We start from the raw sequence: 56,008 nt of genomic DNA on the forward strand, positions 1-56,008 counted from the left end.
ACGACTTCGACAACATTGCGCAGTTCCAATCAATAATGGCCCGCAATTTCTGCGGGTCTCCGTTTGCACGGCTCAATTCAATGGTTCCAAATCGCCATCAGGACGACACACGACACTTCCGGTCATATAAGGAGGATTTGCGTTGCTCTTATCTATGCCATGTGGCGAGGAAAAGGCAAACAGGGATTGCCGGATTTCACCGAAACGTCATATCCTGCTTCCTTCAAATCACACCCAACCATGCCACATTGGGCCATGTTGGCCCAAGCCCATATAGACCCAATACGGGAGCCTCTCCGAAATGCCAGTGCTTAATCGTGCCGTAGAAACGCAGGCGGAAATCGCCGCCTGGCGACGCCAGCTACACCAGAATCCTGAACTGCTCTACGATGTGCACGACACCGCAAAATTCGTCGCGGAAAAGCTGAAAGCCTTCGGCTGCGACCATGTGGAAACCGGCGTCGGTCGTTCCGGCGTGGTTGGCATCATCAAGGGCCGCCACGGCGACGGCCCGGCAATCGGCCTGCGCGCCGACATGGACGCGCTGCCGATCACCGAAACAAGCGGCGTCGAATGGGCGTCGCAAAACCCCGGCAAGGCGCATTCCTGCGGCCATGACGGCCACACCTCCATGCTGCTGGGCGCTGCGCAATATCTGAGCGAGACGCGCAATTTCCGCGGCTCGGTCGCGCTGCTTTTCCAGCCCGCCGAAGAAGGCGGCGCGGGCGGGCTTGCCATGGTCGAAGACGGTGTCATGGATCGCTTCGGCATTTCGGAAGTCTATGGCGTGCATAACATGCCAGGTCTGCCGATCGGTCAGTTTGCCATGTGTAAGGGACCGATCATGGCTGCAACGGACGAATTCGATCTCTTTGTCAGCGGACGCGGCGGGCATGCGGCGCAGCCGCACCGCACCATCGATCCAATTCTGGCCGGTTCGCAACTAATGATGGCTTTGCAGGGCATTGTCTCACGCAATACCGATCCGCTGGATTCGCTCGTCATCTCGGTCACGAAGTTTATCGCGGGCGAGGCCTATAATGTGATCCCGGAAAAGGCGACGCTATCGGGCACCGTCCGCACGCTGCAAAAGGAAACACGCGCCTTCGCTGAACGCCGCATCCGCGAAGTGGCAGCGGGCATCGCCGCCGTCACCGGTGCAGAGATTACCGTGCGCTACAAGAACAATTATCCGGTCACCTTCAATCACGATGCGCAGACGGAATTTGCCGAGCGCATCGCCAGCAGCGTCGCAGGTGAAGGCAAGGTCAACGCCAATGTCGAGCCGATGATGGCGGCGGAGGACTTTTCCTACATGCTGGAAGCCCGCCCCGGCGCCTATATCTTCATCGGCAATGGCGATACGCCGGGCTTGCATCATCCTGCCTACGATTTCAACGACGACGCCATTCCCTATGGCGTCAGCTATTTCGTAGTCGTAGCCGAAACGGCGCTCGCCGCCTGAGCGCCACTCGCAATCTGAGAAAATCCGCCTACCCCGCTTTTTGCGGGGTTGGCTACCGCCATGAAACCCAGTATGTGTCGGAAACATCCGAACATGCTGGCATCGCTGGCAAAAGCGGATGGCTCTAACGGTCGGTCCCGTAGCTCAGTAGGATAGAGCGACAGATTCCTAATCTGTAGGCCACTGGTTCGAATCCAGTCGGGATCACCACTTAAAACTTACCTGTCATAAGGCCAGTTGGCCTGCGAGAAGACGCCGCCATCGACCCAGAGCGTCTGGCCCGTCACAAAGCGTGCGGCCTCGGACGCAAAAAACAGCACCGGCCCAGCAAGGTCCTCGACGCTACCGACCCGCCGCAAGGGCGTGACCTTGGCCCAAGTGCCTGCATAGTCAGGCTGTTCCAGCGCTGTGCGATCATTGAGGATTGCGCCGGGGGCCACACAATTCACCCGAATGCCGTGCGGTCCAAGTTCCACCGCCGAAACCTTGGTGAACTGTTCAATGCCGCCCTTGGAGGCCGTGTAGGAAACGAGCTTCGGGAAAGCGAGCTTGTTGCAGCCCGAACCGATATTGATGATCGCGCCGCTCTTGTCCGCATCCACCATGCGCTTGGCCGCCGCCTGTGTGTTGAGGAAGCAGCCCTTCAGATTGGTGCGGATGACATCGTCCCACTCGTCTTCGCCAAGTTCCAGCAGCGAACTCCATGTCTGGATACCGGCATTGTTGACGAGCACGTCGGGCGCATCGCCGAACCAGCTGCAAGCCTCATCAAAGAAGGCATCGACTTCTGCCCCCACACCGACATCACAGGCAAGCCCAAGCGCCTGACCGCCGCTCGCTTCAATCGCCTCGACCAACGACTGGGCTGCGCCGTCCTCATCCTTGTAGCTGAAAGCAACCGCATAGCCCGCCTCGGCAAAGGCCGTGACCAGATGTCTGCCAATACCCGTGCTGCCGCCTGTGATGACTGCGAATTCGCTCATGCCGTTCCCTCCCTGAAGCATTTCCGGCAACGAACTTAATCGGTTTTCGTCGGTGGTAAACTGGCAGAAAAGAAAATATCGTCCGCAAAGGCAGAATGGAGTGAAAAATGAATCCGGACATCAAGGAAGCCAACGGCGCATGCCACTGCGGAACGGTGCGTTTTCGCGTAAAACTGTCCGACGGCCTGCATAGCGCGCGCCGCTGCGACTGCTCCTATTGCCGGATGCGCGGCGCAGTCGTCGTATCAGCGGAACTCGGCGGGCTGGAAATCCTGCAAGGGGAAGACGCGCTCACCCTCTACACATTCAATACCGGCGTTGCGAAGCATTTCTTCTGCTCCAGATGCGGAATCTATACGCATCACCAGCGCCGCTCCAATCCACGCCAGTTTGGCGTGAATGCGGCTTGTCTGGAAGGCGTTTCGCCTTTCGACTTCAAGGTTATCCCGGTCAATGACGGCGTCAATCACCCCTCCGACAATCCGAACCACAAGGGTTCAGATGTCGTCGGCTATCTGCGCTTTGAACCGGCGGACGGAGCAGATTAAACCCTTGCACGCGGCTTCTGTTCATTTTTCTCCCAGGAGAAAACCGTTGGCGGCAGTGGATCGCGCCCGCGAATAATGTCCGATCCCTTTTCGCCGACCATGATTGTCGGCGCATTGGTGTTGCAGGACGGCACGCGTGGCATGATCGAGCTGTCGCAGACACGCAAGCCCTCCAGACCGCGAACCCTCAGTTCCAGATCGACCACGGCGGAAGCATCGGTGCCCATCTTGCAGGTGCCGACCGGATGGTGATCGGTCTTGGCATTGGCGCAGGCATAGTCGAACAAATCGTCGTCAGTCATCACTTTCGGTCCCGGCAGTCGCTCGGCCATGACAAAGGGCTTCAAAGCGTCCTGCTGCAGGATTTCGCGGGCGATCTTCAGCCCTTCCAATGACATCTTCAGATCGTGCGGATCGCTCCAGTAATTGGGGTCGATCAGCGGGGCCGCTGCCGGATCGCTGGACGCCAGACGCACCGTCCCACGCGAGCGCGGATGCAGATAGGCGGAATTGAGCGTCACGCCCGCATTCTTCAGCTTCTCGACGCCGGCTTCAATCCCCGAACCAAGCCCCAGATGGAACTGGATATCCGGCGACCGGGCCTCCGGGTCGGCATACCAGAAGCCGCCCGTCTCAAACAGGCTCGACGCCACCGGGCCGGAACGCAGCAGGATATATTGCAGACCCGCGCCAAGCGTGCGGTGCAACTTTGCCACGCCGTCATAGGTGTGATCGCCAGTGCATTCGCTGATAACGAACAGATCGAGATGGTCCTGCAAGTTTGAGCCAACGCCCGGCAGATCGTGTTTCACGGCCACGCCTGTCTGCTTGAGATGATCTGCTGGTCCGATCCCCGATTGCAGCAGAAGCTTCGGTGAGCCGATTGCGCCCGATGACAGGATCACCTCCCGCGATGCGCGCAGTACCTCGCCGCTCATCAACGCCACTCCGGTGGCGCGCGTCTTCTCCAGCACTATGTTGCGCACTGGCGCGTTGATTCTGACCGTCAGGTTTCTGCGGCCCTTGATCGATGCGAGATAGGCAAGCGAGGCGGAAGAGCGGCGGCGATTGCGCTGGGTCAACTGGTAGAAGCCGACACCTGCCTGTTCGCGACCGTTGAAATCCGGATTGTAGGGAAGCCCAAGCTCCTGCCCCGCGCGAATATAGGCATCGCAGATCGGCAGCGGCGCAGACGGCATGGAAACGCCAAGCGGCCCGCCATAGGAATGATAGTCATCGTTGAAACGCTGATTGTCCTCAGCACGTTTGAAATAGGGCAGCACGCTGCGATAATCCCAGCCGGTGCAGCCGTCTTCATTGGCCCAAAGATCGTAATCAGCCGCATTACCGCGCGTATAAATCTGCGCGTTGATGCTGGAACCGCCGCCAATGACCTTGGCCTGCGTATAGCGCAGAACGCGGTTTTTCATATGCTTCTGCGGGACCGTCTCCCAGCCCCAGCTCGCCACGCCCTTGGTCATTTTGGCAAAGCCTGCGGGCATATGAAACAGCGGGTTCCAGTCGCTTCCTCCGGCTTCCAGCAGCAACACCTTCACCGAAGCATCCTCGCTCAGTCGATTGGCGAGAACACAACCGGCCGGCCCGCCGCCAACGATGATATAATCGTAATTCATGCGTTTCTCCTCTCGAGAAACTAAAGCTTTGCTATCGACAGGCCGCCATCGGCATTAATCACCGACCCGGTAGCGAAGATGAAATTTCCGCCCGCAAGCCCGGCCACGATGGCGCCAACATCGCCCACTTCGCCCCAGCGCTTCATCGGCACCAGCCCGTCGTCAATCAGCGTGTCGTAGCGCTCGGCGACCTTTGCGGTCATGTCTGTGCGAATAATGCCAGGGCGAACCTCGAACACACCAATCCGCGCCTCGGCAAGCCGCAATGCCAGCCCCTGCACAAAGGCGGTCAGCCCCGCCTTGCTGATGCAGTAATCGAGCCTTTCCGGCGAACTCATCACCGATGAAACGGAACTGATCGTCACGATGCTGCGTGGAAAACGCACATCGGTTACCGCCAGCATGGCTTTCACTATCGCCTGCGTGAAAAACACGGTGCCGCGCAAATTGACCCCCATGATGGTGTCGAAATTTTCCGGCTTCAGGCCAAGAAAATCACCGCGTTCGACAGAACCCATGCCCGCATTGTTGACGAGACAATCAATGCTGCCAAACTCCTTCAACACGGCGGCAACCGTCGCCGCATGGGTCCCTACGGCAGCAAGATCGCCCTTGAAGAAAGCCACCTTGCCGCCCATTCCGCGTAGTTCGTGGATAACGGCCTCGTCGTTTTCAACATCGGTAATCGCCAGATCGAAGCCCTTCGCCGCGAGAGCGCGGGCTATGCCAAGCCCGATGCCGCGCCGGCCGCCGGTCACCAGCGCCACAGGTCTTTGACGGTTCATGCCAGCACCTCCCGGTTCAGATGATCGGACACGCGCAACGCCTGCGCGGCGATGGTCAGCGCGGGATTGACCGCAGCCGATGTAGGCAGGAACGACGCATCCACCACATGAAGATTGGGATGGTCGTAAGCGCGGCACCATGTATCGAGCGGCGCTGTCGCCGGGTCGTTACCAATGCGCACCGTCCCGCATTGATGCGAGGGCGTACGCCGGTCGAATGCCCGCGACAAAACTACCGGAAATCCAGCTTCCCGCAGTGCGGATTTGAGCTTGTCGACCAGCATCAGATGCGCCTTCCAGTTGCTGCGCACCCAATGCAGGACAATGCGGTCGCCATCCACCGTCACGCGGCTTTCCGGCGATGGCAGGTCTTCGCTCATCGCATAGAAGTCGATTGTGTGCCCGGCAATCCGGTTCAACAGCCATTCCGGCACACGTGGCATATTGGATTTCAGGATCGCGCCCGACACGCGCCCAAGCAATTGCACATTGCCCAGCGGCGGCCCGCCTGCCCCGTCCGACAGATAGTAATCGTTGAAGCCAAAGGTCTTCTGGTAGACGCTGTCATTGCGATAGCGCGGATCGAAAGCGATCACGGCGCTAGAATTATGGTTCATGAAATTGCGACCGACCTGATCGGAGCGGTTTGCCAATCCCGAACGCAACAAAAGTGCTGCCGATTGCACCGCACCCGCAGAAAGAATGACGAGCTTTGGGTGCAAGACCAGCGCCTCGCCGTTCTTCACATAATGCACCGCCGCGATGGTTTTGCCGTCCGGACCGGCTTCCAGCCGCGTCACCCGCGCTGCGGTTTCCAGCCTGACATTGGAATAGCGCAAGGCGCTGGCGAGCGGACAGGTTTCCGCATCCATCTTGCCGTCATTGCTGTTCGGATGCGCATCCCACGGCGTTTTTGCCTTTGCGAGCCAGCGGTCAATATCGACACCCAGCGGCAGAGATGCGGCATGAAGACCGTTCTTCTTCAATCGCGCCCGTATATCGGCAATGGCCGGTTCGTCACGGATTGCCGGATAGGGATAGGGTTTTGAATGATCTGGCTCGGTCGGATCATCGCCCAGTTCACCCCGCACCTGAAACAGCTGTTCGGCACGGCTATACCAAGGCTCCAGCTCCTCATAGGCGAACGGCCATGCGGGCGAAACGCCTTCCAGATGCGCCATTTCCGCAAAATCCTCGCGGCGATAGCGGATCAGCACCGCGCCAAAGAATTTGGAATTGCCGCCGACATTGTAATAGTTGCCGGGATTAAATGGCGTACCGCTGCTCTCGTACCAGAACTCCTTCGGGCGAAAGAAGCCTTGTTGGAAAATGGCGCGCGGGTCGCGGTTTTCCGGCCTGTCCGGGAGATGCTCCCCCGCCTCAAGAATGAGAATGTCGGCACCTGACACAGCAAGGCCGGCGGCCATTGTCGCGCCGCCGATACCCGATCCGATGATGACGATATCCGGCTGTCCTCCCAAAGCCGTCACTCCCTACTTTTCTTGCGGCATCCACCAGCCGGTGCGCGCGCCGATATGCATGTTGAGCGTCTTGGTTTCGGTGTAATCCTCCACCGCATGACGACCCAACTCGCGGCCCAGACCCGACTGACGATAACCGCCGAAAGGCAGTTCCGGCGTGCCGTCCATGAAAGTGTTCATCCAGACCGTACCGGCGCGCACCTTGCGCCCGATGCTCATGCAGGTATCGAAATCACGGCTCCATACGCCTGCGGAAAGCCCGTAATCAACCGCGTTGGCAATGGAGATCGCCTCATCCACCGTATCGAAGGAGAGGACCGACAGGACAGGACCGAACACTTCTTCACGCGCCACGGCCATATCGGCTTTCACACCCGCAATGATGGTCGGTCCCATATATTGGCCAAGGCCGAGATCCAGCACATCGCCGCCATGGGCAATTGCAGCGCCCGCCTTTTTGGCCTGATCGACATAAGCGCCAACCTTGCTCAGATGCTGCGGCGTGATGATCGCGCCCACCTGCGTGCTGACATCGAGCGGATCACCGACGATGACCTTTTTCGACAGATCAGCGACGCGCCCGACAATCTCATCGACAATCGAGCGATGCACGATGAGCCGCGAACCAGCATTGCAGCATTCGCCCGCATTGAACCATGCGCCGAACACCGCAGCGTCAATAAAGGCATCCATATCCGCATCCGGGAACAGGATTTGCGGGTTCTTGCCGCCAAGTTCCAGCGACACTTTCTTCAGCGTCTGCGCCGCATTGGCCATGGTCAGCTTGCCAACGCCAGTGGAGCCGGTGAACGACACCATGTCCACATCCGGATGCGTGCTCATATGCTGGCCGACATCAGCACCCGTTCCGGTGACGATGTTGACTACGCCGTCCGGCACGCCTGCCTCGGCCAGAATTTCACCAAGCACCAGTGTCGAACCGGAGGTAAGTTCCGAAGGCTTTACGACCGCCGTGCAGCCCGCCGCCAAAGCAAATGGCAGCTTTTGGCCGACGATCAGGAACGGAAAGTTCCACGGTGTGATGATGGAGACAACACCAATTGCCTCACGCAGCACAACGCCCAAAGTGCCATCGCCCAGCGTATTATAGCTCTCGCCATGCAGATCACGCGCAAGCGCCGCCGCATAGCGCCAGATATCGACGGAACCGGCAATCTCGCCCCGCACCTGACTGATTGGCTTTCCTGCTTCAATCGCATCGAGATAGGCAAGCTCTTCCGCCCTCGCTTCAATGAGATCAGCAGCTTTCAACAGCACCAGCGAACGCTGCGATGCCGTTTTGGAAGACCAGCGCCCGTCATCAAAAGCCTTGCGCGCAGCTGTTACGGCGCGTTCCACATCAGCCTTGGTGCCAGCGGGATAACGGCTCACCGTCACGCCATGACCGGGAGCCACACGCTCAATGCTGCCGCCGCTTTGGCTCTGCACCCATTTGCCATCGATCAGCATGGAGAATTCGCGAACGGCCAGTCCTGCCAGCGGCTGCGGTTTTACGATCGTGCTCATCACCATTCTCCCTTAAAATTCGCTTCGCGCTTTTCGCTGAACGAGCGCACGCCTTCCTTCAGATCGCCGGTCTTGGCGACAAGGATGGAACCCAATGCCTCGACGGCGGTTCCATTGTCCTCGCCATTGGCGACGGAAAGCATCAGTTTGGAAATTTCCAGTGCCGCGGGTCCGCGCTTTGCTACCCGTGCTGCATAGTCTTGTGCTGCCTGCAAAGCTGCGCCCGTCTCCACAACGGCATCGACAAGCCCATGCGAAAGCGCTTCCTCCGCTGTGAACATTTCGCCGCCCAACACCATGCGGCGCACGATCTGCGCACCGAACCGGCGCACAAGACGCTGCGTGCCCGACCAGCCGGGAATCATGCCAAGCGAGGTTTCCGGCAAGCCGATCTTCGCCTGTCGTTCGACAATGCGGATATCGGCAGCGCCTGCCAGTTCCAGACCACCGCCCAAAGCATGGCCGTTCATCGCTGCGATCAGTGGCACACGCAGAGTCGCAAGCCGCTCGAACACACGATGGCCGTAGCGCACCCATGCATGGCCGAACTCTGCCGGTTCCATGCCGCCCCAGGCCTTGATGTCGCCTCCAGCGGAAAAGGCTTTGCCCTCGCCGGTCAGGATCGCAACCCGCACAGTGCTATCCGCCTCCACCCGATCACAGGCGGCGGATAATTCCTGCAAAAGCTCGATATCGAACGCATTGAGCTTTTCGGGCCGCTTGATGGTCATGACCGCGATGTGGTTCTCGGTCGTGATTTCTATCCGGTCAATATTTACGTTTTCTGGCATCTAAGCCTCCAGCTTGCGCGCAGGCTTTTGCGGCAATTCAAGTCCAATCGGCTCTTCGCGGAACAGCGCCTCGTCCATGATCTTGAGCTGGTCGGAAACGATCAGCGGAAACTCAGCCTGATCGAGAATATGCGCCTGCAAATCCACACCCGGCGCGATCTCGGTGAGCACGATGCCTTCCGGCGTCAGCTTCATCACAGCGCGTTCCGTAACATAGGTGATGTCCTGTCCCTGCGCGACACTGCGCGGACCAGAGAAGGTGACGTGCTCAACCTCATTAACGAGCTTTTTGAGCTTGCCTTCCTTCTCGATCACCAGCTTGCCGTCTGCAACGGAGAGCTTGGCCCCTGCATTGAACATGCCGGAGAAGACAATCTTTTTGGCCCTTGCCGTAATATCCACAAAGCCGCCCGCCCCGGCCGTGACATGCGGACGGAATGAAAGCTTCGACACATTGACCGAGCCGTCGCGTCCGATCTCCAGGAAGGACAAGAGCGACGCATCGAAGCCTGCACCCTGAAAATAGGTGAACTGATAGGGCGACGGCATATAGGCGTCGGCATTCGCCGAGCAGCCAAAGGCAAAATCCAGTAGCGGCACGCCGCCGACTGCGCCCTGCTCGATCACCCATGTTACGGCGCCGTGCAGGCCTTCCTCCAGCAGAATGCGCGGCACATTGGCGGAAATGCCGAAGCCGAGATTGACCGCGCTTCCCGCCTGCAATTCCTGTGAGACACGGCGCGCAATCGCCTTCTGGATATTGAACTCAGCCAGACGGAACGTATCGATCGGACGGAAAATCTCGCCCGAAATCGCCGGATCGTACAGTGTCTGCGTCGTCTGCTTCTGATCGGGATCGACCACGATATAATCGACCAGAACGCCCGGCACCCGCACATCATGCGGCTTCAGCGTGCCTTCCTTGGCGATGCGTTTCACCTGCGCAATGACGATGCCGCCATTGTTGCGCGCGGCCAGCGCCTGATCGAGCCCCCCAAGATAAGCGCCTTCGTGCTCATAGGTGAGATTGCCGCGCTCATCCGCCGTCGTGGCGCGAATGATCGCCACTTGCGGGATGATGGAAGGGAAATAGAGCCAGTCTTCGCCTTCGAAGCTGACATGTTTCACCACCGGTTCCTGCCCGGCCTTGTCATTCATCGCCGTGCCCTGACGCTTGGGGTCGACAAATGTATCAAGCCCCACCTTGGTCAGCACGCCGGGGCGCTTGGCCGCCGCTTCGCGGTGCATATCGAACAAAATTCCCGACGGGATATTATAGGCCGGGATCTCATTATTGGTGATCATCTGCCAGATCAGCGGCGGCTCGGCACTGGACGGTCCAGACGGATAGGAACCGCCGATGATCTTCTTTAGTAATCCCGGCTTGGCGATGTAATCGACGCCCTTGATACCGCTCATATCGCCTGCTGCGATCGGATGCAGCGTGGTGATATTTTTGGGATGGCCGGTTTCGTCAAACCGCTCGCCAATGGCTTTCAGCGTCAAATCGGGACAGCCAAGACCGCTCGATGAGGAGACGGAAACGACAGCGTTGTCGGGGATGAGTGCAGCCGCTTCCGCTGCCGAAATATGCTTGTTCATGGTGTTCAGATTCCAGATTGAACGGCGGTTGCCTTGCCGGTCTTTGCGGCCTCAAGCACGGCAAGCCCGGTGGCGAGCGACCAGATGCCATCCTCCAATGTTGCGGAAGGCTGGCCTTTGCCTGCCATCGCATCATGGAAAGCCTGCAAGGCGATTTCGTAGAGATTCGTCTGATCGAGCGGCAATTCGTACTCGCCGTTCTTGTCACGCAGCAGCACCGAACCAACCGGCTTTTGCGTCATCACATTACGCGCCACCAGCGAGCCTTCACTGCCATGCACCTCGAAGCCGGTTTCCGCATATTTGGTCGTGAAAGCGTCGTGGAACTGGGCGATAGCGCCAGATGGAAAACGCAATGCGCCCATCACTCCATCTTCCAGCCCCTCACCACTCATCTTACCCTCTAGGCCCCCCTGGTGGCTGAAAGCCACAGCCTCGACCGGGTTTTCACCCAGCACAAAACGCAACGTATCGGCGTCGTGCACCGTGATATCGAGAATGACACCGCCACCAGCATCGGGCCGCTCGATACGCCAGCCCTGCAAATGCGGCGGCAAGTAAACCGCATGAAAAACCCGTGCGCCAAGCACCTTCCCGATCCTGCCCTTCGCGATTGCATCACGCATGGCGCGGTGGCTGGCAGCGTTGCGCAAATGATGGTTGGTGCCTGCCACCACGCCCGCTTCGCGTACGGCCTTCAACATGGCATGGGCATCACCAATCGTCAGCGCCAGCGGCTTTTCACAGAGGATATGCTTACCAGCCTTGGCGGCGGCAATCGCCTGATCGCGATGCAATTCATTGGTGGTGGAGATATAGACAGCGTCGATTTCCGGATCGGCCAGAAGTGCGTCGAGGCTCGTGACAGAACGGGCAATTCCGTTCTCACGGGCATAGGCTTCGCCGCGCGCGGCATTGGTGCTGTAAACGGAAACGACTTCGCCGCCAGTGGCGCGAATGGCTCCGATCACCCACTCTTTCGCAATCGTGCTTGCGCCTATAAGGCCCCACTTTGCCATTCGCGTTTCTCCTCCGTTTTAAAAGGCATGCCGCAACTGGCACGCACCGCAAGACGCACCGCCAAACGCTGTGCCTCCGCCTCCACCCGTTCTGAATTGATTTGCTTCAAAAGAAGCTGTGCCGCCCGCTCGCCCATCCCCTGCGGATCGACCGACACTGTTGTTAATGCGGGCACCGCGGTCTTTGCTTCGATCACATCGTCGAAGCCGACCACGCCGAAATCGCGTCCCGGTTCCAGATGCGCAGCGCGCAAACCGTCGCAAACGCCAAATGCCACCGCATCGTTGAAACACACCGTAGCCGTCGGCTTAGCACCCAGCAGCAACATGCGCTCCACTGCTTCCACACCGCCCGCCCGCGACGGGGTCGATGTGAAGACCAGCGCATCGTCAAAGACAAGACCGGCCTGTTCCAGACCAGCGCGATAGCCGGAAACGCGCTCGGCAAACACGGCCGTATCCGCATAACCGCCCATGAACGCGATGTTGCTGTGCCCGAGGCCGACCAGATGCTCAACGGCCTTTGCCACGCCGCCGCGATTGTCGGACAGTATGGACGAAACGCCGGAACCCGGCACATCGCGCACCATTTGCACCACCGGCAGGCCACTTTTCGCCAGCGGCTTCAGGTCGCCAGATTCAGTGCCACGCGCCGGTGACACGATCAGCCCCGCAATGCCGTGTTCGCGCATGGAGGCGATCACTTCACGCTGCCGGTCAATGCTCTCGCCGGTATTGGCCAGAAACTGCACATAGCCCGCCGACTGCATAACGCGGTCCACACCGACCGCCAGTTCGGCAAAGAAGCTGTTGGTGAGATCGTTGACGACCAGCCCGATGATCTTCGACTTGGACTGACGCAGATTGGCGGCACTGCGGTTATAGACGTAACCGAGCTTTTCGATTGCCGCCTGCACCTTCACACGCGTTTCGGCATGAACCAGCGGACTGTCGCGCAGCACGAGCGACACGGTCGATTTCGACACGCCTGCCTCGCGTGCAATATCGATGACCGTAACGCTGCTCTTGTTCATGACTTCCTCTGCTTTCGATAACAATTTAATTGGAACGTTCCAAAAAAGTCAACGGGAGAAATTTTGCCACTATATCGCCACATCAATGTCCTGTTTCACGATATCACTCCGCATAAATTTGAGAAATATGGATTATTTGCGTGAGAAGCGCTTTTCTCGGGCCTAAAACTCTACTTTTAACTCGTTAAGGGCGCTTCTTGCCATTTGGAACGTTCTAAATTATGAAAGGCAAGGTTCCGTGGGAGGATGATCATGAGCGTTGCATTCGACACTATGCTGACCTTGCCAAAGGCAGACGGCACTCTGCACGCATACCGGCTTGCTGGAACGCCGACAGAAAGACCTTCCGCTCCCCCGCAGTTTAATCGTATCGCCTATGCGGCGGCGCATATCGTTTCCGACCCACAAAGCGATACGACGCCCTGGAACAATCCCGCGCTTGACTGGGATGCGACCATGGCGTTTCGCCATCATCTCTGGGGCCTCGGCTTCAAGATCGCCGAAGCGATGGACACCTCGCAGCGCGGCATGGGCCTCAACTGGGCGGGTGCGCAGGAATTGATCCGTCGCTCACTGGCTGAAAGCAAAACCGTAGCGGGTGCCGATCTGGCCTGTGGTGCCGGCACGGATCATCTCGATCCGGCGGACGCAAAGAGCCTTGATGACGTGATCAAAGCCTACGAAACACAGGCCGGTTTCGTCGAAAAGCACGGCGGGCGTTTCATCCTGATGGCGAGCCGCGCCCTTGCCCGTATTGCGCGATCCCCGGACGATTATGCAAAGGTTTATGGGCACATTCTCTCCAATGCCCCCGAGAAGGTCGTGCTGCATTGGCTGGGCGACATGTTCGACCCGCAGCTCAAGGGCTACTGGGGAAGCTCTAATTTCGACGATGCGCTGAACACTGTCATCAATATTATCGAGGCCAATCGCGACAAGGTCGAAGGCATCAAGATTTCGCTGTTGGAAGAGCGCTACGAACTTGCCCTGCGTGACCGGTTGCCGGAAGGCGTGCTTTGTTTCACGGGCGATGATTTCAACTATGCACCGCTGATCGAAGGCGACGGGCACAAGCATAGCCATGCCCTGCTCGGCATTTTCGATGCGGTCGCGCCACAAGCCTCCAATGCGCTCGCCGCCCTCGCCAAGGGCGATACCGCACGGTTCCGCTCCATCATTGAGCCAACTGTACCGCTCTCGCGCAAGATTTTTGAAGCGCCGACGCAGTATTACAAGGCGGGCGTCGTGTTTCTCGCCTGGCTCAACGGTCATCAGACGCATTTCACCATGCCTGCCGGAATGCAATCGGCGCGCGGCATTGTCCATTATGCCGACATTTTCCAGCTGGCCGACAAGGCCGATGTGCTCGACCAACCGGAGCTTGCCATGAAGCGCATGAAAGCGCTTTTGGAAACCCATGGAGTGGAGCAGGCCTGACAGCCAATTTATCGGACGCTATACATCCTCCCACGCAAGTTTGTCCGGTTCCTGTACTGATTGATTTCGGCTATCAACTTGATTAAGCAATCAACAGCATAGAAACCAATTAGGGGAGATTTTCATGCGTTCTGTACTTCTGGCATTGCTGGCCGCAACGGCCATCGCTACTTCGGCCCAGGCAAAAGACGTAACCGTCGCCGTGACCGCCATTGTCGAACATCCGGCGCTCGACGCCGCCCGTGACGGCGTCAAGGATGCTCTGGCCGAAGCCGGTTTCAAGGAAGGCGAAAATCTCAAATTCGTCTATCAGTCCGCTCAGGGCAACCCGGCAACCGCCGCACAGATCGCACGTCAGTTCGTGGGTGATGGCCCGGACGTGATCGTCCCGATTTCCACCCCATCGGCTCAGGCTGTTGTTTCCGCCACGCGCGACATTCCGATCGTATTCACCGCCGTATCCGATCCGGTCGGCGCTCAGCTCGTCAAGAACATGGAAAAGCCGGGCGGCAATGTAACCGGCCTCTCCGACATGTCGCCGGTGGCAGAACACATCAAGCTCATCAAGGAAGTGATGCCGAACATCAAGAAGCTCGGCTATCTCTACAATTCCGGCGAAACCAACTCGGTCTCGCTTCTGGCTGCACTGAAAGAAGCCGCTGCGGCTGACGGCATTGAGATCGTTGAATCCGCTGCCACCAAGTCGGCTGAAGTCAAGGGCGCCGCACAGGCTCTCGTCGGCCGCGCCGATGCCATGTATGTGCCGACTGACAACACCATCGTCTCGGCCCTCGAAAGCGCCGTCGGCGTTGCCGAGGAAAGCAAGCTGCCGCTCTTCACCGCTGATACGGATTCTGTCAAGCGCGGCGCGATGGCTGCGCTCGGCTTCAATTATTACGACGTCGGCAAGCAGACCGGCGCTGTCGTTGCACGCATCCTGAAGGGTGAAAAGCCGGGTGACATTTCAGTTGAAATCGCCAAGGGAACCGACCTTGTCATCAATCTCGGCGCAGCCAAGAAGATGGGCGTTGAGTTCCCGAAGGCTGTGATCGACCGCGCTACCAGCAAGATCGACTGATCCAGTACGAAATACAGAAAATCAGGGGCGGGAGTGAAAACTTCCCGCCCTTTTTCTTTGAACACAAGACGAAGCCCTGAAGCGGGGTCAGGTTCGAAAAGACATCTGACCTGTAGCAATACCGCACGAATGTTGCGTAAGCTCCATATAAAGCAGCATTTGCGGGCGTTCGGCGCGGTTAGGACTTGCGCTCATGATTGTGAGAGTTGTAATCCGACTGGAACAATAATGGGAACAAATGATCTAGCCGGGAAACAATCCGAACGGGCCTCGCCTGCCGGATAAACTCAAACCAAAACCGGTCGCGATTGGTGAAAGCCTTTTGGACAATTGACGGCGCAGCGCCTTGATGTCCGCAGGCTTGCGGATGATCTTATGCCGGAGTACCGGCTTCATCCTTGTCGATTGCGGCAAAGTACAAGGAATGTCGTTGTGAGTCAGATCGCCTTCTGGGGTGCGGTCGAATTAGGCCTCGTTTTCGCGTTTGTCGCCATCGGCGTCTATCTGGCGTTTCGCGTCCTCGACTTTCCCGACCTGACGGTGGACGGTTCGTTTCCGCTCGGTGCAGCGGTTACCGGCGTTCTGATCCTCGCTGGCCTCAATGAATGGCTAGCCGCGGCAATTGCCATGGTTGCAGGCGCTGTAGCGGGTCTTGTGACCGCAACGCTCAATGTGCGCTTCAAGATCCTCAACCTGCTTGCTTCCATTCTGACGATGATCGCACTTTTTTCGGTGAACCTCCGCGTGATGGGCCGACCGAATATCGCACTCATTAATCAGGACACGATGCTGAGCCCCTTCTTCGGCCATGGTATTCCCGAATATTATGTGCGTCCGGCCTTCCTGTTTGTACTTGTCGTCATCGCTGTCTTCATCGTCTGGCGCTTTCTGGAAAGCGACATGGGCCTCGCGATGCGTGCGACCGGCGCCAATCCCAAAATGGCGCGTGCACAGGGTGTACAGACTGACCGTCAGATCTATATCGGCATGGCACTCTCCAACGCGCTTGTCGCGCTTGGCGGCTCGCTATTTGCCCAGACCAACGGCTTTGCCGATGTTACCTCGGGCGTTGGCACCATCGTCGTCGGCCTCGCCGCTGTCATCATCGGTGAAACCATCCTGCGCACCCGTAATCTGCTGGTGATCCTGATCGGTTGCGTGCTCGGCTCGGTCATCTACCGCATCGCTATCCAGCTCGCGCTTTCCAATGGCGATACGTTCGGTCTGCAGGCTTCCGACCTGAACATTGCCACAGCGCTTCTCGTCACATTCGCCCTGATATTGCCGCGCCTGCGCCGCGGGGGAGCATCCGCATGATCGAAGTATCCAATCTCGATGTCGTCTTCGGTCGCGGCACTCCACTGGAAAAGCCGGTTCTGAACAAGATCAACCTGACCATGGATCGCGGTTCCTTCGTAACCGTCATCGGCTCGAACGGCGCTGGCAAATCCACCTTGCTCGGTGTGCTTGCAGGCGACGTCATCCCGACCGGCGGCAAGGTCGTGATCAGCGGCAAGGACGTGACCCGTAAATCTACCGCCGACCGTGCCGGTCTCGTTGCACGCGTGTTCCAGGACCCGCTGGCTGGCAGCTGCGGCACGCTGACCATCGAAGAAAACCTTGCGCTTGCCGCCTCCCGCGGCAAGAAGCGCGGCTTTACTCATGCGCTGAATTCCAACCGCCGCGAATGGTTTCGCGAGCGCGTGACAAGCCTCAATCTCGGCCTTGAAAACCGTATGCAGGACCGCATGGAATTGCTTTCCGGCGGCCAGCGTCAGGCGCTTTCGCTCATTATGGCAACGCTTGCCGGTTCTGAAGTTCTGCTTCTCGACGAACATACCGCAGCACTTGATCCGGGTATGGCGGAATTCGTCATGGAACTGACCCGCACGCTCATCACCGAAAACAAGCTGACGGCGCTGATGGTGACACATTCCATGCGTCAGGCGCTCGATTATGGCGACCGCACGATTATGCTGCACGGCGGCAAGATTCTGCTCGATGTTACCGGCGACAAGCGCAAGACCTTGGGCGTCGAAGACTTGATCGATATGTTCCGCAAAGTGCGCGGCCAGACGCTGGATGACGACGCTCTGCTGATCGAGTGACACGTCATCTGAAGCGGTTTTACAAAAGCCCCATGCTTGAAGAAAATGCCTCTACGGCATCAAGCATGGTGGCCACCGGAGCTTCCAGGCCAGATCGCCTCCAGACAACATAGATATCGCAGGGAATATTGTCTTCGGTGCTGCAAATGTCATCCACACCGAGGGCTGATGCTATCGTCTGCGGGATAAAGCCGACCCCGCCGCTGTTCCTCACAAGAGCGGCCATCAAGGCGTAGGATTCCGTTTCAACCACACCATAGGCGCCAATCGGCTGCGATCGTACCCAGTCGTCCACAAAATCCCGGTAGAGGCAGCTATTGCCGTGGCTATAGACCGGCACGGGCCCGTCCGTCGGCGAAGTTTCATTGCGCATGGGAACCAGCCGCTCTTTAAAAATCAAACGGCTATTCAACTCCGGCGTAACCACCGGACCATCGGAGAAAATCGCGTCATATTCGTGGTTGTAAAGCCCCTCCTCCAGAACTCTGGAATGGCCCCGGAAAACCTTTAGCCGGGCATAGGGCTGCTTCTGCATATAGTGCGGAATGAACAAAGGCAGATGATGGTCTATGACCACATCAATGGCGCCAATGCTCAGACTATGCTGCTGTGCGGAAGTTCTGAACGTCCTCTCCACCCGGCGGGCATTCTCAAGGATCGGATGAACCTCATCGTAATATCGCCGGCCAAAGGGCGTTATGATCAGGTTGCCCTTGTCTCGCACAAATAATGCATCGCTCAATAGTGCTTCCAGATCCTTCAGCATCTTACTGATGTTCGATGGAACACAAAACATCGCATCAGCCGCAGCCACGACACTGCCCAGCTCGACAACACGACAAAAGGCTTCTACGCGCCGTAAATTCATAGTGGTTTCTCAAAAAGTGAATGAATACGTTCTTTATAATTCACTTTTATAGAATTTCAAATTGATCCATATATTCGCGCAGATGAGGAACGAATATATCAAATGTTCTTTCGTCATTACACTTGAAAATTTAAAACTAATCCAGTTGGAAAATCAGGTAAGAAGATGATTACGCTTAATGTATTCTTCCATGTTCGCGAAGAAAGTAAAAAAGAATTTCTTTCCGTCTTGAATAACATGGTTTCGGAGTCGAACAAGGAAACGGGATGCGATTATTATCAGCTTTGGAAGAGCGATGATGACAGCAATATCTATGCATTGATCGAAAATTGGACAGATAGGGAATCTCTCGCACTCCATCAGAAGACGCCGCATTGGATTGCATTCAATGATGTCGTCAATTCCTTCCTGGTTCGGCCTTATGATGAAAACCATTACACCGCTGTTCCGCATTAATGCCTGAACAGTGAGGGATTGACCTCCACGAGCAGCCGCCTGTCTATGAAAGACAGGCGGCTGTTTCCAAGAAGCTCTCGATACAAACCAACCAGCCTGCGGTTCCATAAGCACTCGCATTACCAAATTTTGCATCCGAAACCGTGCAAACACAAAATGCGTTTCCCACTCCCCGCCCAAATGCTCTAAGAACGATTCATGGCGCAGAAAAAAGCAAATGAAGTCGATGGTTTCCTGAGCAGACCGAGCAGCTCGTTTCCGGTCGTGCTTCTCTATGGTCCGGACAAGGGCCTGGTGAGCGAGCGTGCACGCCGTTATGCCGAAGCGACAAAGTTACCGCTCGACGATCCTTTTGCTGTCATCCGTATGGAAGCCGACGAGATCGATGCCGATCCTTCTAAACTGGCCGATGAAGCGCGCACCATTTCCATGTTCGGCGGCACCCGCCTGATCTGGATCAAGAACGCGGCTGGACAGAAGAAACTGGCCGAAGCGATCAAGCTTCTAGCCACCGAACCGCCGCATGAAACCTTCATTCTTGTCGAAGCTGGCGACCTGAAAAAGGGCGTGGGGTTGCGTAGCGCTATCGAGAACGCTTCGGCGGGCATGGCGCTTCCCTGCTATACGGACGACGCACGCGGCATTGACGGCGTGATCGATGATGTGCTTGCGGAGTGGAAGCTGCAAATCACCCTTGATGGACGTCAGCTTCTTCGCGCCAGCCTTGGCGGTGACCGTCTTGCCACCCGTGGCGAGCTGGAAAAACTCTGCCTCTATGCACGCGGCAAGGAGCGTATCGATATCGACGATGTGCGCGAAGCTGTCGGCGACGTTGCAGGCCTGTCGACCGACGAGGTCGTGGATGCGGTTATTGCCGGTGATTTGCAACGTTTTGAAATCACGTTTGACCGCGTCGTGAAATCAGGCACAGCGCCGTTTCTGGTGCTGAACACCGCCATGCGGCAGTTCCAGCAGATACAGGCCCTGCGCTATATCATGGATACTGAACGCAAGAGCGCCTCGGTCGTGGTGGCCGGCGCAAGGCCGCCCATCTTTTTCAATCGTAAAAGGCTTATAGAAACGGCCATCGGACGATGGGGTGGCGAAAGCCTTTCACGAGTCCTGGAACGTCTCCAGCGTGCAGTTCTGGAAAGCCGCCAGAATTCCGCACTTGCCATTCCGATCATTCGGCAATGCCTGATGGCCATCGGTGTGGAAGCCATGCGCAATGCGCGGCGCTAACCGCCTTCGCGACTGCAAAACGTGAAACATTGCCACAAACAAAAACCCCGGTACTGCGATACCGGGGTTTTTGTTTTCTTTATCAGAAACACATCAGCTTTGAAGGCGACGGCAGATTTCGTCCAGCTGTTCCAGCGAGCTATAGCGGATCTTCACTTCGCCACCACGATCCCGATGGTTGATCTCGACCTTCATGCCGGTCACATCGGAGAGCAGCTTTTCAAGCGCCTTGGTGTCGGCATCTTTTTCAACCGGCGCAGTCTTACCCGGCTTCGGTTCCACACCGCCGCGCGCTTCGGCTTGAGCCAGCGCTTCCACCTGACGAACGGACAGGCCTTCCTTGACAATGCGCTCTGCCAACCCGGTCGGATTCTCCATCGTAATCAGGCTGCGCGCATGGCCTGCGGACAAAGCGCCATCGACAATGAAATCCTGCACTGGCTGCGGTAGCTTGAGAAGGCGCAGCGTGTTGGCAACATGGCTGCGGCTCTTGCCGATCACCTGCGCCAGATCGTTCTGCGTATACTCATGATTATCGATAAGCTGTTGATATCCTAACGCTTCTTCGACTGCGTTCAGGTCTGCGCGCTGAACGTTTTCGATAATCGCGATCTCAAGAGCAACACGATCATCCACATCGCGAACGATAACAGGAATCGTATCGACGCCTGCGCGCTGCGATGCCCGCCAGCGGCGTTCACCAGCGATGAGTTCAAAATGATCAGGCTGGCCCGGTGCCGGACGCACAACGATTGGCTGGACGACACCGTGTTCCTTGATCGACTGTGCAAGATCTTCAAGTTCAGCTTCCGCAAACATGCGTCGCGGATTGCGCGGATTGCGCGTGACAAACTCGATAGGCACATTGCGTTCGATTGGAACCGGCGCTTTGCGCTCTTCGACCGGACGGTCGATCTCACCAATCAGGGCAGCCAGTCCACGGCCAAGGCGCTTTTTTGAAGGATCGTCGTTCATCGTTCGGCAAATTCCTGCAATTGTTACGTAGTCGAATCGATAGGCTAGTGATTATGCGGCTTTTAATTGCCGCTCGCGCTGAATGACTTCGGACGCAAGCTGCAAATAAGCCTGACTTCCAGCACATTTCAGATCATAGAGAATGGCTGGCTTGCCATGCGATGGCGCTTCCGATACCCGCACATTGCGCGGAATAACAGTGCGATAGACCTTTTCACCCATGAAAGCGCGAACATCATCCACCACCTGAGAGGCGAGATTGTTGCGACTGTCAAACATTGTCAGCACAATACCCTGAATGGAAAGCTCTGCATTGATCGTCGACCGAACCTGATCGACGGTCTGCAACAGCTGGCTTAAGCCTTCCAGTGCAAAGAATTCACATTGTAGCGGCACGAGCACGGAGTCTGCAGCTGCCATCGCATTCAGCGTCAACAAGTTCAAAGATGGCGGGCAATCCACCAGCACATAGGAGAACCGATCAGAAACGCTTGAATCGAAACGCAGAGAGTCGCGCAAACGGCGCGTACGGTCTGCGGATTGGGCAATTTCCATCTCGATGCCCAACAGATCAAGCGTCGATGGCACGATAAAGAGATTGGGCACATCAGTCTGCATCGCAGCTTCCGGAACTGATGCCTCTTGCGTCAACACGTCATAAGATGACAGCGGACGATTGCGACGGTCGATCCCCAACCCCGTGCTGGCATTGCCCTGCGGATCGAGATCAACGATGAGAACTGTTTCGCCTATTGCCGCCAATGCTGTAGCCAGATTGATAGCCGTCGTGGTTTTCCCGACGCCACCCTTCTGATTTGCAATGGTTATGATCCTGGACATTTTGTTCATTACCGTCGCCCTGCCGCTTTCCAGATCTGCCAAATTCTCGGATTCAATTTGCTTTGCGTCGCAAGTTGCTGATTTCGAGGATGACCGAAGTCTGATCGATAGCACTTTGATGTTTTACCAGATCGAAATCCCAACCGACACGGCTTTCATCAATTTCTCTCTGGTAATCCCGACCTTTTTGGAAAAGCGCCTTGGCGCCGTCAACGAGCCAAGGCTCCGTCAAACCGAAAAGGTCATTCAATGAGGCGAGCGCTCGGGCGGTAACAACCTCCGGAGTCTCGATTTTTTCCCACATGGACTCGATACGAGCCGCATGAATATGGGCAGGAACATTCAAATGTCCGGCAGAAGTGCGTAGAAAAGCGGCCTTTTTGCCGGCACTTTCCACCAGATCGATACAACTACCCGGTCTATCTGCCAGATAACAGGCCGTCACGATGCCCGGAAATCCGCCACCGGAACCGATATCCAGCCAGCGTCTCGCGTCTGGAGCCAGCGGAAAAATCTGCGCGCTATCCAGAATATGACGGCTCCAAAGGTCTGCCAAAGTCGATGGAGATGCCAGATTGATCGCTTTCGACCACTTCTGGAACAGTTCTTCAAATGCGATCAGACGATCCACTGTTTCACGTGAAACAGCCGGATTGATCTGGTGAAGACTTTCGAAACGGCGATCCGCACTCTTACCAGCACTCACGCCGCGCCCTTCCCTTCCGCCAATTCAGTAGCGGCTTGACGGCGAGAACCGTGCTTCTTGATCTGCGCTATCAGCAAAGCCAAAGCGGCTGGCGTCATCCCGTCAACACGCTGCGCCTCGGCAATAGTCTCTGGCTTGCGCTGCTTCAGCTTATGCTTCAGCTCGTTGGACAGGCCGGAAATGGCATCAATGTCCAATCCAACGGGGATCAACAAGCGCTCTTCGCGCTCCATGACGGCGATATCAGTCTGCTGACGCTGCATATAGACCGCATACTGAGCCTCAATCTCCAGCGTTTCGCGGGTGATTGGATCAATAGATTCCAGCTCTGGCCAAATCAGATTCAAGCGCGCCAGATCAATATCCGGATAAGATAACAGATCATAAGCCGAACGACGAACACCATCATGGTTCAGATGCAGGTCATAACGGCTCGCGAGATTTGGCGTAATTGACAATGACTGCGTCAGTTCCCGCGCAGCAGACAGTGCGTTCTCTCGTTCAGCAAAGCGCCGCTTGCGCTCACTTCCCAGTATGCCAAGGCGATCCGCCAACGGTGTCAGACGCTGATCGGCGTTATCCGCGCGTAAAGAGAGGCGGAACTCTGCACGGGACGTGAACATACGATAGGGCTCACTTACGCCGCGCGAAGTCAGATCATCTACCATGACACCAATATAGGCTTCGGTTCGCTGGATGATGATTGGCTCATCGCCCCCTGCTCGCCTTGCGGCATTCAAGCCAGCAAGAAGACCCTGAGCGCCTGCTTCTTCATATCCGGTGGTTCCGTTGATCTGGCCCGCCAGGAACAAGCCACTCACCCGCCGCGTTTCAAGGCTGCGTTTCAATTCGCGCGGATCAATAAAGTCATACTCAATGGCATAGCCCGGCTGCAGCATGACTGCTCTCTCTAGACCTGGGATGGTCTTGAGAATTTCGAGCTGAACATCCTCGGGCAACGAGGTCGAGATGCCGTTTGGATAAACCGTATGGTCATCTAGACCTTCAGGTTCCAGGAATATCTGGTGGCCGTCACGATCACCGAACTTGACGATCTTATCTTCAACTGACGGGCAATAGCGCGGGCCAATACCTTCGATCGAGCCAGAATACATAGCCGACCGATGCAGGTTGGCGCGTATGATAGCGTGTGTTTCAGGCGTTGTTCGCGTAATTCCGCAATCAATCTGCGGTGTCGTAATGCGATCCGTCATCAAGGAAAACGGTACAGGGTTCTCATCAGCAGACTGGGTTTCGAGGCTCGCCCAATCGATGGTCCGACCATCGAGACGTGGAGGCGTACCAGTCTTGAGGCGTCCCAATGCGAAGCCAAGGGTCTTCAAAGTATCCGACAAGCCAAGCGCCGGGTTCTCGCCCATGCGCCCTGCTGGTATCTTCTTCTCACCAATATGAATGAGACCGTTCAGAAATGTACCTGTCGTCAGCACGATAGCGCCGCAGCTCAACAGCCGGCCGTCCGATAGGACCACGCCGGTGACATTGCCATCATCGGTCTTGATATCGAACGCACCACCCTCGACAACCGTCAGGTTCTCTTGCGCACCTATGAATTCCTGCATCGCAAGCCGATACAGTTTGCGATCAGCCTGCGTGCGCGGGCCGCGAACGGCTGGTCCTTTACGGCGGTTCAACAGACGGAACTGGATACCTGCCTTATCGGCAACACGACCCATCAAACCGTCAAGCGCGTCGATTTCGCGAACGAGATGGCCCTTCCCCAAGCCACCAATGGCAGGATTGCAGGACATGACGCCGATAGTATCGAAGCGATGAGTGACCAATGCAGTGCGTGCGCCGGCTCGCGCAGCAGCCGACGCGGCTTCACAGCCTGCATGACCACCACCGACAACAATAACATCGAAGACTGTAGATTCAGCCGAACTCATTCTTGCATCCTTTGGATTAGGAGACAGCTTTTGCCATGAATGCGTTTGAAACGGAAGGATAAAAGCGTAACAGCCGATCAATTAAAAGCGTTCAGGGCCGCTGACTCATGAAGGATGATTGGAGTCAACTATCATCACCAGATTCCACAGATGTTTCACGTGAAACATTCAAACGGGATTTTGCTACCCGGTGGCGAGATGTTTCACGTGAATCACTCATTTGCCGATACAGAATTGAGAGAAGATTACGTCGAGGATCTCCTCCACGTCCACGTCACCGGTGATACGTCCTAGATACTGTGAGGCTCGGCGCATATTCTCAGCCCGTAATTCCAGCGGAAGATCGTCTCGCTCTGCGGCAGTTTCAATTTCAGTAAGTGTCGAACGAAGCAAATTGATATGGCGCTGTCTTGTGGGAACAGCGTCATTGATCTGGCCGATTCGTTCTTCCGCGAAAGACTGGAGTGCGGCTAGAAGCTCTTCCAATCCCGAACCGTTCTTGATCGATATTTGGAAAGTCCAGGGCGCCTGCTGGTTATTCGTTAGATCAGCCTTTGTGCCAATACGCCAAATCTCAACGTCAGCTTCGTTCAATGCCACATCAATCGGATCGTTCATATCTTCCAATAGAAGAATGAGGTCAGCTTCTGATGCCCTTTCGCGGGCTCTTTCAATACCGATCTTCTCGACTGCGCTTTCAGTCTCACGCAATCCGGCTGTATCAGTGACATAAATCGGGATGCCGTTCAGGTCGAGTTTGACTTCCAGAAGATCGCGGGTCGTTCCAGCTTCATCGGATATGATCGCCACTTCGCGCCCAGCAAGAAAGTTCAACAAACTGGATTTGCCCGCATTCGGTGCACCGGCAATCACCACATGCAAACCATCTCGAAGCATGGCTGCGCGCTTACCGCTGGCAATATGCTGCTCAATTTCCTTTTGTAGCTCTTTCAGGGATCGCCATACCTGATCAGAAACCGAGCCTGGGACATCACTCTCATCAGCAAAGTCGAGTTCAGCTTCAATGAAGGCCCGCGCGCGAACAAGTCTCTGCCGCCATTCCGTATAGAGTTGACGTTGCGCGCCGGAAGCCACTTGCAAGGCAAGACGTCGCTGACCTTCGGTCTCAGCCGCGATGAGATCTGCCAAACCTTCTGCAATTGTCAGATCCATCTTACCATTGGTGAAAGCACGTCGGGTGAATTCACCAGCCTCGGCAATACGGCAGCCCACTATTTCGCCCAGTTCCTGCAGCAGTTTTTCAACGACGGCTATTCCGCCGTGCAGATGAAATTCGACACAGTCTTCGCCTGTAAAACTATGCGGTCCGGGGAAGAAGAGTGCTAATCCACGATCAATCGCGTCTCCATTTCGGGAACGGAATGTCTTATAGGCTGCATATCTAGGTTCAATGCTGGCGCCTAGAATCGTTTCGATGATGAATCGAACTTTCGGGCCAGATGCGCGCACGACAGCAACACCAGACGGAAGCCGCCCGCTGGACAGGGCAAATATCGTATCGTGATGCACAGCGGTGTCGTTCATTGCGTTTCCTGACCTATATCAATCTTGCCAAGAGGATTGAAATTAAGCTCAGTGCATATTCATTCAAACGCTGAAAGGGAAGCCTCATGACGGATATCAGCAGAAACAGGCTGTCTGCGGAACCCAGCGCCTATCTGCGCCAACATTCGGATAACCCTGTTCATTGGCAGCCTTGGGGAAAAGAAGCCCTCGACGCAGCACGTGAGTTAAACCGCCCTATCCTGCTTTCGATAGGCTATGCCGCCTGTCACTGGTGCCATGTCATGGCGCATGAATCGTTCGAAGATGCTGATGTCGCTGCAGTGATGAACGAGCTGTTCGTGAATGTGAAGGTCGATCGCGAAGAACGACCGGATATCGATCAGATCTATATGGCCGCGCTTGGCGCGATGGGACAGCAAGGCGGATGGCCCTTGACCATGTTCCTGCGACCTGACGGAAAGCCCTTCTGGGGCGGCACCTATTTTCCGCCCCACGCACGTCACAACATGCCGGGTTTTGTCGATGTCTTGAAGGCCGTGAATAATCTCTGGCAAGGTGATAAAGAAAAAATTAATCATAATGCAGAGGCTGTGTTCGATCATCTGGAAGGTCGGCTCGCCGCGCAGAATGCCGCCACTCCGAATGAAATCGCGCGCTTTGATGATGTGACGCAACGGATCAGTGGTCTTATTGATCCGGTACGCGGCGGTATCGAAGGCGCCCCTAAATTCCCTAATGCTCCATTCATGGACGCGCTGTGGTTATCCTGGCTCTATAATCACGACAGCGATAACAGGGACAAGTTTATCCTCTCATTGAAGACCATGCTGCAAGGCGGCATCTATGATCATCTCGGCGGTGGTCTTTGCCGCTACAGCACGGACGCCGACTGGCTCGCGCCGCATTTTGAAAAGATGCTCTATGACAATGCCCAGCTGATCCGACACGCCAATTATGCCTTTGCAGTAACGAAGGATGATTTGTTCCGCATACGAATCGAAGAAACCATTGATTGGTTAGTCCGCGAAATGCGTCTGCCGGACGGAAGTTTCACATCCAGTCTGGATGCCGATAGCGAAGGCGAAGAAGGGAAATTCTATGTCTGGAGTGAGACAGAGATAGACAGCGTTTTGGGAGAGGATAGCCAGGCGTTCAAGACGTTCTATGGCGTTTCCCCGGGAGGAAACTGGGAAGGCCATACTATTCTGAACCGTTTACATGACGTGGATGCTGATGCAGCGCTAACGCCGTCGATACGGGGCGCCAAGGCAAAGCTCTTCGCACAGCGTGAAACACGCATTCGCCCAGGACGCGATGATAAGGCGCTGACAGACTGGAATGCACTTGCAATCCGTGCGCTTGCAGAAGCCGGACGAAGCTTCACCAAACCGGAATGGGTGACATTGGCGGTCGAAGCCTATCAGGCGATCATGATGCCATTCCGGGCTGGGAAAATGGCGCATTGCCGTATGGAGGATCGACTGGTCTACCCTGCCCTGTCGACTGACTATGCCGGCATGATCAATGCCGCGCTGGCGCTTTATGAAGCAAGTTCAGACCGGAGCTACATTGATGACGCTCAGAAGCTCAAACAGGCGTTGGATGACCACCACCGGGATGCTTCCGGTAATTACCGTCTATCCGCGCTGGATGCCGACGATGTCATTCTTCACGCCTATGGCGATTATGACGAGGCTATCCCCAGCGCAACCAGCCAGATCATCGAAGCGCTGACGCGGCTTTTCCTCGCAACCGGTGACATGACGCTTTATCGAAGCAATGAGACGTTGATCGAGGAAGCGCTTGGGCGTGCATTGGCGCAGCAATATGGTCAGATCGGCATATTGAATGCAGCACGCATGGCTGCCGAACCGCTATCTCTTGTCATTGCCGCGCCGTCCCATCAAGATGAGCTTGTTTCGATAGCGAATCGAAATCCGGATCCGCGTCGTCTCGACAAAATTATCAGTTTCACGCCGGATGCGGTGATTGAACTACCTACAGGCGGTACTGCCCGGACCGAAAATCCATCGGCATGGCTCTGCAAAGGACAGGTCTGTCTGCCGCCGGTGGAAAGCGGCGATGCATTGCGCATTCTTCTGACAAGCGGAACGTGACCGACAAAAAAAGCCACGCTGGAAAACCAGCGTGGCTTTTGATTAGGGCATTTCCAGCAAAACTGCGAAGCGCCTACGCGGGGAAATCAGTCCACTGGACTGATTTCTGATCCCGCTTCGATGCGTAGGATAATGCGCGAAAACAAAAAGCCGCAAGAAGCTTAGGTGTTCATCGAATCGAAGAACTCACCATTGCTCTTGGTCTGCTTGAGCTTGTCGATAAGGAACTCGATCGCATCGGTCGTGCCCATCGGCGCGAGGATACGACGCAGAACGAAGATCTTCTGCAGATCGGCGCGCGGAACGAGCAGATCTTCTTTACGCGTGCCGGACTTGAGAATGTCCATGGCCGGGAAGATGCGCTTGTCTGCAACCTTGCGGTCGAGAACGATTTCCGAGTTACCCGTACCCTTGAATTCTTCAAAGATCACTTCGTCCATACGGCTGCCGGTATCGATCAGCGCGGTCGCGATGATGGTGAGCGAGCCACCTTCTTCGATGTTACGCGCAGCACCGAAGAAACGCTTCGGACGCTGGAGTGCATTGGCATCCACACCACCGGTCAAAACCTTACCGGACGACGGAACAACCGTGTTGTAGGCGCGGCCAAGACGGGTGATCGAGTCGAGCAGGATCACAACATCGCGTCCATGTTCAACTAGACGCTTGGCCTTTTCGATGACCATTTCAGCGACCTGCACGTGACGCGCTGCCGGTTCGTCGAAGGTTGACGAAATGACTTCGCCCTTCACCGAACGCTGCATGTCGGTCACTTCTTCCGGACGTTCGTCGATCAGAAGAACGATCAGATAGCATTCCGGATGATTGGCGGTGATCGAGTGTGCAATGTTCTGCAGCAGAACAGTCTTACCGGTACGCGGCGGAGCGACGATCAGACCGCGCTGGCCCTTGCCGAGCGGTGCAACCAGATCGATGACGCGCGGCGACAGATCCTTGGAGGTCGGAACTTCCAGTTCCATCTTGAAGCGCTCATTCGGATAGAGCGGCGTCAGATTGTCGAAGTGAACCTTGTGGCGAATCTTTTCCGGGTCTTCGAAATTGATCGAATTGACCTTGAGAAGCGCAAAATAGCGCTCGCCTTCCTTCGGGCCGCGGATCGGGCCTTCAACCGTATCGCCGGTCTTCAGCGAGAAGCGGCGCAGCTGCGAAGGAGAAATATAAATATCGTCGGGGCCTGGCAGATAATTGGCATCGGCGGAGCGCAGGAAGCCAAAACCGTCCTGCAGCACTTCGACAACGCCTTCACCGATGATCTCGACATCCTGCGAAGCCAGCTTCTTGAGAATCGCGAACATCAGTTCCTGCTTGCGCATTGCGCTCGCATTTTCGACTTCAAGGGTTTCGGCGAAAGCAAGCAGCTCGACCGGTGTTTTATTTTTTAGTTCTTGTAGTTTCATTTCCTGCATGGATGAGGAACTCTTTTGAAATATAAGGAGAAAATGCAGTTGTTCGGAAAGTTGGTCAGCTGGTGGGCTGGACCGGCATCGAAGGCCTGCGATCAGGAAGGGAAGAGGCTTTCTTCTTACCGATTTGCGATATGAAGAGCAAGTCACATGTAGTGACCGCAGATAAATTCTGCAACGGGAAAATGGCAGAAACCCGACAAAGCGGGTTTCTTTTCATTCAAAAATGCAATCAAAAAGGTTTTACGATCACCAGAATGACGATCAGGACCATCAGAATGGTTGGCACTTCGTTAACGATTCGCCAATGCTTTGCCGGTTTGGTGTTTTTGTCTTCTGCGAAAAGGCGCGTCGCTTTCGAAAGATAGCCATGCATGCCGGACATCAGCACAACCAGCAGCAGCTTGGCGTGCAGCCAGCCGCCCTGGAAGCGGAAGATTTCCCACGCCATCCACAGACCGGCAATCCAGGTTACAGCCATGGCCGGGTTGATGATGAAATGCAGCAGTCGCTTTTCCATCACCTTGAAAGTCTCGGAAGCTTCAGAGCCCGGCTTTGTCGCGCAATGATAGACGAACAGTCGTGGCAGATAGAGCATGCCAGCCATCCAGGCGATAACAGCGATCACGTGAACCGCTTTCACCCACAGATAGGCATCGGTTGGATTCACGTGAAACAATGCCCAGACGCCAAGCACTACAATCACGAGCGCTGCGATCATGCGGATATAGGCAGCCTTGGTGCTGCTCTTCGACGATGGCTGGCTCACGATTTTTCTCCACGAATACGATCAATCATGCGCTGGACGTTCTCGACAGGCGCTTGAGGTGTAATTCCATGTCCGAGATTGAAGATCAGCGGGCCTTTCCCCAGACGTTCGAGGATTGCATCCACGCCTTCATCAAGTGCGGAACCGCCCGCAACAACGCGTAATGGATCGAGATTGCCCTGAATGGCGCCATCTTCCTGCAAAGCGGCGGCGAAATTGAGCGGAACCGACCAGTCGAGGCCGAGCACATCAACGCCGGTCTTTTCGCGGTAGCCCGCATAAAGCATCCCTGCCCCTTTCGGGAAACCGATGATGCGCGCTTCGGGATAGACGGCGCGAACTTTCTGAACAATCCGCGCCACCGGCTGGATGCAGAACCGCTCAAAGCAATCTTCGTCCAGAACACCCGACCATGAATCGAAAATCTGTACGGCGTCTGCGCCTGCGTCCAGCTGTTCGATAAGATATTCGGCTGACACATCAGCCAGATCATTCAAAAGCTTTTCGAAGGCTTCCGGGAACCGATAGGCGAAAAGACGGGCGGGGGCTTGATCCGGTGTGCCATGACCGGCGATCATATAGGTCGCAACGGTCCAGGGAGCGCCACAGAAGCCGAGCAGCGTCGTTTCATCGGGCAACTGCTCGCGCAGCAGCCGAACCGTCTCGTAGACCGGCTCCAGCCGTTTGGCGACACCTTCCGTCTCAAGCCAGAAAATCTCGTCAGCGTCGATAGGGGTCATCAATGGTCCCTTGCCCTCTTCAAAGCGAAGGTCGCGCCCAAGGGCGTGAGGGATGACCAGAATGTCTGAAAAGAGAATGGCTGCATCAAAGCCATAACGGCGGATTGGCTGAAGCGTCACTTCGACAGCCAGATCGGGCGAATAACACAGATCGAGAAAGCTCCCTGCCTTCTTTCGTGTCTCGCGATATTCCGGAAGGTAGCGACCGGCCTGACGCATCATCCAGATGGGAGGTGGAAAGACCGCTTCACCGTCGATCACTCTCAAGACTTTGCGTTTCATCTGATTTTTATCCGCCCTGTTGGTTGACTGATCCGGTTTTGGTTTGAAGTTATCCAGTCCGGTTCTCATAAAGAAAGGATGATTCAGGAATCTTTTGATTCTTAGAGTCTGTTGGAATCGGGGATTAAGGTCTGTCCCGGTTTTCCCCACAGTTCCGAAATTGCCAACTTACCTTGTGCAATTTTTCGTCGCCAGTCTGACGGAAAACGCAAAAAACTCAATTCCCTCTTTTAATATAAAGGGTTACCAATTGACGCAGTTCATGTGCTTTTGTGGAAAAGCTGGGAATTATTGCGAGGTTTTTCGAAATTGCGAGTCTTGTCCACACATGTTGATGGCTGCTTCGCACATGTTCGCCCGCTGTGGATGACTTGCCAATTTTTCCACGGCCTGCCATGGCTTGTGGACGAAGCCTCGGCCTTACGCACAGCCGTCAACAGGAGGGCAACAAAACTGTGACCAGAACGCTTTCCTACTTTCATCTCCATCTGATTTCTGATGCGACCGGAGAGACTCTCCTCGCAGCCGGACGCGCGGCGGCGGCGCAATATGCCAATGCGCGGGCCATCGAGCATATTTATCCACTGATCCGCACTGAAAAGCAGCTGCGCAAGGTGCTGGAAGGGATCGATGCCGAACCGGGTATCGTTCTCTATACGATTGTCGATCAGAAACTGGCCGCGATCATCGATGAGGCCTGTGCGGAAATGGGCGTTCCCAGCGTTTCGGTGCTGGAACCGGTGCTGAACACGTTCCAGTCTTATCTGGGTGCCCCCGCGCATCGCCGCGCCAGCGCGCAGCATGTGCTTAACGCTGATTATTTCCGCCGGATCGACGCACTGAATTTCACGATGGAGCATGATGACGGACAGTTGCCGCTCGATATCGAGGAGGCAGACGTCATTCTGGTCGGCATTTCGCGCACATCCAAGACGCCAACCAGCATATATCTCGCCAATCGCGGCGTGAAGGCGACCAATGTTCCAATCGTTTTGGGCATTCCCGTTCCTGAAGTTCTGTTCACGGCCAAGCGTCCGCTGATCGTCGGGCTGGTTGCGACCGCCGAGCGGATTTCGCAAATCCGTCAGAACAGACCGCTCGGCAGTGTGCCGTCGCTTGATACAGGTCTTTACACAGACCGGGTGTCCATTTCCGAAGAACTGGCCTTTGCGCGCAACATCTGCAACAGACATGGCTGGCCGATCATCGATGTGTCGCGCCGTTCCATCGAGGAAACGGCTGCCGCCATATTGGCGCTTTTGCGCACCGGGAAGAACGAAGGATTTCAATCATGACGACCAGGCTCATTCTTGCTTCCAAGAGCCCTTTTCGCTCGGCGCTGTTGAAAAATGCCGGGATCGAGTTTTCGGGTGAAAGCGCCGATATCGATGAGCGCGCCGTCGAAGCGCCGCTTTATGAAACGGGCGCAACGCCGGAAGAAGTGGCGCAGGTTCTGGCTGAAGCCAAGGCGCTCGATGTGAGCGAAAAAAATCCGGGCGCTATGGTGATCGGTTGCGACCAGACCTTGTCGCTTGGTGACGAGATTTTCCACAAGCCCGCCAATATGGAAGCAGCGGGGCGTCAGCTTTTGCAGTTTTCAGGCAAGACGCACCAGCTCAACAGCGCGGTGGTTCTGGTAAAAGACGGCGAGACCCTGTGGCGTCATGTTTCGGTTGCGCGCATGACTATGCGCAAGCTCGATCCGGCTTTTGTCGGGCGCTATCTCGGCCGGGTTGGCGACAGCGCGCTTTCCAGCGTCGGCGCTTATCAGGTGGAAGGTCCGGGCATCCAGCTTTTCGAGAAGATCGAAGGCGATTATTTCACGATTGTCGGCCTGCCGCTACTGCCGCTGCTTGCCGAACTGCGCAAGGAACAACTCATCGATGGCTGATACGATTTCCGTGACGGGGCCGAAGGCTTTTGTCACCGGCTTTCCCATCAAACATTCGCGGTCGCCGCTGATCCATGGATTCTGGCTGAACGCACTTGGCATTGACGGCTCTTACGAGCCGATTGAAGTGAAACCGGAAGATTTTGCCGCTTTCGCCGCATCTTTAGCCGAAAATGGCTTTGCGGGCGGCAATGTGACGATCCCGCATAAGGAAGCTGCCCACGCGGCAGCCGATAGTCTGGATGCGGCTGCAACGGCCATCGGCGCGGTCAACACGCTGTGGTTTGAGGACGGCAAGCTTCGCGGCGGCAATACGGACGCCTATGGTTTCGCGGCCAATCTCGATGATTATGCGCCGGGCTGGGACAATGCGGATACGGCGCTTGTGCTGGGTGCAGGCGGCGCGAGCCGAGCCGTCATTCACGCGCTTTTGTCGCGCGGCTTTTCGAAGGTAACAGTTGTCAATCGTACAGCCAGCCGGGCTGAAGAACTGGCGACGCATTTCGGTGCCGCCGTTTCGGCATCTGGCTGGGACGGCGCGCAGGATCGCGTTGCCGATGCCGGGTTGATCATCAACACCACGTCGCTCGGAATGAGCGGACATGACGACGATGGCGGTTTTCCGCTCGATCTGCGTGTCGCTTCAAAAGGCGCCATCGCGACAGATATTGTCTATGTTCCGCTGAAAACGCCTTTTCTGAAAGGCGCAGAAGAAGCTGGTCTCAGGACCGTGGACGGGCTTGGTATGTTGCTGCATCAGGCGGTTCCGGGTTTTGAACGCTGGTTTGGCCAAAAGCCAGAGGTGACGGCGGCGCTTCGCGAGCATATTCTAGCGGATATGGCAAAGGCTGGCGCTCTATGATCATTCTCGGACTGACAGGCTCCATCGGCATGGGAAAAACCACGGCGTCCAATATGTTCGCCGAGGCGGGTGTGCCTGTTTACAGCGCCGACGATGCCGTCCATCGGCTCTATTCAGGCCGCGCCGCGCCGCTGATTGAGGCGGCGTTTCCCGGAACGGTGGCAAATGGCACTGTGGACCGTGAAAAGCTCTCGGCTGAGGTCATCGGCAAGCCGGATGCCCTGAAGAAGCTTGAGAGCATCGTGCATCCGCTTGTGCGTGAGGAAGAAGAAGCGTTTCTGCGCGAGGCGGAAGCGCAAGGCTCGGCCATCGCTTTGGTCGATATTCCGCTGCTGTTCGAAACCGGCGGTGAAAAGCGTGTGGACAGGATTGTGGTTGTGTCTGCTCCTGCCGATATTCAGCGCGCGCGCGTTCTGGCGCGGCCCGGCATGACGGCAGAAAAGCTCGACGCCATTCTCGCCCGGCAGACACCGGATGCGGAAAAGCGCGCTCGCGCCGATTTCGTGCTCGATACCAGCGGCAGTTTTGACAATTTGCGTCAGCAGATAACGACGGTTATCCAGAAATTGAGTGGAAAGCCAGCTGTCGCGACCGAATAGCCGTATTGGTCGTGCTATATGGTTTTAGATAGTTTTCTGAGAGGTTCTTCAATGCGCGAGATCGTTTTCGATACCGAAACCACTGGTCTGGAAAGACTGGAGGATCGCGTGATCGAAATTGGCGGCGTGGAACTGATCAACAAGTTTCCCACAGGCCGCACGTTCCACAAATTCATCAATCCGCAGGGCCGCCAGGTGCATCCCGAGGCCTTGGCGGTGCACGGCATCAGCAACGAGCAATTGCTGGACAAGCCGACTTTTGCGGAAATTCTGGACGAGTTTCTCGAATTTTTCGACGGCGCCAAACTGGTGGCGCACAACGCCATGTTCGACCTTGGCTTCATGAATGCCGAGCTTGAACGGCTTGGGAAGCCGGAAATCGCTGTAGAACGCATTGTGGATACGCTGGCGCTGGCGCGCCGCAAACATCCGATGGGTCCGAATTCACTCGATGCGCTGTGCAAGCGCTACGGCATCGACAACTCGCACCGCACGCTGCATGGCGCATTGCTTGACTCCGAAATTCTGGCGGAAGTCTATATAGAGCTGATCGGCGGCAAGCAGACGGCGCTTGGTTTAAGCATGGATGGCGGCCCGAACAGCAGTGGTGCATCGGACGGTGGTGCAGCGATTGTGCTGGCGGCGCGCCCTGCCCCGCTTAAAGCCCGCATCAGCGAAACGGAACGTGCAGCCCACACGGCGCTCGTGGACGGCATGGGCGACAAGGCGATCTGGAAAAAATACTCGGCCTGAGAACCTGATAGTACGAAATGAAAAAGCCTGGCCTTACAGCCGGGCTTTTCGTATTGGAAAGCAATAAAGCTTAGCTCTTGACGGCAGCCTTGGCCTGTTCTTCAGCCATACGCTGCTGGAACATCTGCGCGAAATCGATCGGGTCGATCATCAGCGGCGGATAGCCGCCATTGCGCGTTGCGTCAGCAATGATCTGGCGTGCGAACGGGAACAGCAGACGCGGGCATTCGATGAACAGCAGCGGCAGCATGTGCTCCTGCGGAATGCCCGAAATGCGGAAAACGCCGCCATAGACCAGTTCCGTGTTGAACAGAACGTCCTTGCCGTCCACAGCCTTGGCTTCCAGCGTCAGCACAACGTCGAAATCCGTTTCGGAAAGCGGATTGGCGTTCACATTCACATTGATGTTGATCGAAGGCGCCTTTTCACGCGGACGCAGCGACAGCGGCGCGCCCGGGCTTTCAAAGGACAGATCCTTCACATATTGCGCCAGAATGTTGAGGGACGGCTCGGCGGTCGCGCCGTTGCCATTCTTTACTTCGCCCGCAGCCTTATCGCTCATTATCGGTATGCCTTCTTTTCGGTAATTAAACTCGTTGCCCCAAAAGGCTGGTGTGCTTGGCTAGCATGCGAGCGAGCATGAGGCAAGAAAGGCTTTCAACGTTAGCTATTGCTGCTGTTAGCCGTCTTTGCGCTCGCCTTTCCATGGCGAATTGTCATTCGGCTTGGTCGTATAGTCTTCCGGATCGAGATCGATGACACGATCTTCGCGCCGGTTCGGACTGGACTGCTGATACTGGCTATAGCCTTCCGAATAACGCGCCGATGTGGCGACAACCATGCGACCGCGCACGAATTTTTCCCAGACAATGTCGCGAATGAACGGGATGAAGAACAAAATGCCGACGGTGCTGGTCACAAAGCCGGGCACGATCAGCATGATCGCAGCCAGAACCAGCATGGCGCCATGCACCATTTCACGATCCGGAACGCGGCCTGCGGCCGTTTCCGTGCGGATACGCTGAAGAAGGCCGATGCCCTGCACGCGCAGCAGGAAAAAGCCCAGCATGGCGCTCAGGATCACCAGACCCAGTGTCGCGAAGACGCCGATATGGCTGCCGACGATCACAAAACCGGCGATCTCGATGAATGGCATTGCCAGCATGACGAGAGGGGCGAAAGAAGACGACACGTGAGTCAGGACCTTTTGTTGTTTGGTTGATGTTCCGAACATAGTGACAAATGTAGCTTTTTCAGGTTCGGAACGAAATTGAAACTGTCTATCATGAAATATCAAATAGGTACGCGTGATCGGGATTTGAATGATTGCGCCTGCCGATCTATATGTATGAAACAGAAATTCACGATTGGAAGGGATTTGACGCCCTCTCCTTCAATCAACGGCAGGCGGCATGGAATTTTTCGACTTCGGCACGATCTTCTTCTTCATCGCAGCGGTGATCATTTTTCTCCAGCTGAGGAGTGTTCTTGGCCGCCGTACTGGAAATGAAAAGCCGCCCTTCGATCCCTATACATCGGCCAAAAGCGCCGACAATGCCGCGCCTGCCGGGTCGGATAGTGACAATGTCGTGGCTCTGCCGCGCCGCGCCGGTGAAAAAGACTTCACGGCAATCGACAAGATTGCTGCGACCGGAACACCGATCAATGACGGTCTGCGGGCGATCTATGCCGCTGATCCTACCTTCGAACCGGCCCGTTTCGTCGATGGTGTGAAGATCGCCTATGAAATGATTGTGATGTCCTTTGCCGATGGCGATCGCAAAGTTTTGAAGAATCTTCTGTCCAAGGAAGTCTATGAGGGCTTCGTTTCGGCCATCGAGGAACGCGAGCAGCGTGGCGAAAGCGTGCGCTCTTCCTTCGTGGGTATCGAGAAGGCGGAGATTGCAGCTGCCGAAATGAAGGGCTCGGAAGCGCATGTGACGCTGAATATCGTCAGTCAGATGATTTCGGCAACGCTCGACAAGGACGGCAAGCTGATTGATGGCGACCTCGAAAACGTCGTCGAGATCAAGGATTTGTGGACTTTCGCCCGCGATACGCGCTCGCGTGATCCCAATTGGAAGCTTGTCGCAACCGAAGCGGAAGATTAAGAGAAGGCTTAAGAATCGGGCCGCTGATTTCAGCGGCCTTTTTGTTTGTACTTGATAGAGCCGTTCCTTTTTAAAAGCGGAAACGTCGGAACTGCTCTATCAATTTGTTTTCACCGCATTTCCTTCGCAAAACCGTTTCACACTTTTGCTGGAAATGCTCTAGACGGATGCGGCTGTGAGCGACTTGGCGAGGATTTTCCGCCCGGTGGGTTTTTCCGATTGCCCCGGCTGGGACCGGGACGATCAGGCTCCCGCATTTGCTGCTTTTCGCCGTTCCGCCGATTATGCGGCGCAACAGACCTATCTTAGCGGCAGCCTTGGCATCAGCTTCGAGGCTTTGCAAGCGGCCTTTGCCGCGGCACGGCATCTCGATAATCCCGATACGATTGCCGCCCGCGCCTTTTTCGAACAGCACTTCGTTCCGTGCCGCATCGTTCCGGAACAGGAACAGGGCTTTGTGACCGGCTTTTACGAGCCGGAGATCGAAGCATCCCGTATCGCGGATGACAGATTTACCGTGCCGTTTCTCAGAAAGCCGGACGATCTCGTCAAAGTGACGGATGAGAACCGCCCCGCCGGTTTTGATCCATCCTATGCGTTTGCCCGTCAGACGGAAGCCGGGCTTGTCGAATATGACGACCGCCGCCAGATCGAACGGGGCAGCCTTTCCGGGCGCGGGCTGGAGATTGCCTTCGTTGCCGACCGTGTGGATGCGTTTTTTGCTCATGTTCAGGGTGCAGCCAGACTGAAGCTCACCGATGGCGGCATGATGCGCATTACCTATGCCGCCAAGGCGGGCCATCCCTTCACGGGCATTGGACGTATTCTCGTCGCCAATGGAGAAATTCCGGCAGCGGATATTTCCATGCAGACAATCCGCCGCTGGCTGAAGGATCATCCCGCCAAGGCGGATGCGCTGATCTGGCAGAACCGGTCCTATATCTTCTTCCGGGAAGCCCCGGTGGATGATGTTGATGCGGGCCCGATTGCCGCTGCCAAGGTTCCGCTGACGGCGGGCCGGTCGCTGGCCGTTGACCGGCTGTTGCACACATTCGGCACACCATTTCATGTCGATGCGCCGACTGTGACTGTTTTCGATGGCGCGCCTTTCGCGCGGCTGATGATCGCACAGGATACTGGCACGGCCATTGTCGGACCGGCACGCGGCGATCTGTTTGCCGGGTCCGGCGATGCGGCTGGCGAGATTGCTGGTGGTATCAAGAGCGCTGCGGATTTCTACGCGCTTGTGCCGCGTCATCTGGTGGGAGCGTGACCATGGCGCGCGACACCGATAAAACCGGCAAGGATTATCTGCGCCCGGAAGACCGTATTCTCTGGGAAACGGTCGCCAAGACCGCAAAGCCTTTAACGCGACAGAAGCCTGTCGCGGAAGAGCTGCCTGACTTCAAGACACTGATGGCGGAAGAAGAAAAGCGTCCCGCTCTGAAAGTGCCGCAGGCTTCCAGTGATGAAAGCGCCAAGCCGAAAAAGGGCCTGTCGTCGCTCAGTGAAATGCAGATCAAGTCGCTGGATAAGCCGACTCATCGCAAGATTGCCAAAGGCAGGGTCGATATTGAAGCGCGGATCGATCTTCACGGTCTCACGCAGAATGAAGCGCATGGCCTACTCTATAGCTTTCTGGTCAGCGCCCATGCACGCGGTTTGCGGCATGTGATGGTGATCACCGGTAAGGGGCGCTCTTTCGGCAGTGAAGGCATCTTGCGCCAGGCGGTGCCGCACTGGTTTTCCACGCCGCTGTTCCGGCTTCTGGTCAGCGCTTTTGAAGATGCCGCGCGCCATCATGGCGGTCACGGCGCGCTTTATGTCCGGCTGCGCCGCCAGACCCAGCAGAACTTGCTCGGCGGCGGCTTGGGCGGAGGCAGGCAGCAGCGATGACCCCGTTCGGTAAGCGATTGCGGGAACTGCGTGAAGAGCGCGGCGTGACGCAGAAAGATATGGCGGCGGCGCTGCGCGTTTCGCCCGCTTATCTGTCGGCTCTTGAACATGGCCGGCGCGGACAGCCAACCTGGGATCTGCTTCAGCGCGTCATCACCTATTTCAATATCATCTGGGATGAGGCGGAAGAGCTGCAAAGCCTTGCGGCTGTTTCGCATCCGCGTGTGGTAATCGACACATCAGGCCTGTCGCCGCAGGCGACGGAGCTTGCCAATCTTCTGGCGCGCAATATCCGCATTATCGACAAGGAAACCATCAAGCGCCTCAGCGATGATATTGAGACGGCGCGCAAGCGCCGTCGCGGGATCATTCCGAAAAGCTGAATTGGTTCTTGCGCATTGCCTGCGCACTTTTGCTGGAAATGCTTTCCTGATCAGAACAGCGCCTTCAACTCGTCCAACTTGGAGTTGACCAGCCAGCCGTAGTAATTTTCCTGCGGCATTTGCGGGTCGGAACGCCCTGCATTCTCGTTTGCGAGTGCGCGGGCGCGGGCATCGGCACCACCGGTATTATAGAGCGTGGCGGTCAGGCCCGGATTTTTGGAAATATCGAAACCGGCAATCTGGCGATAGGAGTTGATTGACTGTTTCAGCGTCGCTGCGATGTAAGGCAGCGTCAGATCCGGGTCCATGATGGTCTTGTAGACGGCGCTGCCGTCTTCCGCATCAAGCTTCGGCAGACCGGAAACGCGGTTCACCATGTCGGTCATCTGCAACGCGGTCAGCGGATTGATCTGGCCGAGGCCAAATGTCTGCCCACCATAGAAAGGCTGGAAGAAAACGGCACTGAAGCGGTTGTTCGGATAGGAATTGCCGCCCACCGACTTGCCCCGGAACGTCTTGTTCCAGACCGTTTCACGGCATGACCACAGCGAATAGCTGTCCTTGAATTTCAGGCAGTCAGCGAATTCGGGGCGCTTGATGAACTGCCCGATGCTTTCGCCATTATAACCGAAGCTCACGCCCTGATTCACATAGGACATGGCTTTCACATAATAGGTCTGGAGCCGGTCATAGACATCGACATTATAGGTATGCTCACCGACAATCGCGCCGACAATATGAATGGGATCAATGCCATAGGCGGCGGCGGTCGAACGGATCTTCGAGCGCAACGAGGCGTCCTTCTTCAGAAGATTATAGATCTTCTGGTACTTCTTCTCATAGGTGGTGCTCAGTTCCCGCGTGCGCTTGGCGGAAGCGCCGGGAATAGGTGGCTGTTCCGCATTGCGGTTGCCGGGCGGCACGACTGTCACAGCATAGGCGCTCTGGCTCGCGAGCATGAAGGCCAGGGTAACACCAGCAACAGTGGAAACCGGTTTTGCATTGGAAATGGCGCGGAAACAAAAGCCAGCAATGCGGTTCAGTGTACTGTTGCTCATCATTGTGCGGAAGCGGCCCTGATATGGTAAATGGATCGTGAAATTGTGGGCAAAATAGAAACCCCCCCGACGCAAGTCGAGGGGTTTCTTTATTGAGGCATGAAAGCGACAGCGGCCGTGGCTTTCGGGTCACTTAGCACTACAGTTGCTTTCTTCGTGATGCCGGTCTGCAACGAGCAATTTCCTGCGCGCCGGTGCTCGAAATTCACTCGTTTCGCCACGGCCTGACGAATTTGCAACTGTAGTGTCAGTTGTCGCGGTTTACAGAATGAAGCGCGACAAGTCGGTGTTCTTGGACAGAGCACCCACCTTTTCCTTCACATAGTTCGCGTCGACGGTGAAGGTCGCGCCGGTTTTATCCGGGGCAGTGAACGAAATCTCGTCCAGAACCTTTTCCATCACCGTCTGCAAGCGACGAGCGCCGATGTTTTCGACGGTCGCATTCAGATCGACTGCAATATCGGCAAGAGCGTCAATGGCGTCGTCGGTGAAGGAAAGCGTCACCTCTTCCGTCTGCATCAAGGAAATATACTGCTTGATCAGGCTAGCCTCCGTTTCCGTGAGGATACGGCGGAAGTCTTCGCGCGTCAGAGCGGAAAGCTCGACGCGGATCGGCAGACGGCCCTGCAATTCCGGCAGAAGATCGGACGGCTTCGACACATGGAACGCACCCGAGGTGATGAACAGGATATGATCCGTCTTCACCGGTCCGTATTTGGTTGCAACCGTGGTGCCTTCGACGAGCGGCAGCAGATCGCGCTGCACGCCTTCGCGTGAAACGCCAGCACCGCCTCCGCCTTCGCGAGAGGCGATCTTGTCGATCTCATCGATGAACACGATGCCTTCGTCCTCGGTGACGCGCAGCGCTTCCTGCACGATCTGGTCCTGATCGAGCAGCTTGTCGGATTCATCATTGACGAGGATTGCATAGGAATCCTTCACCGTGGTCTTGCGCGTTTTGGTGCGCCCGCCCATGGCCTTGCCCAGCATGTCCGACAGGTTGAGCACGCCGATGTTCGCGCCCGGCATGCCGGGAATCTCGAAATTTGAGTTCGATCCGGTATCGGCGACCTCGACCTCGATTTCCTTGTCGTCCAGCTCGCCGTTGCGCAGCTTCTTGCGGAAACTGTCGCGGGTAGCGGGGCTTGCCGTCTTGCCGACCAAAGCTTCGAGAACGCGTTCCTCGGCATTGAGATGCGCCTTGGCCTTCACGTCGTCGCGGCGCTTTTCACGCACGAGGGCGATGGCGACTTCAACGAGGTCACGGATGATCTGTTCAACGTCGCGACCGACATAGCCCACTTCGGTGAACTTGGTGGCTTCGACCTTGACGAAAGGCGCGCCCGCAAGCTTGGCAAGGCGGCGCGAGATTTCTGTCTTGCCGACGCCGGTCGGTCCGATCATCAGGATGTTCTTCGGCATGACCTCTTCGCGCATCTGCCCTTCGAGCTGCTGGCGGCGCCAGCGATTGCGCAAGGCGATGGCTACGGCGCGCTTGGCGTCGTTCTGGCCGATGATGAACCGGTCAAGTTCCGAAACGATTTCACGGGGAGAGAAATTACTCATTTTACAACCCACTTTGCCACTGCTTGATGAACTCGAACGGATGCAGCAGCATGATCACGTTGAGCGTAAGATTGTCGCGAATGACGATCAGCGCCAGAATTTCAAAAAAGAGCGCGATGGCGACGGTGATTTTGGTTGGCAGCTTTGCGGCGATCAGAAAGCCGAGCGCAGCGGCGAGCGTATCGGAAACCGAATTCACGATGCTGTCGCCGAAATAGTCCACCGAGGACGTATTGGCGCGATAGCGCTCGATGATGAAGTTCGAGTTTTCGACCAGTTCCCAGACCGCTTCGATGCCGACCGCAGCCGCAAGTCTCAAGCCGAGCGGGGCTTTGGGCGCGATGACCGTGAACAGCCAGTAGAACAGAAAGCCATGGATGATATGCGACAGCGTGTACCAGTCGGCTATATGCTGTGAATTCTCCGATTTCAGAGAACCCGACCATAGTTTTATGGTGCCGCAGTCGCACATGGCGATCCGCCCGTCTAGGTGCAGCCAAGTGGCTTGCACCGCGATGATGGCAATCACGATCAGGACGCCCAGGCCCCAGCGTTGTCCACTCGGTTTGGTGACCTGCGCGAGCCAGCTCATTCTGCGTCCAGGCTTTCCACGAGGATATTGTGGTTGGTGTAGATGCAGATATCGGCTGCGATCTCCATCGCCTTGCGGGCGATCTCTTCTGCCGACTTGTCGGTGTCGATCAGCGCACGGGCCGCAGCCAGCGCATAATTGCCGCCCGAACCGATGGCCATGACGCCATGTTCAGGCTCAAGCACGTCGCCAGTGCCGGTAAGCGCCAGTGTCACCTTGCTGTCGGCGACAAGCATCATGGCTTCGAGCTTGCGCAGATAACGGTCGGTACGCCAGTCCTTGGCGAGTTCGACCGAGGCTCGCATCAGCTGGTCGGGATATTGCTCCAGCTTGGCTTCGAGGCGCTCCAGAAGGGTGAAGGCGTCGGCGGTTGCGCCGGCGAAACCGGCAATGACATTGCCCTTGCCGATGCGGCGAACCTTGCGCGCATTGCCCTTCATGACGGTATTACCGAGCGAGACCTGGCCGTCGCCTGCAATCACGACCTTGCCGTTCTTGCGGACGGTCACGATGGTCGTGCCGTAAATCGTTGTGGGATTGTGTTCGATCATGGATGCTCCTTTGGCGGCTCATGCAATCCCGGACGGCGATCCCACAAGCCCCTTCATCTGAGGGTGAACCGCTTCAGCCGGTCATTTTGCCGGATGAATCGCGTTTCAATGTGGATATTTAAGAACAGCCCCCTGAATTGCAAATACTGAATTGCAAATGCCGAATTGCGGCTTGCCGGATTGGCAAAAGCATTTGGCAAAGCGGGCAAGCTGTTCTAGAACGCCTCCAGTACCCCAATGAGGATCGCTTATGACTGCTGAAAGCACCCGCAAGGCAAGTATCGAACGCTCCACGAAAGAGACGAGCATTGCCGTTTCTGTTGATGTGGATGGCGTCGGCAAGTTCGACATCACAACCGGTGTCGGCTTCTTCGATCACATGCTCGAGCAGCTTTCGCGACATTCGCTCATCGATATGCGCGTCATGGCCAAGGGCGACCTGCATATCGATGATCACCACACGGTTGAAGATACCGGCATTGCGCTCGGTCAAGCCATCGCCAAAGCCTTGGGCGAACGCCGCGGCATCGTGCGCTATGCCTCGCTCGATCTCGCCATGGACGACACGCTGACCGGAGCGGCGGTCGACGTGTCTGGCCGCGCTTATCTGGTGTGGAACGTCAATTTCCCGGCAGCCAAGATCGGCACCTTCGATACCGAGCTTGTGCGTGAGTTCTTCCAGGCTTTTGCGATGAATGCAGGCATCACGCTGCATATCAACAACCACTATGGCGCCAATAACCACCATATTGCCGAGTCGATCTTCAAGGCGGTGGCCCGGGTTCTGCGCACGGCGCTGGAAACCGATCCGCGCCAGAAGGATGCAATCCCCTCCACCAAGGGGTCGCTGAAGGGATAATTCATGGCCCAGTTCGTCGTTCTGGAACCAACCGAAGCTTCTTCAAAAAAGAAGCGCGTCGGGACGAGCGTTGAACATTCCGTGTTCGTGCGCGACGGATTCCATGTGGTGGCGCTGGTTCTGCCCTTTGTCTGGCTTGCGACGCAGCGCCTCTGGTTCGAGGCCTTCGCCGTTCTCGGCGTCACGTTTCTGCTCGGTTTTGTCGGGAGTTACTTCGGCATTGCCGATGCGGTTCCCCTGCTGACACTGATCGTTTCGCTGTTCGTGGCCTTTGAAGGCCCGAACTGGAAAATCGCGAAACTGAAGCGTCAGGGCTATATCGAACGGGCGGCAATCGACGCCAGCGATCTCGACGAGGCGGAAATCCGTTATTTCTTCGGGCGCACAACGTCTGACACCACTATCGCGGAAAAGCCTGCCCTTGCATTGGATCCGGTCACGGCCAATCGATGGGACAAGGCGTCACCGCGTCCCACTTATTCCTCTACTGGCTCCACGATCGGATTCGTGGGTCATCGCGGAGAAAACTGAAAATGCGTGTTGCGATAATCGACTATGGTTCCGGCAATCTTCGCTCGGCCACCAAGGCCTTTGAGCGTGCCGCCCGTGAAAGCGGCATCAATGCCGAAATCGAACTGACGGCAGATGCCGCGCGGGTGGCGTCTGCCGACCGTGTGGTGCTGCCGGGCGTTGGCGCTTATGCCGATTGCCGTGCTGGTCTCCATGCCGTGTCGGGCATGGTTGAAGCGCTTGATGAGGTTGTCATCAAGAAGGCCCATCCGTTTCTCGGTATCTGCGTCGGCATGCAGCTCATGTCTGAGCGCGGATTGGAAAAGACAGTGACCGAAGGCCTCGGCTGGATTGCGGGCGATGTGCGCGAAATGACGCCGTCTGACCCGACATTGAAGATTCCACAGATCGGCTGGAATCGGATTCACGTGAAACAATCGCATCAGGCGCATCCGATTTTCCACGGAATCGAGACCGGCGAGAACGGCTTGCACGCCTATTTCGTCCATTCCTATATGTTCGACGCGAAGAAGGCGGACGAGGTTCTGGCCGTGACGGATTATGGTGGTGACGTTACTGCCGCTGTCGGTCGCGACAATATGGTGGGAACCCAGTTCCACCCGGAAAAGAGCCAGCTGCTCGGCCTTTCGCTCATTGCCAATTTCCTGAAATGGAAGCCTTGAAGACATGATCCTTTTTCCCGCCATCGATTTGAAAGACGGTCAATGTGTGCGCCTGAAGCTCGGCGACATGGATCAGGCCACCGTCTACAACACCGATCCCGCCGCGCAGGCCAAAGCCTTTGAAGATCAGGGCTTTGAATGGCTGCATGTGGTCGATCTCAACGGCGCATTTGCGGGCGAAAGCGTCAATGGCGCTGCGGTCGAAGCAATCCTGAAAGCCACCAAGAACCCGGTGCAGCTGGGTGGCGGCATTCGCACGCTACAGCACATTGAAAGCTGGCTTTCCAAGGGGCTGCGCCGTGTCATTCTCGGCACGGTCGCCGTGCGCGACCCGGCGCTGGTGATCGAAGCCTGCAAGGCTTTTCCGGGACAGGTCGCGGTTGGCATCGACGCTAAGGGCGGCAAGGTCGCCGTTGAAGGCTGGGCCGAAGCCTCTCAGCTTGGCGTGGTCGAACTTGCGAAGAAGTTCGAAGGCGCTGGCGTTGCCGCCATCATCTATACAGACATTGATCGTGATGGCGTACTGGCTGGCATCAACTGGGAATCGACGCTGGCTCTTGCCGAGGCGGTTTCCATTCCGGTGATCGCATCGGGCGGTCTTGCTTCGATGGACGACATCAAGCGTCTGGCTGCGCCGGATGCGCGCAAGCTCGAAGGCGCGATTTCGGGCCGTGCGCTTTATGACGGTCGCATCGATCCAGCTGAAGCGCTGTCATTGTTGAGGGCCACAGCATGACTTTGAAAGCACGCGTAATTCCCTGTCTCGATGTGAAGGATGGCCGCGTCGTCAAGGGCGTCAACTTTGTCGATCTGATCGATGCGGGCGATCCGGTGGAAGCTGCCCGCGCCTATGATGCGGCGGGAGCAGACGAATTGTGCTTCCTCGACATCACGGCGTCCTCGGACAATCGCGAGACAATTTTCGATGTAGTGGCCCGGACGGCAGAACAGTGCTTCATGCCGCTAACCGTCGGTGGCGGTGTGCGTCAGGTTGCCGATATCCGCAAACTGCTTCTGGCTGGCGCCGACAAGGTGTCGATCAACACGGCAGCGGTGAAGACTCCGGAATTCGTTGCCGAGGCGGCAGACAAGTTCGGCAATCAGTGCATTGTCGTTGCCATCGACGCCAAGAAGGTTTCGGGCGAAGGCGAAGCGGATCGTTGGGAAATCTTCACCCATGGCGGTCGCCAGACGACCGGCATCGATGCGGTGGAGTTCGCCCGCAAGGTGGTCGATCTGGGTGCAGGCGAAATCCTGCTCACCTCGATGGATCGCGATGGCACGAAGGCCGGTTACGATGTGGCGCTGACCCGTGCTGTGGCTGACAGCGTGCGCGTGCCGGTGATCGCCTCGGGCGGCGTGGGCAATCTGGATCACATGGTGGCCGGTATCCGCGACGGCCATGCGACGGCGGTGCTGGCTGCTTCGATCTTCCACTTCGGCACCTATTCGATCGGCGAAGCGAAGCGCTATATGGCCGAAGCCGGCATTCCGATGCGGCTCGATCCGGTTCGCTGAACAAAGAATATAAATGACGGGAGGAACCCCGATGAGCCAGTTTACGCTCGCAGACCTTGAACGCATCGTGGCCGAACGCGCCAGCGTGACTGACGGATCGTCCTATACGGCAAGCCTTGTCGCCAGAGGCCCGAACAAGGCCTCGCAGAAACTGGGCGAAGAAGCCGTGGAAACGGTGATTGCTGCTGTTTCCGGCGACCGCGCAGGCGTGGTTTCCGAAAGCGCCGATCTGCTTTATCACCTGATGGTGGTCTGGAAAATTGCCGGTGTGCCGCTCGAAGAGGTTCTCCAGGAACTCGACCGCCGCACAGGCCAGACCGGCCTTGAAGAAAAGGCCGCTCGCCCGAAGGCGTGATCCTGCAAAGGATCGCGCTGAATAGAAGGCCAGAGAGACGACAGTTCATGTGGGAAAAAGTGGATCAGCTCACCCCTTCCAGATATTCGCCCTACCGCTTTTTCTCGGCAGAGGAATGGGCCGGCTTTCGCGCGGATACCCCCCTCACCTTGACCTATGAAGAGGTCAAACGGTTGCGTTCGCTCGGCGATCCCATCGATCTTGATGAGGTCCGTCGCATCTATCTGTCGCTGTCGCGGCTGCTTTATGCGCATGTCGAGGCAAGCCAGCTTCTGTTTCGCCAGCGCCAGCAATTCCTCAATATGGAGGAATCCTTCAAGACGCCCTTCATCATCGGCGTTGCCGGTTCGGTGGCCGTGGGCAAGTCCACGACAGCGCGTATCCTGAAAGAACTGCTCGCCCGCTGGCCTTCCAGCCCGAAGGTCGATCTGGTGACGACGGACGGTTTCCTTTATCCGAATGCTGTTCTGCGCGAGCAGAACATGATGGAGCGCAAGGGCTTTCCGGAAAGCTACGATATCGGCGCTGTTCTGCGCTTCTTGTCGGCGATCAAGGCGGGCATGAGCCATGTGCGCGCGCCGCTTTATTCGCATCTGAGCTACGATGTGTTGCCGAATGACTATCAGGGCGTCGACAAGCCGGACATTCTGATTTTCGAGGGCATCAATGTCCTTCAGGTGCGCGATCTGCCTGAAGACGGCAAGATGGTGCCCTTCGTGTCGGATTTCTTCGACTTCTCGATCTATATCGATGCCGATCCGGAACTGATCCATAAATGGTATATTGACCGTTTCATGCGCTTGCGCGAAACGGCCTTCCGCGATCCGCAATCCTTCTTCCATCGCTATTCGCAGCTTTCGGAAGATGCGGCACGCTCCATCGGCGAAGGCCTGTGGCAGAATATCAATCTGCGCAATCTCAATGAGAATATCCTGCCGACCCGACCGCGCGCGGACCTGATCCTGCGCAAGGGCAGCGATCATCTGATCGAAGAGGTTGCACTCAGGAAGATATGAAAAGAGGCCGGGGGAACCCGGCCTCTTTGCTAGAGCATTTCCGGCAAAAGTGCGAAGCGCCTACGCGGGGAAATCAGTCCACTGGACTGATTTCTGATCCCGCTTCGATGCGTCGGATAATGCGTGAAAACAAATAGATCAGCGCCCGAGATTGGTGCGGGCGAGTTCGACGATTTCATCGCCGCGCCCGTTGATGATGGCTTTCAGCATATAGAGGCTGAACCCCTTCGCCTGCTCAGCCTTGATCTTCGGCGGCATCACAAGCTCCTGCTTTGCCGTGACCACATCGACCAGAACCGGTCCCTTGTGATCGAAAGCCTGTTGCAGCGCCCCCGGCAGGTCGGCGGATTCTTCCACCCGGATACCCTTGATGCCAATGGCTTCTGCCATGGCGGCAAAGTTTGGATTGTCCAGATCGGTGCCTGTGCTGAGATAGCCGCCCGCTTTCATTTCCATGGCGACGAAGCCGAGCGAGCCATTATTATAGACGATGATTTTCACCGGCAGTTTCAGCTGCGTGAGGGATAGAAAATCGCCCATCATCATGGTGAAGCCGCCATCCCCGGACAGGGAGACGACCTGCCTGTCCGGGGATGCGGCCTGCGCGCCAAGTGCTTGCAGCATGGCATTGGCCATGGAGCCGTGATTGAACGAGCCGAGCAGACGGCGCTTTCCATTCATCTTGAGATAACGCGCCGCCCAGACGGTGGGCGTTCCGACATCGGCGGTGAAAATGGCATCATCCTTCGCAGCCTGATCGATCAGACGCGTGAGATATTGCGGATGAATGGCCTGTCCCGCCTTTGAGGGCTGGGCGAGATCGTCCAGATCCTTGCGCGCTTTGACATAATGCGCCTTGGCGGAATTCAGGAAGGTGGCGCTGCGGTTCGATTTCAGTTTGGGCAACAGGGCGTTGGCGGCTTCTTTCACATCGCTGACGACGCCAAGCGTGATCGGCGCGCGACGGCCAAGCTGGGATGGATCGCGATCGATCTGAACCACTTTCGCTTTTTCGGGATAGAAATTCCGATACGGAAAACTGGTACCCAACATCAAGAGTGTGTCGCAATTCAGCATGGCGTGGTAGCCGGATGAAAATCCGATCAGGCCGGTCATGCCGACATCGTTGGGATTGTCCCACTCAATATGCTCCTTGCCGCGCAGCGCATGCACCACAGGCGCGGCGAGACGGTCGGCAAGCGCCACCACGGCATCATGCGCACCGGCGCAGCCGCTCCCAGCGAGGATTGTGATCTTTTCGGAGCTGTTCAGAAGATCGGCAAGCTGCCCGATATCATCATCGGACGGGATGATCCGCGGCTGCGCGACTTGGACCCAGGCTTTCGCCGCCGGTTCGTCGATCTGTTTCAGCGCAACATCACCCGGCAGGACGATGACGGCCACACCCTGCTGTCCCACCGCTGCACGCATGGCGCGGTGCAGCACTTCCGGCATCTGGGCGGGATTGGAGACAAGCTCGACGAAATGGCTGCATTCGCGGAACAGTTCCTGCGGATGCGTTTCCTGAAAATAGTCGAGGCCGATTTCCGACGACGGGATATGGGCGGCGATGGCCAGAACGGGCGTGCGATTGCGCTGGCAGTCGAAAAGACCGTTGATGAGGTGAAGGTTACCGGGGCCGCAGCTGCCGGCACAGACAGCCAGCTGACCTGTAACGGCTGCTTCCGCGCCAGCGGCGAAAGCGGCGGTCTCTTCGTGACGGACATGCATCCACTCAATCTTGCCAAGGCGGCGCAGGCTGTCATTCAGCCCATTCAGACTATCGCCGGTCACACCCCATATGCGCCGGACTCCGGCTTGAGCGAGGGTTTCGGCCAAAAGGTCTGCAACAGTCATGCTCATAATATCACCTCATTGAAACTCCCGTCTTCAAACTAGGGCGTCAATGAGGAGATGGTAGCGGTAATTTCAGCGNCCGCCGAAAGAATGCATCAAGCGTGATGAAAACAGCTCTACGCGGTGCAATCGGTGATGAAACGCGCCAGATAGGCGTCGAAAACCGCTGGTGTTTCACGAAAAGGTGCGTGACCCGCATTGTCGATGACGTGGGTTTTGCCTTCCCAGAGATTGCCGAAACGGACGTTCGAGACGAAGTCGAGTTCAACGAAAGGTTCGTCACGCCCGTTGACCACGGCGATGGGAAGCTTTGCTTCGGCAGCGATGTCGCGCTGATTGCCACCAGTTCCGGCAGCAAATTTCTCAAACATGATGCGGCGTGCGCGACCATCAGTGCGGGCCACGATATCAAGCAGCGAGGGTTCAAACGGTTCGCCGCAGGTGCTGCGGGCATAGGATTCGACATCGCGTGCGGAAAACACTTCCTGCCCGGCCAGTGCCATGTCGGGGCCGCTTTTGAAGCCCTGCCCCACTTCCTCGCGGGCGACCGGCGGCGTGCCGGTGATCATCAGTCCGCGCATGCCGGGATAGCGCGAAATCATCTCAAGGCCGATATGGCCGCCGAGCGACCAGCCGAACACCACCGCATCGGAAATGCCAAGCTTTTCGAGCACTTCGGTCATGGCATCGGCATAGCCTTCCATGGAATAGCTGCGGTCGGGATCGATGGCGTCGCCTGACTGGCCGTGGCCGGGCAGATCGGGCGCAATCACGCGCCACTTCTTGCCGATCTCACCTTCGAGCTGGTTCTGAAAAATCGCGCTCGCGCTCGAATTGCCATGGATCATCAGCAGAGGCGCGCCCTCGCCTGCGCTTTCGCGCACCGCAATTTTGCCATGGCTGGTTTCGAGGTGGTGGAGTTTCGTGGTCATGCGTTTCCCCTGCTCTTACGGTCTTTTCGGGATTGGAATTCAGGTCCGGAGGCGGTGCTTCAGTCGAAGGAAACCTTGCCGCGCCCTTTTTTGATATCCGCGCGGCCTGATTTTGCTTTCAGGCGGCGCTCGACGGAGCCTTTGGTGGGCCTGGTCTTCTTGCGCGGCGGCGGTGGCGGCTCGGCGGCTTTGGCGATCAGGGCGATCAGCCGTTCGCGGGCGTCTTCGCGATTGCGCTCCTGCGTGCGGAAGCGATTGGCTTCGATGAGAATGTCACCGTCCTTGGTGCCTTTCTGACCGGCCAGCTTGAAGAGGCGCGTGAGAATATCTTCCGGCAATCCCGATTGCGCGGCGTGAAAGCGCAGCTGCACCGCCGTCGAAACCTTGTTGACGTTTTGTCCACCGGGACCGGAGGCGCGAATGAAGCTTTCCTCCAGATCGTCCTCGCGGATCGTCAGGCGGTTGGTGATGCGGATGATGTTCCGGTTCTCTTCCATAAGAGAACGCATACACGCTTCGCTTCAGTTGGACAAAAGAAAACCCGGCGCACGCATGCCCCCCCAAAAATGCGAAGGGTTTTGGGACAAGGGCATGCGCAGAAAAGCTGCACCCGCCAAAGCGGGGAACCGGATTGAGGGCAAAAGAAAGCCCGGCGCGCTGGCCGGGCTCTCTCCCTCCTCAGTATTCTGGCCTCAGTATCTCTGAGCGATTTTATTCGGCAGCGACGCGGATTGCCGGTGCTGCGTCCTTGACCTCGTGGTCGACGTGGCGTTCGAACTTCTCGAAGTTCGTGACGAACATATCGACCAGCTTCTTGGCCTGTGCGTCATAGGCAGCCTTGTCGGTCCAGGTCGAGCGCGGATCGAGAATGGACGTATCCACACCCGGCACTTCAACCGGAACGGCGAAACCGAAATTCGGATCGATGCGGAATTCCGCATTGTTCAGCGAGCCATCAAGAGCCGCAGCCAGAAGCGCGCGGGTTGCCTTGATCGGCATGCGCTTGCCGGTGCCATAGGCGCCGCCGGTCCAGCCGGTGTTGACCAGCCAGCAATCGACCTTGTGTTCGGCGATCAGCTGGCGCAGCAGATTGCCGTATTCCGACGGATGACGCGGCATGAACGGTGCGCCGAAGCAGGTCGAGAAGGTTGCTTCCGGTTCGGTGACGCCCTTTTCAGTGCCAGCAACCTTTGCCGTGTAACCGGACAGGAAGTGGTACATGGCCTGTGCCGGGGTCAGCTTGGCGATTGGAGGCATCACGCCGAAAGCATCGGCGGTGAGCATGATGATGTTCTTCGGCTGACCGCCCTTGCCCGTCTTCGATGCATTCGGGATGAAATCGAGCGGATAGGCGCAACGGGTGTTTTCGGTCAGCGAACCATCGTCGAAATCCGGTTGGCGGTTGGCGTCGAGAACGACATTTTCCAGCACAGTGCCGAAACGCTGTGTCGTGGCATAGATTTCCGGCTCTGCTTCGGCGGAAAGACGGATGGTCTTGGCATAGCAGCCGCCTTCGAAGTTGAAGATGCCATGCTCGCCCCAGCCGTGCTCGTCGTCGCCGATCAGCGTGCGCGTCGGGTCAGCGGAAAGCGTGGTCTTGCCCGTGCCGGACAGGCCGAAGAAGACGGCGGTGTCGCCGTTCGGGCCTTCATTGGCCGAGCAATGCATCGGCATCACGCCCTTGGCAGGCAGGAGATAGTTGAGCGCGGTGAAAACCGACTTCTTCATTTCACCGGCGTAGGACGTGCCGCCGATCAGCACGATCTTACGGGTCAGATCGACCGCGATCACCGTTTCGGTGCGCACGCCATAACGTTCCGGATCGGCCTTGAAGGACGGCAGATCGATGATCGTCATTTCCGGCACATAGGAAGCAAGCTCTTCCTGGGCCGGGCGGATCAGCAGATTACGAATGAACAGCGAGTGCCAGGCATATTCGGTGACGATGCGGGCGTTGATCTTGTTGTCGGCATCAGCGCCGCCGATGAGGTCCTGAACGAAAAGCTCCTTGCCCTTCGCATGCTCAATGAAATCGGCATAGAGAAGCTCGAAGGCTTCCGGCGTGATCGGCTTGTTGTTGTCCCACCAGACCTGATCTTCGGTATTGGCGTCGCGGACCACGAACTTGTCCTTCGGCGAACGACCGGTGTGCTGGCCGGTGCGGGCGACAAGCGCGCCCTGTGCGGTCAGTTCGGCTTCGCCACGGCGGATGGTTTCCTCATAGAGCCGGGCAGGCCCGAGGTTATAAAAGACTGCGGAGAGTTCCTTCAGTCCCGAAGTGGCAATGGAAGCGGCCGTATTGTGAATGCCGGTCTCTCTCATGGTGTCTCCGCCATTTGGTTTGACAAATTAATCTGGCCTCCGTTTTTCCGTTCTCGGAGGAGTGGGGAGTCAGAAACAGATTAATTGCGGCAATTCAAATATTTAATCGGTTTAAAAATTTTGAATTTTTTTTAAATCGTTTAATTATTGCGTTTTCGCGTGTATTATTTGTGGAATACAATCTGAGCGAGTATTAACCAAAGAATGATTCGCCAAAGCGTGTTTCGCGGCTTCTTACAGGGCCGCCACATTTTGTACCTAATTTGTACTGCACAAGCTGCATCACTATAATAGTATCGATGTGCAAATCAGGCGCTCGATTTTCGAACCGCCCTCCAGCCGGTTGCGCCGGGTGGAATGCCAGATGGTCAATGCTCCAATGGGATGCATGCCCTGGCAAAACATGAAGGAGAAGGGTCCGCATGAAGGAAGCCTCGGCAACGCAGACAATTGCGCTGGTCGACGATGACCGTAACATTCTGACCTCCGTTTCCATTGCGCTGGAGTCGGAAGGCTATCGGGTTGAAACCTACACCGACGGCGCTTCCGCTCTTGATGGTCTGATGGCGCGTCCGCCAAATCTCGCGATCTTCGATATCAAGATGCCGCGTATGGATGGCATGGAGCTTCTGCGCCGCCTGCGTCAGAAGTCCGATCTCCCGGTCATCTTCCTGACCTCGAAGGACGACGAGATCGACGAACTCTTCGGTCTCAAGATGGGCGCCGACGATTTCATCACCAAGCCGTTTTCGCAGCGTCTGCTGGTGGAGCGCGTGAAGGCTGTTTTGCGCCGCGTCGCTGCGCGCGACGGTACGGCCAAGCCTGCGGGCCAGCCATCCAAGTCGCTGGAACGCGGTCAGCTGGTGATGGATCAGGAACGCCACACCTGCACCTGGAAGGGCGAGCCCGTCACGCTGACGGTCACCGAGTTCCTCATCCTGCATTCGCTGGCACAGCGCCCCGGCGTCGTGAAAAGCCGTGACGCCTTGATGGATGCGGCCTATGATGAGCAGGTCTATGTGGATGATCGCACCATCGACAGCCACATCAAGCGCCTTCGCAAGAAGTTCAAGGTGGTTGACGACGACTTCGAGATGATCGAAACGCTCTATGGCGTCGGCTATCGCTTCCGCGAGGCTTGATGCATATGATTATCAATGCCGGGTGCGATATCCCGGCATTGGTCAGGAATATTTGACGCATATCCTATCCGAAAACCGTTCACACTTTTCGGGATGTGCTCTAGCACGAGTAACCTAAGCGAGATGGTCGCAGAGACCCAGAACGAAGGCCTTGCAGGCCAGAAAACGAGTTTGCAAGCGAACTTGCGTGAGCGCAGAGCGCGGCGACAGCGCTCGGTGTTCTGGCGTCGCCTGTTTGCGCCCTTTCGCAAGTTTCTCGGTCAATATCTCTTTTCGAGCCTGACGCGCCGCATCCTGTTCCTCAACCTTGCGGCCCTCGGCGTTCTCGTCTCCGGCATTCTCTATATGAACCAGTTCCGCGAGGGGCTGATCGACGCGAAGGTGGAAAGCCTTCTCACTCAGGGCAAGATCATCGCTGCGGCGATTTCTGCCTCGGCAACGGTCGATACCAACTCGCTGATGGTCGATCCGGAAAAGCTTCTGGAGCTGCAGGCCGGGCAAAGCCTGACCCCCTCGCCCGATTCTCCCGATAATTGGGAATTCCCGATCAATCCTGAAAAGGTTTCCCCGCTGTTGCGCCGGTTGATTTCGCCGACCAGCACGCGTGCGCGTATCTATGATCGCTACGCCAATATGCTGCTGGATTCGCGCGCGCTCTATTCGCCGAGTTTCCCGTCGTCCGGGCCGGTGCTGCGCTATGATCTGCCGCCCATCGAGGAAGAAAAGCCCAGTGTTTGGGAGCGTTTCAGCCGATGGTTCACCAGCTTCTTCTTTGGCGGTGGCTTGCCGGTCTATCAGGAACAGCCGGGCGGTAACGGTCTTGCCTTCCCAGAGATCGTCAAGGCGCTGACGGGTTCCCCGCAAACGGCGCAGCGGCGAAACGAGAAAGGCGAACTCGTGGTTTCTGTGGCGGTTCCTGTCCAGCGTTCGCGTGCCATTCTCGGTGTGCTGCTGCTGTCGACCGAAGGTGACGATATCGACAAGATCGTGCAGGGCGAGCGCATGGCGGTCTTCCGCGTGTTCGGCGTCGTCGCGCTGGTCATGGTGATCCTGTCGCTCTTTCTCGCATCGACCATCGCAAGCCCGCTGCGCAAATTGTCGGCTGCAGCGGATCGTGTCCGCCATGGCGTCAAGAACCGTGTCGAAATTCCCGATTTCTCGGAACGTCAGGACGAAGTGGGCCACCTCTCCACCTCCATCCGCGAGA

General features: G+C 56.8%; 56 protein-coding genes and 1 tRNA gene (2 of these 57 cut by a window edge). 28 read left to right on the forward strand and 29 right to left on the reverse strand.

Annotation, left to right across the window (positions count from 1 at the left end; genetic code table 11):
* Positions 1 to 16: the beginning of a D-alanyl-D-alanine carboxypeptidase family protein gene (locus tag ACTJKP_RS00555; RefSeq protein ID WP_113533772.1), read on the reverse strand. The gene continues 1,100 nt to the left of window position 1, outside the view; the window shows 16 of its 1,116 coding nt (coding positions 1-16); the start codon lies at positions 14 to 16; the stop codon falls past the left edge of the window.
* A 285-nt stretch (positions 17 to 301) separates the two neighbouring features.
* Here ACTJKP_RS00555 and ACTJKP_RS00560 point away from each other — a divergent pair, with 285 nt between their 5' ends.
* Both ACTJKP_RS00560 and ACTJKP_RS00565 read left to right on the forward strand, forming a co-directional pair.
* Positions 302 to 1,465, forward strand: a complete 1,164-nt coding sequence (locus tag ACTJKP_RS00560; RefSeq protein WP_440629341.1) for a M20 aminoacylase family protein — start codon at positions 302 to 304, stop codon at positions 1,463 to 1,465.
* Between the two features lie 133 nt (positions 1,466 to 1,598).
* Positions 1,599 to 1,675 (forward strand) — tRNA-Arg (locus ACTJKP_RS00565).
* Between the two features lie 8 nt (positions 1,676 to 1,683).
* Here ACTJKP_RS00565 and ACTJKP_RS00570 read toward each other — a convergent pair.
* Complete coding sequence (locus ACTJKP_RS00570) at positions 1,684 to 2,448, reverse strand: SDR family NAD(P)-dependent oxidoreductase (RefSeq protein ID WP_440629342.1); 765 nt, start codon at positions 2,446 to 2,448, stop codon at positions 1,684 to 1,686.
* Between the two features lie 107 nt (positions 2,449 to 2,555).
* Between ACTJKP_RS00570 and ACTJKP_RS00575 the strand changes: the two genes are divergently transcribed.
* Positions 2,556 to 2,996, forward strand: coding sequence for a GFA family protein (locus tag ACTJKP_RS00575; RefSeq protein WP_182518926.1), 441 nt, complete (start codon positions 2,556 to 2,558; stop codon positions 2,994 to 2,996).
* Here ACTJKP_RS00575 and ACTJKP_RS00580 read toward each other — a convergent pair.
* From ACTJKP_RS00580 to ACTJKP_RS00615, 8 genes are read right to left on the reverse strand one after another with little or no spacing between them, the layout of a single operon-like run.
* A complete protein-coding gene (locus ACTJKP_RS00580; protein ID WP_440629343.1) occupies positions 2,993 to 4,630 on the reverse strand; it encodes a GMC family oxidoreductase in 1,638 nt (545 codons plus the stop codon). The two genes, ACTJKP_RS00575 and ACTJKP_RS00580, sit on opposite strands and share 4 nt — an antisense overlap.
* Positions 4,631 to 4,650: 20 nt before the next feature.
* Positions 4,651 to 5,415 carry a 3-ketoacyl-ACP reductase gene (locus tag ACTJKP_RS00585; RefSeq protein WP_440629344.1) on the reverse strand — a complete coding sequence of 255 codons (765 nt, stop codon included), beginning with the start codon at positions 5,413 to 5,415 and terminating at the stop codon, positions 4,651 to 4,653.
* Positions 5,412 to 6,896 (reverse strand): GMC oxidoreductase, encoded by a 1,485-nt coding sequence (locus ACTJKP_RS00590; protein WP_440629619.1) that lies wholly within the window; start codon positions 6,894 to 6,896, stop codon positions 5,412 to 5,414. The genes ACTJKP_RS00585 and ACTJKP_RS00590 overlap by 4 nt, the downstream gene beginning before the upstream one ends.
* Before the next feature lie 12 nt (positions 6,897 to 6,908).
* Complete coding sequence (locus tag ACTJKP_RS00595; protein ID WP_440629345.1) at positions 6,909 to 8,429, reverse strand: aldehyde dehydrogenase family protein; 1,521 nt, start codon at positions 8,427 to 8,429, stop codon at positions 6,909 to 6,911.
* Positions 8,423 to 9,154 (reverse strand): enoyl-CoA hydratase/isomerase family protein, encoded by a 732-nt coding sequence (locus ACTJKP_RS00600; protein ID WP_440629620.1) that lies wholly within the window; start codon positions 9,152 to 9,154, stop codon positions 8,423 to 8,425. Before ACTJKP_RS00600 ends, ACTJKP_RS00595 begins: the two co-directional genes overlap by 7 nt.
* Positions 9,155 to 9,214: 60 nt before the next feature.
* Positions 9,215 to 10,816, reverse strand: a complete 1,602-nt coding sequence (locus ACTJKP_RS00605) for an acyl CoA:acetate/3-ketoacid CoA transferase (RefSeq protein WP_440629346.1) — start codon at positions 10,814 to 10,816, stop codon at positions 9,215 to 9,217.
* Positions 10,817 to 10,821: 5 nt separating this feature from the next.
* A complete protein-coding gene (locus ACTJKP_RS00610; protein ID WP_440629347.1) occupies positions 10,822 to 11,835 on the reverse strand; it encodes a Gfo/Idh/MocA family protein in 1,014 nt (337 codons plus the stop codon).
* Positions 11,814 to 12,869 (reverse strand): LacI family DNA-binding transcriptional regulator, encoded by a 1,056-nt coding sequence (locus ACTJKP_RS00615; RefSeq protein WP_440629348.1) that lies wholly within the window; start codon positions 12,867 to 12,869, stop codon positions 11,814 to 11,816. Before ACTJKP_RS00615 ends, ACTJKP_RS00610 begins: the two co-directional genes overlap by 22 nt.
* A gap of 252 nt (positions 12,870 to 13,121) precedes the next feature.
* Here ACTJKP_RS00615 and ACTJKP_RS00620 point away from each other — a divergent pair, with 252 nt between their 5' ends.
* The 4 genes from ACTJKP_RS00620 (at position 13,122) to ACTJKP_RS00635 (ending at position 17,492) form a co-directional block, all read left to right on the forward strand.
* On the forward strand, positions 13,122 to 14,306 hold the full coding sequence (locus ACTJKP_RS00620; protein WP_440629349.1) for a dihydrodipicolinate synthase family protein: 1,185 nt from the start codon (positions 13,122 to 13,124) through the stop codon (positions 14,304 to 14,306).
* Between the two features lie 124 nt (positions 14,307 to 14,430).
* On the forward strand, positions 14,431 to 15,384 hold the full coding sequence (locus ACTJKP_RS00625; RefSeq protein ID WP_182518935.1) for an ABC transporter substrate-binding protein: 954 nt from the start codon (positions 14,431 to 14,433) through the stop codon (positions 15,382 to 15,384).
* Between the two features lie 432 nt (positions 15,385 to 15,816).
* Positions 15,817 to 16,701: an ABC transporter permease gene (locus ACTJKP_RS00630; protein WP_440629350.1), complete on the forward strand. Its 885-nt coding sequence runs from the start codon at positions 15,817 to 15,819 to the stop codon at positions 16,699 to 16,701.
* Positions 16,698 to 17,492, forward strand: a complete 795-nt coding sequence (locus ACTJKP_RS00635) for an ABC transporter ATP-binding protein (RefSeq protein ID WP_440629351.1) — start codon at positions 16,698 to 16,700, stop codon at positions 17,490 to 17,492. The genes ACTJKP_RS00630 and ACTJKP_RS00635 overlap by 4 nt, the downstream gene beginning before the upstream one ends.
* Before the next feature lie 19 nt (positions 17,493 to 17,511).
* On the opposite strand, the gene ACTJKP_RS00640 is transcribed toward ACTJKP_RS00635, so the two are convergent.
* Complete coding sequence (locus tag ACTJKP_RS00640; protein ID WP_440629352.1) at positions 17,512 to 18,360, reverse strand: LysR family transcriptional regulator; 849 nt, start codon at positions 18,358 to 18,360, stop codon at positions 17,512 to 17,514.
* Positions 18,361 to 18,525: 165 nt separating this feature from the next.
* Here ACTJKP_RS00640 and ACTJKP_RS00645 point away from each other — a divergent pair, with 165 nt between their 5' ends.
* Both ACTJKP_RS00645 and holA read left to right on the forward strand, forming a co-directional pair.
* On the forward strand, positions 18,526 to 18,816 hold the full coding sequence (locus tag ACTJKP_RS00645; RefSeq protein ID WP_440629353.1) for a putative quinol monooxygenase: 291 nt from the start codon (positions 18,526 to 18,528) through the stop codon (positions 18,814 to 18,816).
* A gap of 198 nt (positions 18,817 to 19,014) precedes the next feature.
* Positions 19,015 to 20,058 carry a DNA polymerase III subunit delta gene (gene holA, locus ACTJKP_RS00650; protein ID WP_440629354.1) on the forward strand — a complete coding sequence of 348 codons (1,044 nt, stop codon included), beginning with the start codon at positions 19,015 to 19,017 and terminating at the stop codon, positions 20,056 to 20,058.
* A gap of 93 nt (positions 20,059 to 20,151) precedes the next feature.
* Here holA and ACTJKP_RS00655 read toward each other — a convergent pair whose 3' ends face one another.
* The 5 genes from ACTJKP_RS00655 to mnmE all read right to left on the reverse strand — a co-directional run bounded on the left by ACTJKP_RS00655 (position 20,152) and on the right by mnmE (position 26,031).
* A complete protein-coding gene (locus ACTJKP_RS00655) occupies positions 20,152 to 21,033 on the reverse strand; it encodes a ParB/RepB/Spo0J family partition protein (RefSeq protein ID WP_440629355.1) in 882 nt (293 codons plus the stop codon).
* Positions 21,034 to 21,084: 51 nt separating this feature from the next.
* Positions 21,085 to 21,882 (reverse strand): ParA family protein, encoded by a 798-nt coding sequence (locus tag ACTJKP_RS00660; RefSeq protein WP_078337617.1) that lies wholly within the window; start codon positions 21,880 to 21,882, stop codon positions 21,085 to 21,087.
* A 43-nt stretch (positions 21,883 to 21,925) separates the two neighbouring features.
* Entirely contained in the window at positions 21,926 to 22,579 is a 654-nt protein-coding gene (rsmG, locus tag ACTJKP_RS00665) for a 16S rRNA (guanine(527)-N(7))-methyltransferase RsmG (RefSeq protein WP_440629356.1), read from the reverse strand.
* The gene (mnmG, locus tag ACTJKP_RS00670) at positions 22,576 to 24,486 is read right to left on the reverse strand and encodes a tRNA uridine-5-carboxymethylaminomethyl(34) synthesis enzyme MnmG (protein ID WP_440629357.1); all 1,911 of its coding nucleotides are present in this window, start codon (positions 24,484 to 24,486) and stop codon (positions 22,576 to 22,578) included. Before mnmG ends, rsmG begins: the two co-directional genes overlap by 4 nt.
* A gap of 216 nt (positions 24,487 to 24,702) precedes the next feature.
* A complete protein-coding gene (mnmE, locus tag ACTJKP_RS00675) occupies positions 24,703 to 26,031 on the reverse strand; it encodes a tRNA uridine-5-carboxymethylaminomethyl(34) synthesis GTPase MnmE (protein ID WP_440629358.1) in 1,329 nt (442 codons plus the stop codon).
* 86 nt (positions 26,032 to 26,117) lie between these two features.
* Here mnmE and ACTJKP_RS00680 point away from each other — a divergent pair, with 86 nt between their 5' ends.
* Positions 26,118 to 28,130 (forward strand): thioredoxin domain-containing protein, encoded by a 2,013-nt coding sequence (locus ACTJKP_RS00680; RefSeq protein WP_440629359.1) that lies wholly within the window; start codon positions 26,118 to 26,120, stop codon positions 28,128 to 28,130.
* A gap of 161 nt (positions 28,131 to 28,291) precedes the next feature.
* On the opposite strand, the gene rho is transcribed toward ACTJKP_RS00680, so the two are convergent.
* The 3 genes from rho to hemE form a co-directional block, all read right to left on the reverse strand.
* Positions 28,292 to 29,557 (reverse strand): transcription termination factor Rho, encoded by a 1,266-nt coding sequence (gene rho, locus ACTJKP_RS00685; protein WP_109370019.1) that lies wholly within the window; start codon positions 29,555 to 29,557, stop codon positions 28,292 to 28,294.
* 229 nt (positions 29,558 to 29,786) lie between these two features.
* Entirely contained in the window at positions 29,787 to 30,275 is a 489-nt protein-coding gene (hemJ, locus tag ACTJKP_RS00690) for a protoporphyrinogen oxidase HemJ (RefSeq protein ID WP_440629621.1), read from the reverse strand.
* 44 nt (positions 30,276 to 30,319) lie between these two features.
* Positions 30,320 to 31,345, reverse strand: a complete 1,026-nt coding sequence (gene hemE, locus ACTJKP_RS00695; RefSeq protein ID WP_078337623.1) for a uroporphyrinogen decarboxylase — start codon at positions 31,343 to 31,345, stop codon at positions 30,320 to 30,322.
* 455 nt (positions 31,346 to 31,800) lie between these two features.
* Here hemE and ACTJKP_RS00700 point away from each other — a divergent pair, with 455 nt between their 5' ends.
* Genes ACTJKP_RS00700 through dnaQ form a run of 5 tightly spaced genes read left to right on the forward strand, consistent with a single transcriptional unit; the run spans position 31,801 to position 35,450 of the window.
* Positions 31,801 to 32,640 (forward strand): pyruvate, water dikinase regulatory protein, encoded by an 840-nt coding sequence (locus ACTJKP_RS00700; RefSeq protein ID WP_138784113.1) that lies wholly within the window; start codon positions 31,801 to 31,803, stop codon positions 32,638 to 32,640.
* On the forward strand, positions 32,637 to 33,236 hold the full coding sequence (locus tag ACTJKP_RS00705; RefSeq protein WP_440629360.1) for a Maf-like protein: 600 nt from the start codon (positions 32,637 to 32,639) through the stop codon (positions 33,234 to 33,236). Before ACTJKP_RS00700 ends, ACTJKP_RS00705 begins: the two co-directional genes overlap by 4 nt.
* The gene (locus ACTJKP_RS00710; protein ID WP_440629361.1) at positions 33,229 to 34,098 is read left to right on the forward strand and encodes a shikimate dehydrogenase; all 870 of its coding nucleotides are present in this window, start codon (positions 33,229 to 33,231) and stop codon (positions 34,096 to 34,098) included. The genes ACTJKP_RS00705 and ACTJKP_RS00710 overlap by 8 nt, the downstream gene beginning before the upstream one ends.
* A complete protein-coding gene (gene coaE, locus ACTJKP_RS00715; RefSeq protein WP_440629362.1) occupies positions 34,095 to 34,697 on the forward strand; it encodes a dephospho-CoA kinase in 603 nt (200 codons plus the stop codon). Before ACTJKP_RS00710 ends, coaE begins: the two co-directional genes overlap by 4 nt.
* A gap of 51 nt (positions 34,698 to 34,748) precedes the next feature.
* The gene (gene dnaQ, locus ACTJKP_RS00720; RefSeq protein WP_078337628.1) at positions 34,749 to 35,450 is read left to right on the forward strand and encodes a DNA polymerase III subunit epsilon; all 702 of its coding nucleotides are present in this window, start codon (positions 34,749 to 34,751) and stop codon (positions 35,448 to 35,450) included.
* A 70-nt stretch (positions 35,451 to 35,520) separates the two neighbouring features.
* Here the strand turns inward: dnaQ and secB are convergent, their stop codons facing one another.
* Both secB and ACTJKP_RS00730 read right to left on the reverse strand, forming a co-directional pair.
* Positions 35,521 to 36,012: a protein-export chaperone SecB gene (secB, locus tag ACTJKP_RS00725; protein WP_078337629.1), complete on the reverse strand. Its 492-nt coding sequence runs from the start codon at positions 36,010 to 36,012 to the stop codon at positions 35,521 to 35,523.
* A gap of 117 nt (positions 36,013 to 36,129) precedes the next feature.
* A complete protein-coding gene (locus ACTJKP_RS00730; RefSeq protein WP_440629363.1) occupies positions 36,130 to 36,642 on the reverse strand; it encodes an FxsA family protein in 513 nt (170 codons plus the stop codon).
* 220 nt (positions 36,643 to 36,862) lie between these two features.
* Here ACTJKP_RS00730 and ACTJKP_RS00735 point away from each other — a divergent pair, with 220 nt between their 5' ends.
* From ACTJKP_RS00735 to ACTJKP_RS00750, 4 genes are all read left to right on the forward strand, one after another.
* Positions 36,863 to 37,561: a Tim44/TimA family putative adaptor protein gene (locus tag ACTJKP_RS00735; protein WP_440629364.1), complete on the forward strand. Its 699-nt coding sequence runs from the start codon at positions 36,863 to 36,865 to the stop codon at positions 37,559 to 37,561.
* Between the two features lie 175 nt (positions 37,562 to 37,736).
* Complete coding sequence (mltA, locus tag ACTJKP_RS00740; RefSeq protein WP_440629365.1) at positions 37,737 to 38,834, forward strand: murein transglycosylase A; 1,098 nt, start codon at positions 37,737 to 37,739, stop codon at positions 38,832 to 38,834.
* A 2-nt stretch (positions 38,835 to 38,836) separates the two neighbouring features.
* A complete protein-coding gene (locus ACTJKP_RS00745; protein WP_440629366.1) occupies positions 38,837 to 39,457 on the forward strand; it encodes a Smr/MutS family protein in 621 nt (206 codons plus the stop codon).
* On the forward strand, positions 39,454 to 39,840 hold the full coding sequence (locus ACTJKP_RS00750; RefSeq protein WP_078337633.1) for a helix-turn-helix domain-containing protein: 387 nt from the start codon (positions 39,454 to 39,456) through the stop codon (positions 39,838 to 39,840). The genes ACTJKP_RS00745 and ACTJKP_RS00750 overlap by 4 nt, the downstream gene beginning before the upstream one ends.
* 50 nt (positions 39,841 to 39,890) lie before the next feature.
* Here the strand turns inward: ACTJKP_RS00750 and ACTJKP_RS00755 are convergent, their stop codons facing one another.
* The 4 genes from ACTJKP_RS00755 to hslV all read right to left on the reverse strand — a co-directional run bounded on the left by ACTJKP_RS00755 (position 39,891) and on the right by hslV (position 43,607).
* Positions 39,891 to 40,898 (reverse strand): DUF1402 family protein, encoded by a 1,008-nt coding sequence (locus ACTJKP_RS00755; RefSeq protein ID WP_151588788.1) that lies wholly within the window; start codon positions 40,896 to 40,898, stop codon positions 39,891 to 39,893.
* A 261-nt stretch (positions 40,899 to 41,159) separates the two neighbouring features.
* Positions 41,160 to 42,464, reverse strand: a complete 1,305-nt coding sequence (hslU, locus tag ACTJKP_RS00760) for an ATP-dependent protease ATPase subunit HslU (protein WP_078337635.1) — start codon at positions 42,462 to 42,464, stop codon at positions 41,160 to 41,162.
* A gap of 1 nt (position 42,465) precedes the next feature.
* A complete protein-coding gene (locus ACTJKP_RS00765) occupies positions 42,466 to 43,056 on the reverse strand; it encodes a DUF2585 domain-containing protein (RefSeq protein WP_440629367.1) in 591 nt (196 codons plus the stop codon).
* Complete coding sequence (gene hslV / locus ACTJKP_RS00770) at positions 43,053 to 43,607, reverse strand: ATP-dependent protease subunit HslV (RefSeq protein ID WP_078337637.1); 555 nt, start codon at positions 43,605 to 43,607, stop codon at positions 43,053 to 43,055. The genes ACTJKP_RS00765 and hslV overlap by 4 nt, the downstream gene beginning before the upstream one ends.
* A gap of 250 nt (positions 43,608 to 43,857) precedes the next feature.
* On the opposite strand from hslV, the gene hisB reads away from it, so the two are divergent.
* The 7 genes from hisB to coaA are packed head-to-tail and all read left to right on the forward strand — an operon-like array spanning position 43,858 to position 48,548.
* Entirely contained in the window at positions 43,858 to 44,466 is a 609-nt protein-coding gene (hisB, locus tag ACTJKP_RS00775; protein WP_078337638.1) for an imidazoleglycerol-phosphate dehydratase HisB, read from the forward strand.
* 3 nt (positions 44,467 to 44,469) lie between these two features.
* Positions 44,470 to 44,997 carry a DUF2628 domain-containing protein gene (locus ACTJKP_RS00780; protein ID WP_440629368.1) on the forward strand — a complete coding sequence of 176 codons (528 nt, stop codon included), beginning with the start codon at positions 44,470 to 44,472 and terminating at the stop codon, positions 44,995 to 44,997.
* A 2-nt stretch (positions 44,998 to 44,999) separates the two neighbouring features.
* Positions 45,000 to 45,659 (forward strand): imidazole glycerol phosphate synthase subunit HisH, encoded by a 660-nt coding sequence (hisH, locus tag ACTJKP_RS00785; protein ID WP_078337640.1) that lies wholly within the window; start codon positions 45,000 to 45,002, stop codon positions 45,657 to 45,659.
* Positions 45,660 to 45,663: 4 nt separating this feature from the next.
* A complete protein-coding gene (gene hisA / locus ACTJKP_RS00790; protein ID WP_440629369.1) occupies positions 45,664 to 46,395 on the forward strand; it encodes a 1-(5-phosphoribosyl)-5-[(5-phosphoribosylamino)methylideneamino]imidazole-4-carboxamide isomerase in 732 nt (243 codons plus the stop codon).
* Positions 46,392 to 47,177, forward strand: a complete 786-nt coding sequence (hisF, locus tag ACTJKP_RS00795) for an imidazole glycerol phosphate synthase subunit HisF (protein WP_440629370.1) — start codon at positions 46,392 to 46,394, stop codon at positions 47,175 to 47,177. Before hisA ends, hisF begins: the two co-directional genes overlap by 4 nt.
* Before the next feature lie 31 nt (positions 47,178 to 47,208).
* Entirely contained in the window at positions 47,209 to 47,532 is a 324-nt protein-coding gene (locus ACTJKP_RS00800; RefSeq protein ID WP_078337643.1) for a phosphoribosyl-ATP diphosphatase, read from the forward strand.
* Between the two features lie 47 nt (positions 47,533 to 47,579).
* Positions 47,580 to 48,548 (forward strand): type I pantothenate kinase, encoded by a 969-nt coding sequence (gene coaA / locus ACTJKP_RS00805; protein ID WP_078337644.1) that lies wholly within the window; start codon positions 47,580 to 47,582, stop codon positions 48,546 to 48,548.
* Between the two features lie 138 nt (positions 48,549 to 48,686).
* Here coaA and poxB read toward each other — a convergent pair whose 3' ends face one another.
* From poxB to ACTJKP_RS00825, 4 genes are all read right to left on the reverse strand, one after another.
* Positions 48,687 to 50,411: a ubiquinone-dependent pyruvate dehydrogenase gene (gene poxB / locus ACTJKP_RS00810; RefSeq protein WP_440629371.1), complete on the reverse strand. Its 1,725-nt coding sequence runs from the start codon at positions 50,409 to 50,411 to the stop codon at positions 48,687 to 48,689.
* A 110-nt stretch (positions 50,412 to 50,521) separates the two neighbouring features.
* A complete protein-coding gene (locus tag ACTJKP_RS00815; protein WP_440629372.1) occupies positions 50,522 to 51,337 on the reverse strand; it encodes an alpha/beta fold hydrolase in 816 nt (271 codons plus the stop codon).
* A gap of 59 nt (positions 51,338 to 51,396) precedes the next feature.
* Complete coding sequence (arfB, locus tag ACTJKP_RS00820) at positions 51,397 to 51,846, reverse strand: alternative ribosome rescue aminoacyl-tRNA hydrolase ArfB (RefSeq protein WP_171058694.1); 450 nt, start codon at positions 51,844 to 51,846, stop codon at positions 51,397 to 51,399.
* Positions 51,847 to 52,048: 202 nt separating this feature from the next.
* Positions 52,049 to 53,659: a phosphoenolpyruvate carboxykinase gene (locus ACTJKP_RS00825; protein ID WP_440629373.1), complete on the reverse strand. Its 1,611-nt coding sequence runs from the start codon at positions 53,657 to 53,659 to the stop codon at positions 52,049 to 52,051.
* A 422-nt stretch (positions 53,660 to 54,081) separates the two neighbouring features.
* Here ACTJKP_RS00825 and ACTJKP_RS00830 point away from each other — a divergent pair, with 422 nt between their 5' ends.
* Positions 54,082 to 54,801 carry a response regulator transcription factor gene (locus tag ACTJKP_RS00830; protein WP_078337648.1) on the forward strand — a complete coding sequence of 240 codons (720 nt, stop codon included), beginning with the start codon at positions 54,082 to 54,084 and terminating at the stop codon, positions 54,799 to 54,801.
* 123 nt (positions 54,802 to 54,924) lie between these two features.
* Positions 54,925 to 56,008, forward strand: partial view of a stimulus-sensing domain-containing protein gene (locus ACTJKP_RS00835; RefSeq protein ID WP_078337649.1) — the 5' portion only. 746 nt of this gene lie beyond the right edge of the window; only the first 1,084 of its 1,830 coding nucleotides appear in the window; it begins with the start codon at positions 54,925 to 54,927; the stop codon falls past the right edge of the window.

The organism is Brucella sp. 22210, from assembly GCF_052045675.1.
Lineage (GTDB): Bacteria > Pseudomonadota > Alphaproteobacteria > Rhizobiales > Rhizobiaceae > Brucella.

Coding starts and splice junctions, on each gene's coding strand:
- hisF (WP_440629370.1), top strand. CDS start 46,392: ATGACTTTGAAAGCACGCGTAATTCCCTGTCTCGATGTGAAGGATGGC.
- ACTJKP_RS00780 (WP_440629368.1), top strand. CDS start 44,470: ATGGCCCAGTTCGTCGTTCTGGAACCAACCGAAGCTTCTTCAAAAAAG.
- ACTJKP_RS00815 (WP_440629372.1), bottom strand. CDS start 51,337: ATGACCACGAAACTCCACCACCTCGAAACCAGCCATGGCAAAATTGCG.
- ACTJKP_RS00615 (WP_440629348.1), bottom strand. CDS start 12,869: ATGAACAAGAGCAGCGTTACGGTCATCGATATTGCACGCGAGGCAGGC.
- ACTJKP_RS00735 (WP_440629364.1), top strand. CDS start 36,863: ATGGAATTTTTCGACTTCGGCACGATCTTCTTCTTCATCGCAGCGGTG.
- ACTJKP_RS00825 (WP_440629373.1), bottom strand. CDS start 53,659: ATGAGAGAGACCGGCATTCACAATACGGCCGCTTCCATTGCCACTTCG.
- ACTJKP_RS00580 (WP_440629343.1), bottom strand. CDS start 4,630: ATGAATTACGATTATATCATCGTTGGCGGCGGGCCGGCCGGTTGTGTT.
- rho (WP_109370019.1), bottom strand. CDS start 29,557: ATGCAGGAAATGAAACTACAAGAACTAAAAAATAAAACACCGGTCGAG.
- ACTJKP_RS00660 (WP_078337617.1), bottom strand. CDS start 21,882: ATGAACAAAATGTCCAGGATCATAACCATTGCAAATCAGAAGGGTGGC.
- holA (WP_440629354.1), top strand. CDS start 19,015: ATGGCGCAGAAAAAAGCAAATGAAGTCGATGGTTTCCTGAGCAGACCG.
- hslV (WP_078337637.1), bottom strand. CDS start 43,607: ATGATCGAACACAATCCCACAACGATTTACGGCACGACCATCGTGACC.
- mnmE (WP_440629358.1), bottom strand. CDS start 26,031: ATGAACGACACCGCTGTGCATCACGATACGATATTTGCCCTGTCCAGC.
- hemE (WP_078337623.1), bottom strand. CDS start 31,345: ATGAAACGCAAAGTCTTGAGAGTGATCGACGGTGAAGCGGTCTTTCCA.
- ACTJKP_RS00635 (WP_440629351.1), top strand. CDS start 16,698: ATGATCGAAGTATCCAATCTCGATGTCGTCTTCGGTCGCGGCACTCCA.
- ACTJKP_RS00640 (WP_440629352.1), bottom strand. CDS start 18,360: ATGAATTTACGGCGCGTAGAAGCCTTTTGTCGTGTTGTCGAGCTGGGC.
- hisH (WP_078337640.1), top strand. CDS start 45,000: ATGCGTGTTGCGATAATCGACTATGGTTCCGGCAATCTTCGCTCGGCC.
- ACTJKP_RS00585 (WP_440629344.1), bottom strand. CDS start 5,415: ATGAACCGTCAAAGACCTGTGGCGCTGGTGACCGGCGGCCGGCGCGGC.
- arfB (WP_171058694.1), bottom strand. CDS start 51,846: ATGCGTTCTCTTATGGAAGAGAACCGGAACATCATCCGCATCACCAAC.
- ACTJKP_RS00570 (WP_440629342.1), bottom strand. CDS start 2,448: ATGAGCGAATTCGCAGTCATCACAGGCGGCAGCACGGGTATTGGCAGA.
- ACTJKP_RS00560 (WP_440629341.1), top strand. CDS start 302: ATGCCAGTGCTTAATCGTGCCGTAGAAACGCAGGCGGAAATCGCCGCC.
- secB (WP_078337629.1), bottom strand. CDS start 36,012: ATGAGCGATAAGGCTGCGGGCGAAGTAAAGAATGGCAACGGCGCGACC.
- ACTJKP_RS00705 (WP_440629360.1), top strand. CDS start 32,637: ATGACGACCAGGCTCATTCTTGCTTCCAAGAGCCCTTTTCGCTCGGCG.
- mnmG (WP_440629357.1), bottom strand. CDS start 24,486: ATGAGTTCGGCTGAATCTACAGTCTTCGATGTTATTGTTGTCGGTGGT.
- hslU (WP_078337635.1), bottom strand. CDS start 42,464: ATGAGTAATTTCTCTCCCCGTGAAATCGTTTCGGAACTTGACCGGTTC.
- hisB (WP_078337638.1), top strand. CDS start 43,858: ATGACTGCTGAAAGCACCCGCAAGGCAAGTATCGAACGCTCCACGAAA.
- hisA (WP_440629369.1), top strand. CDS start 45,664: ATGATCCTTTTTCCCGCCATCGATTTGAAAGACGGTCAATGTGTGCGC.
- ACTJKP_RS00625 (WP_182518935.1), top strand. CDS start 14,431: ATGCGTTCTGTACTTCTGGCATTGCTGGCCGCAACGGCCATCGCTACT.
- ACTJKP_RS00800 (WP_078337643.1), top strand. CDS start 47,209: ATGAGCCAGTTTACGCTCGCAGACCTTGAACGCATCGTGGCCGAACGC.
- ACTJKP_RS00600 (WP_440629620.1), bottom strand. CDS start 9,154: ATGACCATCAAGCGGCCCGAAAAGCTCAATGCGTTCGATATCGAGCTT.
- ACTJKP_RS00680 (WP_440629359.1), top strand. CDS start 26,118: ATGACGGATATCAGCAGAAACAGGCTGTCTGCGGAACCCAGCGCCTAT.
- ACTJKP_RS00645 (WP_440629353.1), top strand. CDS start 18,526: ATGATTACGCTTAATGTATTCTTCCATGTTCGCGAAGAAAGTAAAAAA.
- ACTJKP_RS00610 (WP_440629347.1), bottom strand. CDS start 11,835: ATGGCAAAGTGGGGCCTTATAGGCGCAAGCACGATTGCGAAAGAGTGG.
- coaE (WP_440629362.1), top strand. CDS start 34,095: ATGATCATTCTCGGACTGACAGGCTCCATCGGCATGGGAAAAACCACG.
- ACTJKP_RS00765 (WP_440629367.1), bottom strand. CDS start 43,056: ATGAGCTGGCTCGCGCAGGTCACCAAACCGAGTGGACAACGCTGGGGC.
- ACTJKP_RS00605 (WP_440629346.1), bottom strand. CDS start 10,816: ATGAACAAGCATATTTCGGCAGCGGAAGCGGCTGCACTCATCCCCGAC.
- ACTJKP_RS00830 (WP_078337648.1), top strand. CDS start 54,082: ATGAAGGAAGCCTCGGCAACGCAGACAATTGCGCTGGTCGACGATGAC.
- dnaQ (WP_078337628.1), top strand. CDS start 34,749: ATGCGCGAGATCGTTTTCGATACCGAAACCACTGGTCTGGAAAGACTG.
- ACTJKP_RS00755 (WP_151588788.1), bottom strand. CDS start 40,898: ATGAGCAACAGTACACTGAACCGCATTGCTGGCTTTTGTTTCCGCGCC.
- hemJ (WP_440629621.1), bottom strand. CDS start 30,275: ATGATCGCAGCGCTCGTGATTGTAGTGCTTGGCGTCTGGGCATTGTTT.
- ACTJKP_RS00575 (WP_182518926.1), top strand. CDS start 2,556: ATGAATCCGGACATCAAGGAAGCCAACGGCGCATGCCACTGCGGAACG.
- poxB (WP_440629371.1), bottom strand. CDS start 50,411: ATGAGCATGACTGTTGCAGACCTTTTGGCCGAAACCCTCGCTCAAGCC.
- ACTJKP_RS00595 (WP_440629345.1), bottom strand. CDS start 8,429: ATGGTGATGAGCACGATCGTAAAACCGCAGCCGCTGGCAGGACTGGCC.
- ACTJKP_RS00620 (WP_440629349.1), top strand. CDS start 13,122: ATGAGCGTTGCATTCGACACTATGCTGACCTTGCCAAAGGCAGACGGC.
- ACTJKP_RS00710 (WP_440629361.1), top strand. CDS start 33,229: ATGGCTGATACGATTTCCGTGACGGGGCCGAAGGCTTTTGTCACCGGC.
- ACTJKP_RS00750 (WP_078337633.1), top strand. CDS start 39,454: ATGACCCCGTTCGGTAAGCGATTGCGGGAACTGCGTGAAGAGCGCGGC.
- ACTJKP_RS00655 (WP_440629355.1), bottom strand. CDS start 21,033: ATGAACGACGATCCTTCAAAAAAGCGCCTTGGCCGTGGACTGGCTGCC.
- coaA (WP_078337644.1), top strand. CDS start 47,580: ATGTGGGAAAAAGTGGATCAGCTCACCCCTTCCAGATATTCGCCCTAC.
- ACTJKP_RS00745 (WP_440629366.1), top strand. CDS start 38,837: ATGGCGCGCGACACCGATAAAACCGGCAAGGATTATCTGCGCCCGGAA.